50 protein-coding genes (1 of these 50 running past the window's edge) are annotated in these 56,225 nt (G+C 66.6%); 21 read left to right on the plus strand and 29 right to left on the minus strand.

All coding sequences use genetic code 11. The features are described 5' to 3' along the window. Positions 1-159: 159 nt before the first annotated feature. Positions 160-759: a hypothetical protein gene (locus tag DBZ45_RS01310; RefSeq protein WP_111902265.1), complete on the plus strand. Its 600-nt coding sequence runs from the start codon at positions 160-162 to the stop codon at positions 757-759. Between the two features lie 28 nt (positions 760-787). On the opposite strand, the gene DBZ45_RS01315 is transcribed toward DBZ45_RS01310, so the two are convergent. Further along, the gene (locus DBZ45_RS01315) at positions 788-1,633 is read right to left on the minus strand and encodes an HAD family hydrolase (protein WP_111902183.1); all 846 of its coding nucleotides are present in this window, start codon (positions 1,631-1,633) and stop codon (positions 788-790) included. Between the two features lie 125 nt (positions 1,634-1,758). Further along, entirely contained in the window at positions 1,759-3,039 is a 1,281-nt protein-coding gene (gene serS / locus DBZ45_RS01320) for a serine--tRNA ligase (protein ID WP_111902184.1), read from the minus strand. 55 nt (positions 3,040-3,094) lie between these two features. Between serS and DBZ45_RS01325 the strand changes: the two genes are divergently transcribed. Beyond that, positions 3,095-4,171: a diacylglycerol/lipid kinase family protein gene (locus DBZ45_RS01325; RefSeq protein WP_111902185.1), complete on the plus strand. Its 1,077-nt coding sequence runs from the start codon at positions 3,095-3,097 to the stop codon at positions 4,169-4,171. 13 nt (positions 4,172-4,184) lie between these two features. Here DBZ45_RS01325 and DBZ45_RS01330 read toward each other — a convergent pair whose 3' ends face one another. The 3 genes from DBZ45_RS01330 to DBZ45_RS01340 form a co-directional block, all read right to left on the minus strand. Further along, complete coding sequence (locus DBZ45_RS01330; protein WP_111902186.1) at positions 4,185-4,400, minus strand: hypothetical protein; 216 nt, start codon at positions 4,398-4,400, stop codon at positions 4,185-4,187. Between the two features lie 92 nt (positions 4,401-4,492). After that, positions 4,493-5,473, minus strand: coding sequence for a prephenate dehydratase (pheA, locus tag DBZ45_RS01335; protein ID WP_111902187.1), 981 nt, complete (start codon positions 5,471-5,473; stop codon positions 4,493-4,495). A 53-nt stretch (positions 5,474-5,526) separates the two neighbouring features. Then, positions 5,527-5,853, minus strand: coding sequence for a rhodanese-like domain-containing protein (locus tag DBZ45_RS01340; RefSeq protein ID WP_111902188.1), 327 nt, complete (start codon positions 5,851-5,853; stop codon positions 5,527-5,529). Positions 5,854-5,975: 122 nt separating this feature from the next. Here DBZ45_RS01340 and DBZ45_RS01345 point away from each other — a divergent pair, with 122 nt between their 5' ends. Continuing rightward, positions 5,976-7,424, plus strand: coding sequence for an amidase (locus tag DBZ45_RS01345; protein ID WP_111902189.1), 1,449 nt, complete (start codon positions 5,976-5,978; stop codon positions 7,422-7,424). A gap of 17 nt (positions 7,425-7,441) precedes the next feature. Here the strand turns inward: DBZ45_RS01345 and DBZ45_RS01350 are convergent, their stop codons facing one another. Continuing rightward, on the minus strand, positions 7,442-7,990 hold the full coding sequence (locus DBZ45_RS01350; protein WP_111902190.1) for a DUF4190 domain-containing protein: 549 nt from the start codon (positions 7,988-7,990) through the stop codon (positions 7,442-7,444). Between the two features lie 89 nt (positions 7,991-8,079). Then, positions 8,080-9,057 (minus strand): NERD domain-containing protein, encoded by a 978-nt coding sequence (locus DBZ45_RS01355; RefSeq protein WP_111902191.1) that lies wholly within the window; start codon positions 9,055-9,057, stop codon positions 8,080-8,082. A 399-nt stretch (positions 9,058-9,456) separates the two neighbouring features. On the opposite strand from DBZ45_RS01355, the gene pgm reads away from it, so the two are divergent. Further along, positions 9,457-11,118 carry a phosphoglucomutase (alpha-D-glucose-1,6-bisphosphate-dependent) gene (gene pgm / locus DBZ45_RS01360; protein ID WP_111902266.1) on the plus strand — a complete coding sequence of 554 codons (1,662 nt, stop codon included), beginning with the start codon at positions 9,457-9,459 and terminating at the stop codon, positions 11,116-11,118. Between the two features lie 219 nt (positions 11,119-11,337). On the opposite strand, the gene DBZ45_RS01365 is transcribed toward pgm, so the two are convergent. Next, positions 11,338-11,943 (minus strand): malonic semialdehyde reductase, encoded by a 606-nt coding sequence (locus DBZ45_RS01365; RefSeq protein WP_111902192.1) that lies wholly within the window; start codon positions 11,941-11,943, stop codon positions 11,338-11,340. 274 nt (positions 11,944-12,217) lie between these two features. Here DBZ45_RS01365 and DBZ45_RS01370 point away from each other — a divergent pair, with 274 nt between their 5' ends. Continuing rightward, positions 12,218-13,570 carry a uracil-xanthine permease family protein gene (locus tag DBZ45_RS01370; protein WP_111902267.1) on the plus strand — a complete coding sequence of 451 codons (1,353 nt, stop codon included), beginning with the start codon at positions 12,218-12,220 and terminating at the stop codon, positions 13,568-13,570. Positions 13,571-13,610: 40 nt separating this feature from the next. Here DBZ45_RS01370 and DBZ45_RS01375 read toward each other — a convergent pair whose 3' ends face one another. Both DBZ45_RS01375 and DBZ45_RS01380 read right to left on the minus strand, forming a co-directional pair. After that, positions 13,611-14,159 (minus strand): hypothetical protein, encoded by a 549-nt coding sequence (locus tag DBZ45_RS01375; RefSeq protein ID WP_111902193.1) that lies wholly within the window; start codon positions 14,157-14,159, stop codon positions 13,611-13,613. A gap of 49 nt (positions 14,160-14,208) precedes the next feature. Then, positions 14,209-15,108 (minus strand): SDR family oxidoreductase, encoded by a 900-nt coding sequence (locus tag DBZ45_RS01380; RefSeq protein WP_111902194.1) that lies wholly within the window; start codon positions 15,106-15,108, stop codon positions 14,209-14,211. 178 nt (positions 15,109-15,286) lie between these two features. Between DBZ45_RS01380 and DBZ45_RS01385 the strand changes: the two genes are divergently transcribed. Continuing rightward, entirely contained in the window at positions 15,287-15,784 is a 498-nt protein-coding gene (locus DBZ45_RS01385) for a DUF6328 family protein (protein ID WP_111902195.1), read from the plus strand. Here DBZ45_RS01385 and DBZ45_RS01390 read toward each other — a convergent pair. From DBZ45_RS01390 to DBZ45_RS01400, 3 genes are read right to left on the minus strand one after another with little or no spacing between them, the layout of a single operon-like run. Beyond that, positions 15,781-16,905 (minus strand): glycerate kinase, encoded by a 1,125-nt coding sequence (locus DBZ45_RS01390; protein WP_111902196.1) that lies wholly within the window; start codon positions 16,903-16,905, stop codon positions 15,781-15,783. The genes DBZ45_RS01385 and DBZ45_RS01390 overlap by 4 nt on opposite strands. Before the next feature lie 54 nt (positions 16,906-16,959). Then, positions 16,960-18,834 (minus strand): thiamine pyrophosphate-requiring protein, encoded by a 1,875-nt coding sequence (locus DBZ45_RS01395; RefSeq protein WP_111902197.1) that lies wholly within the window; start codon positions 18,832-18,834, stop codon positions 16,960-16,962. A 27-nt stretch (positions 18,835-18,861) separates the two neighbouring features. Further along, a complete protein-coding gene (locus DBZ45_RS01400) occupies positions 18,862-19,104 on the minus strand; it encodes a DUF6480 family protein (protein WP_111902198.1) in 243 nt (80 codons plus the stop codon). A 173-nt stretch (positions 19,105-19,277) separates the two neighbouring features. Here DBZ45_RS01400 and DBZ45_RS23070 point away from each other — a divergent pair, with 173 nt between their 5' ends. Next, complete coding sequence (locus DBZ45_RS23070; RefSeq protein WP_223256865.1) at positions 19,278-19,691, plus strand: hypothetical protein; 414 nt, start codon at positions 19,278-19,280, stop codon at positions 19,689-19,691. Here DBZ45_RS23070 and DBZ45_RS01410 read toward each other — a convergent pair. The 5 genes from DBZ45_RS01410 to DBZ45_RS01430 all read right to left on the minus strand — a co-directional run bounded on the left by DBZ45_RS01410 (position 19,688) and on the right by DBZ45_RS01430 (position 24,591). Further along, entirely contained in the window at positions 19,688-20,506 is an 819-nt protein-coding gene (locus tag DBZ45_RS01410) for a glycerophosphodiester phosphodiesterase (RefSeq protein WP_111902199.1), read from the minus strand. The two genes, DBZ45_RS23070 and DBZ45_RS01410, sit on opposite strands and share 4 nt — an antisense overlap. A gap of 20 nt (positions 20,507-20,526) precedes the next feature. Further along, the gene (locus DBZ45_RS01415) at positions 20,527-20,769 is read right to left on the minus strand and encodes a hypothetical protein (protein WP_111902200.1); all 243 of its coding nucleotides are present in this window, start codon (positions 20,767-20,769) and stop codon (positions 20,527-20,529) included. A gap of 106 nt (positions 20,770-20,875) precedes the next feature. Further along, the gene (locus tag DBZ45_RS01420) at positions 20,876-21,694 is read right to left on the minus strand and encodes an HAD family hydrolase (protein ID WP_111902201.1); all 819 of its coding nucleotides are present in this window, start codon (positions 21,692-21,694) and stop codon (positions 20,876-20,878) included. Between the two features lie 30 nt (positions 21,695-21,724). Next, entirely contained in the window at positions 21,725-23,410 is a 1,686-nt protein-coding gene (locus tag DBZ45_RS01425; protein ID WP_111902202.1) for a sensor histidine kinase, read from the minus strand. A gap of 95 nt (positions 23,411-23,505) precedes the next feature. Then, a complete protein-coding gene (locus DBZ45_RS01430) occupies positions 23,506-24,591 on the minus strand; it encodes a LacI family DNA-binding transcriptional regulator (RefSeq protein WP_440130486.1) in 1,086 nt (361 codons plus the stop codon). A 262-nt stretch (positions 24,592-24,853) separates the two neighbouring features. Here DBZ45_RS01430 and DBZ45_RS01435 point away from each other — a divergent pair, with 262 nt between their 5' ends. Genes DBZ45_RS01435 through DBZ45_RS01465 form a run of 7 tightly spaced genes read left to right on the plus strand, consistent with a single transcriptional unit; the run spans position 24,854 to position 32,150 of the window. Beyond that, positions 24,854-26,173: an extracellular solute-binding protein gene (locus DBZ45_RS01435; RefSeq protein WP_111902204.1), complete on the plus strand. Its 1,320-nt coding sequence runs from the start codon at positions 24,854-24,856 to the stop codon at positions 26,171-26,173. Positions 26,174-26,175: 2 nt separating this feature from the next. Next, the gene (locus DBZ45_RS01440) at positions 26,176-27,093 is read left to right on the plus strand and encodes a carbohydrate ABC transporter permease (RefSeq protein ID WP_111902205.1); all 918 of its coding nucleotides are present in this window, start codon (positions 26,176-26,178) and stop codon (positions 27,091-27,093) included. Between the two features lies 1 nt (position 27,094). Next, complete coding sequence (locus DBZ45_RS01445; protein ID WP_111902206.1) at positions 27,095-27,994, plus strand: carbohydrate ABC transporter permease; 900 nt, start codon at positions 27,095-27,097, stop codon at positions 27,992-27,994. A 41-nt stretch (positions 27,995-28,035) separates the two neighbouring features. Then, positions 28,036-29,280 (plus strand): Gfo/Idh/MocA family protein, encoded by a 1,245-nt coding sequence (locus tag DBZ45_RS01450; RefSeq protein ID WP_111902207.1) that lies wholly within the window; start codon positions 28,036-28,038, stop codon positions 29,278-29,280. Beyond that, positions 29,277-30,281: a sugar phosphate isomerase/epimerase family protein gene (locus tag DBZ45_RS01455; RefSeq protein ID WP_111902208.1), complete on the plus strand. Its 1,005-nt coding sequence runs from the start codon at positions 29,277-29,279 to the stop codon at positions 30,279-30,281. The genes DBZ45_RS01450 and DBZ45_RS01455 overlap by 4 nt, the downstream gene beginning before the upstream one ends. 49 nt (positions 30,282-30,330) lie before the next feature. Beyond that, complete coding sequence (locus tag DBZ45_RS01460; protein WP_111902209.1) at positions 30,331-31,032, plus strand: ThuA domain-containing protein; 702 nt, start codon at positions 30,331-30,333, stop codon at positions 31,030-31,032. After that, positions 31,017-32,150, plus strand: a complete 1,134-nt coding sequence (locus tag DBZ45_RS01465) for a Gfo/Idh/MocA family protein (protein ID WP_111902210.1) — start codon at positions 31,017-31,019, stop codon at positions 32,148-32,150. The genes DBZ45_RS01460 and DBZ45_RS01465 overlap by 16 nt, the downstream gene beginning before the upstream one ends. 52 nt (positions 32,151-32,202) lie before the next feature. On the opposite strand, the gene DBZ45_RS23440 is transcribed toward DBZ45_RS01465, so the two are convergent. Then, positions 32,203-32,838, minus strand: a complete 636-nt coding sequence (locus DBZ45_RS23440) for an HNH endonuclease (protein WP_317616940.1) — start codon at positions 32,836-32,838, stop codon at positions 32,203-32,205. A 194-nt stretch (positions 32,839-33,032) separates the two neighbouring features. On the opposite strand from DBZ45_RS23440, the gene DBZ45_RS23730 reads away from it, so the two are divergent. Continuing rightward, positions 33,033-33,386, plus strand: coding sequence for a hypothetical protein (locus DBZ45_RS23730; RefSeq protein WP_440130487.1), 354 nt, complete (start codon positions 33,033-33,035; stop codon positions 33,384-33,386). Between the two features lie 614 nt (positions 33,387-34,000). Here the strand turns inward: DBZ45_RS23730 and DBZ45_RS01475 are convergent. Both DBZ45_RS01475 and xylA read right to left on the minus strand, forming a co-directional pair. Next, positions 34,001-35,503 carry a xylulokinase gene (locus DBZ45_RS01475; protein WP_111902211.1) on the minus strand — a complete coding sequence of 501 codons (1,503 nt, stop codon included), beginning with the start codon at positions 35,501-35,503 and terminating at the stop codon, positions 34,001-34,003. Positions 35,504-35,540: 37 nt separating this feature from the next. Continuing rightward, on the minus strand, positions 35,541-36,731 hold the full coding sequence (xylA, locus tag DBZ45_RS01480) for a xylose isomerase (protein WP_111902212.1): 1,191 nt from the start codon (positions 36,729-36,731) through the stop codon (positions 35,541-35,543). A 208-nt stretch (positions 36,732-36,939) separates the two neighbouring features. Here xylA and DBZ45_RS01485 point away from each other — a divergent pair, with 208 nt between their 5' ends. Beyond that, a complete protein-coding gene (locus tag DBZ45_RS01485; RefSeq protein WP_111902213.1) occupies positions 36,940-38,238 on the plus strand; it encodes an FAD-binding protein in 1,299 nt (432 codons plus the stop codon). Positions 38,239-38,248: 10 nt separating this feature from the next. Continuing rightward, positions 38,249-39,463 (plus strand): ROK family transcriptional regulator, encoded by a 1,215-nt coding sequence (locus DBZ45_RS01490; RefSeq protein WP_111902214.1) that lies wholly within the window; start codon positions 38,249-38,251, stop codon positions 39,461-39,463. A gap of 121 nt (positions 39,464-39,584) precedes the next feature. Here DBZ45_RS01490 and DBZ45_RS01495 read toward each other — a convergent pair whose 3' ends face one another. From DBZ45_RS01495 to DBZ45_RS01515, 5 genes are all read right to left on the minus strand, one after another. Continuing rightward, positions 39,585-42,779 carry an Ig-like domain-containing protein gene (locus DBZ45_RS01495; RefSeq protein WP_190242958.1) on the minus strand — a complete coding sequence of 1,065 codons (3,195 nt, stop codon included), beginning with the start codon at positions 42,777-42,779 and terminating at the stop codon, positions 39,585-39,587. A 48-nt stretch (positions 42,780-42,827) separates the two neighbouring features. Next, on the minus strand, positions 42,828-44,867 hold the full coding sequence (locus DBZ45_RS01500) for a beta-galactosidase (RefSeq protein WP_111902215.1): 2,040 nt from the start codon (positions 44,865-44,867) through the stop codon (positions 42,828-42,830). Between the two features lie 150 nt (positions 44,868-45,017). After that, a complete protein-coding gene (locus tag DBZ45_RS01505; RefSeq protein WP_111902216.1) occupies positions 45,018-46,361 on the minus strand; it encodes an ABC transporter substrate-binding protein in 1,344 nt (447 codons plus the stop codon). Between the two features lie 43 nt (positions 46,362-46,404). Then, positions 46,405-47,340, minus strand: a complete 936-nt coding sequence (locus DBZ45_RS01510; protein ID WP_111902217.1) for a carbohydrate ABC transporter permease — start codon at positions 47,338-47,340, stop codon at positions 46,405-46,407. A gap of 2 nt (positions 47,341-47,342) precedes the next feature. Beyond that, a complete protein-coding gene (locus tag DBZ45_RS01515) occupies positions 47,343-48,293 on the minus strand; it encodes a carbohydrate ABC transporter permease (protein WP_223256866.1) in 951 nt (316 codons plus the stop codon). A 117-nt stretch (positions 48,294-48,410) separates the two neighbouring features. On the opposite strand from DBZ45_RS01515, the gene DBZ45_RS01520 reads away from it, so the two are divergent. The 3 genes from DBZ45_RS01520 (at position 48,411) to DBZ45_RS01530 (ending at position 51,367) form a co-directional block, all read left to right on the plus strand. After that, positions 48,411-49,493: a LacI family DNA-binding transcriptional regulator gene (locus DBZ45_RS01520; RefSeq protein ID WP_317616939.1), complete on the plus strand. Its 1,083-nt coding sequence runs from the start codon at positions 48,411-48,413 to the stop codon at positions 49,491-49,493. 114 nt (positions 49,494-49,607) lie between these two features. Continuing rightward, positions 49,608-50,069, plus strand: a complete 462-nt coding sequence (locus tag DBZ45_RS01525; protein ID WP_111902219.1) for a MarR family winged helix-turn-helix transcriptional regulator — start codon at positions 49,608-49,610, stop codon at positions 50,067-50,069. Beyond that, positions 50,066-51,367, plus strand: coding sequence for an MFS transporter (locus tag DBZ45_RS01530; protein ID WP_111902220.1), 1,302 nt, complete (start codon positions 50,066-50,068; stop codon positions 51,365-51,367). Before DBZ45_RS01525 ends, DBZ45_RS01530 begins: the two co-directional genes overlap by 4 nt. Here DBZ45_RS01530 and DBZ45_RS01535 read toward each other — a convergent pair. Further along, positions 51,333-51,866, minus strand: a complete 534-nt coding sequence (locus DBZ45_RS01535; protein ID WP_111902221.1) for a GNAT family N-acetyltransferase — start codon at positions 51,864-51,866, stop codon at positions 51,333-51,335. The genes DBZ45_RS01530 and DBZ45_RS01535 overlap by 35 nt on opposite strands. A gap of 135 nt (positions 51,867-52,001) precedes the next feature. Here DBZ45_RS01535 and DBZ45_RS01540 point away from each other — a divergent pair, with 135 nt between their 5' ends. After that, the gene (locus DBZ45_RS01540; protein ID WP_111902222.1) at positions 52,002-52,217 is read left to right on the plus strand and encodes an AsnC family protein; all 216 of its coding nucleotides are present in this window, start codon (positions 52,002-52,004) and stop codon (positions 52,215-52,217) included. Positions 52,218-52,274: 57 nt separating this feature from the next. Here the strand turns inward: DBZ45_RS01540 and DBZ45_RS01545 are convergent, their stop codons facing one another. Together DBZ45_RS01545 and DBZ45_RS01550 are read right to left on the minus strand one after the other, a co-directional pair. Continuing rightward, a complete protein-coding gene (locus DBZ45_RS01545) occupies positions 52,275-54,512 on the minus strand; it encodes an immunoglobulin-like domain-containing protein (protein WP_111902223.1) in 2,238 nt (745 codons plus the stop codon). Positions 54,513-54,689: 177 nt separating this feature from the next. After that, positions 54,690-56,225: the 3' portion of an alpha-L-arabinofuranosidase C-terminal domain-containing protein gene (locus DBZ45_RS01550; protein WP_111902224.1), read on the minus strand. 1,002 nt of this gene lie beyond the right edge of the window; only the last 1,536 of its 2,538 coding nucleotides appear in the window; its start codon lies beyond the right edge, outside the window — the gene reads right to left on this strand; it ends in the stop codon at positions 54,690-54,692.

The raw sequence follows: 56,225 nt of genomic DNA on the forward strand, positions 1-56,225 counted from the left end.
GCGCCGCCGTCGTCCCTTAACAGCGCGAACTGGCAGCTGATGCCCTCAAATTGGGGTTTTGAGAGCATTAACTGCCAGTTCGCCCGACCGTGAGATCCGTAACGTCCCGTCAGCTCCCAGCTTGCCTCGACGTGGCCACCGGGTAGTCTGATGTCCACCATGTTCACGCTGACTATCAATCAAACAGACAGCCGGCGCGACGGCGACCGGGTCCCGCATCTCCTCAAGGACCTACGGCATATCCCGGCGCGGCTGGACTTTGACCGCTCCGTGGAAGACGAGGTGCAGGGCATCGTCGATTGTGCGCACCAGGCGGTGGATGCTGCCCTGATCGCGCTCCGCTGCGGGAGCTGGTACGTGGGGATCGGCGTGGGCCCGGTAAATGAGCCACTGCCGAACCAGATCAAGGACGCCAGCGGGCACGGCCTCATCTACGCCCGCCGTGCCGTGGACCGCCTCCACAGGAGCAAAGAGCGCATCCCTGTGGCCGTGGAGGGTCCCCTGACGGAGGTTGCGGCCGAATCCGAGTCGGTCCTCCGCCTGCTGGGCCACATAGTCCGGGACAGGAGCGAGGCCGAGTGGCGCGTGCTTGACCTCCTGACCCCGGGGGTACGCGGCCAGCAGAAGACGGTGGCCGCCGAACTCGGCATTACGTCCCAGGCCGTCAGCAAGGCTGTGGCGAGGTCGCAGTGGAACGAGGAGCACGCAGCCCGGCCGGCAGCGGCCAGGCTCCTCTCGATGATCCTCGACGTGCGCTAGAGCCGCCTGTTACTGCTGGAGCCGCCCTTTACAAAAGGCCGAGCAGCACGTGGGCGGCGCCGTCGTCGTATACGGACTTGGTGACCTCGTCCGCGGCGGCCACCACTTCTTCCGGAGCCTGTCCCATGGCCACGCCGCGGCCCGCCCAGGTGAGCATCTCGATGTCGTTGCGGCCGTCTCCGATGGCAACCGTGGCGGCGGGATCGACGCCGAGGCGGCTGCGGAGATTCTCGAGTGCGCTGGCTTTGGTGACGCCGGCCGCGGCGATGTCCAGCCACGCGGTCCAGCCCACCGAGTAGGTCACACCGGCAAGGCCGATGTGCTCGATGGCTTCGTTGAACTCCTCCGGCGTGTTCTCCGCGCTGAAGACGACGACGCGGACGGCCGTGGCCTCGAGCATGGTCTGGAAATCAACACCGATGGCCTCCACACCGAAGCTGGCGTCCTGGAAGCGCTCGGTGGAGAGGAAGTTCCCGTCCTCGTCCTCCAGCGCATATTTCGCCGCCGGCAGGCGCTTGCGGAGGGCGCGGAGAGCCGGGCCGGGGTCAAAGGTGGCCTTGTGGATGATGTCGTAGCCATTGGGCAGCCCTGGGTCGAGGCGCAGTGTCACGCCGCCGTTGCAGCAGACAGCGTAACCGCGGTCCAGGCCGATCTGTTCAATGATGGGGAGGGTCGCATTAAGCGAACGCCCGGTGGCGATCATAACCTCGTGTCCGGCCGCCACCACAGCCTGTGCGGCGTCGCGGACCGGAGCGGACATGTGGCCATCGTGGTCCACGAGGGTGCCATCGACGTCCAGGGCGATCATGAGTTTCTGTTGTGCTTCTCGCCGGTCTTCGGTGCCGGCGGCTGAGAATTCAGTCAATGTAGTCATGCTTCCTAGTAGAGCAGGTGCCCCTGACACCAGCTAGGACGCAGAGCACAGCAGCGCGTGAACAGCGGGTAAATACTCACAGCTTGTCCCCGGTGTGAGTATTTACCCGCGCAACAGCTTCAGAACTAAAGAACGGGGAGCACCTCGAGGCCGCCGAGGTACTTCTGCAGGGCAGCGGGCACGTTGACCGAGCCGTCAGCGTTCTGGTGGTGCTCCAGCAGGGCCACGATCCACCGAGTGGTTGCCAGCGTGCCGTTGAGTGTGGCCACAGCCCGGGTGCCCTTGGGGCTGCCGTCCTCGGTGAACACGCGCTCACGGATGTTCAGGCGGCGCGCCTGGAACGTGGTGCAGTTGGACGTGGACGTCAGCTCGCGGTACGCGCCCTGCGTCGGGACCCAGGCTTCGCAGTCGAACTTGCGGGCTGCGGACATGCCGAGGTCACCGGCAGCAGTGTCGATCACACGGTACGGCAGCTCGCACTTGGCCAGCATCTGCTCTTCCCAAGCCAGCAGGCGCTCATGTTCGGCCGCGGCGTCTTCCGCCGTGGTGTAGATGAACATCTCCACCTTGTTGAACTGGTGGACGCGGATGATCCCGCGGGTGTCCTTGCCGTGCGAACCGGCCTCGCGGCGGTAGCAGGAGCTTTGGCCGGCGAAGCGGATGGGGCCGGCGGAGAGGTCCAGGATCTCGTCCGCGTGGTACCCGGCAAGGGGCACCTCCGAGGTGCCCACCAGGTAAAGGTCGTCCTCGGCGAGACGGTAGATCTCGGCGTCGTGCTTAACGTCGAATCCGGTGCCCTGCATGGTCTCGGGACGGACGAGCGTGGGGGTGATCATGGGAATGAAACCGGCCTCGATGGCCTGTTCCATCGCCATCTGCAGCAAGGCCATTTCCAGCCGGGCACCCACGCCGCGGAGGAAGTAGAAGCGAGCCCCGGAGACCTTCGCGCCGCGCTCCATGTCGATCGCGCCGATCAGCTCGCCGATTTCGAGGTGGTCGCGGGGTTCGAAGTCGGGGAATTCGCGCGGCGTGCCCACGGTCTTGACCACAACGTAGTCGTCCTCGCCCCCGGCCGGCACGCCGTCTTCAATGAGGTTGGGGATGGTGCGCAGCAGTTCTTCCTGCTTGGCCTGCGCTGCGTCGGCCTCGGCCGAGGCGGCCTTCACCGCACCCGCAAGCTCACGGACCTCGGCGAGCAGCGCCTGCTTTTCCTCGCCCTTGGCCTGCGCCACCTTCTTGCCGAACACGTTCTGTTCGGCACGGAGGTTCTCGAAGCTGATCAGCGCTGTGCGGCGCGCGGCGTCTGCGTCGATGATCGCGTCCACCAGAGTTTCGTCCGCACCGCGGGCGCGCTGGCTGGCGCGGAACTTGTCCGGATTTTCGCTGAGGTCTTTTACGTCGATCACCAGACAAGGGTATCGAATCCGCGGGACACTCCGGGCGGGATAGTGTTGGAGCACCATGAGCGACCTGCTTCTCTACGTCCTGATCGCTGCAGCGCTGGCCTTCGCCGTCTCCAGCTGGTGGGGCGTGCGCAGGCTGAAGGCCCTGCACATCCGCAGCGCGGTGCGGGAGGCGGCCCACGAGCACGGCCTGGAACGCCAGCGCGTCGCCGTCATCCTCAACCCCATCAAAGCCAAGGCCGATGAAGCCCGCGCCACCATCCAGCGCGCCTGCCTGGCTGCCGGCTGGGAGGAGCCGCGGTTCTTCGAAACGACTGTAGAGGACCCGGGCCACTCGCAGGTCCGGGCGGCGCTGGAGTACGGGGCCGACGTCGTTCTGGTGGGCGGCGGCGACGGTACAGTGCGCGTGGCGGCTGAGGCCCTTGCGCATACCGGGGTGGCCATGGGCCTGATCCCCCTGGGCACCGGCAACCTGCTGGCCCGCAACGTGGACCTGAACGTCTACGACCTGTACGGCAACATCCAGACAGCGCTCTTCGGCCACCAGCGGTTCATCGACACGGCGCGGATGGAAATCGAGAATTCGCTCACCGGCCACTCCTCAAGCCATTCGTTCCTCGTCATGGCCGGCATCGGCATGGACGCCGAGGTTGTGGGTGACACGAACGATGGCCTCAAGCGCGCCGTCGGCTGGCTTGCCTACACGGAAGCAGGAGTCCGCCATCTTCCCGGGCGCAGGAAGAAGGTAGCCATCTCGCTGGATGACCAGCCTGACCAGTCGAGGAAGATCCGCAGCGTCCTGTTTGCCAATTGCGGCCTGGTGCCGGGCGGCATCGATTTCATCCCGCAGGCCATGATCGACGACGGGATGCTGGACGTGGTGGTCATGAGCCCCCGCAGCGCTGTGGGCTGGCTGGCGATGTACGCCAAGATCCTGTTCAAGCACAAGCGGCATCTGCCGGTCATGAGCATGTACCGTTCCGGCAAGGTGGTCATCAGGTGCCCGGAACCCATGCCCACCCAGCTCGACGGCGACACGTCGGGGGACGCCACGAAGGTGACGGTCCAGGTGGAACCGGGATCGCTGCTGGTACGGGTCAGGGAAGAAACCGCGCCCCTGGGAACGCGCGCCTAGGCTGAACGCGCCCCTACGCTGACTGCGCGGTGCCTGCGTGTTTGGCGGACTCGGCAGCGGCCTTAGCGGCTGCCCGGGCCTCGGACTGTTCGCGAATCATGGCCTGCTCTTCTTCGAAACGCAGGCGGTCCGCACGGTCGGCCTCATCCCCGTCCCAGTCCTGGTTCTCAGCTGTGGGCCTTGGGTTGACGATCATTCCCTGGCCGTCATTGTCATTCTTGTCCGACATGACCCGCTCCTTTCGCTGGGGCCATCCCTTTGTTGATCATGCAAGCATACGCACAGCAACATTTGCAGGGAAGTGCCCCGAGGAGCATTTATCTACGCTGACGGCGAAGCTTCCACCGGCAACTCCGGGCCCAGGGATCCGCCATCGAGTATCCCATTGACCCATTCATGCGCGGCCCGGAATGCCTCGTCGGACGTGTGCTCGGGTACTACGGGCGCCTGCGCGTCGGCACGGCCGTAGGAACCGAGGAACCGCGTGGCAGGGCTGATGCGGTGCAGGCCGGCGAGGGCGTCGGCCACCCGCGCATCACCTACGTGGCCGTCGGCGTCGATACTGAAGAAGTAGTGCCCCAGGTACTGCCCCGTAGGCCGGGACTCGATGCGGCTCAGGTTAACTCCGCGGGTGGCGAACTGGTCCAGGATTTCCATCAGCGCGCCCGGCCGGTCCTCGGGTAGGGGCACCACGACCGTTGTCTTGTCCGCGCCGGTCCGGGCCGGCAGGACACCAGGACGGCTGACCAGGATGAACCGGGTCACGGCGCCGGGATTGTCTCCAATGTTTTCGGCCAGCACGTGGAGGCCGGGCTGCTCCGCGGCGACTATCGGCGCGCAAATGGCGGCGTCGTAGTGCGCATCATCCTCCAGCAGCCCCATCGCGGCAGCGGCCGTGGAGGAACCCGGCACGTATTCTGCACCGGGAATATTTTCATCAACCCACAGGCGGCACTGTGCCCACGCGTGCCCGTGCGTGGAGATCCGGCGGATCCGGGAAAGTTCGACGCCGGGCCTCGCCACCAGTACGAAGCTGATAGGCACAAGGGCCTCACGGATGATCCGCAGTTCCTGTCCGGCGGCAATGGCGTCCAGGGTGGCCGTGACGCCGCCCTCCACCGAGTTCTCGATGGGCACCATCGCAGCGTCGGCCGACCCGTCCCGCACCCTGTCCAGCGCCGCGTTGACGTTGGAGGACGGGATGCGCACGGCTTCGGCCGCATCCGGAACCTGCAGGAGCGCCGCCTCCGTGAACGTGCCCTCGGGGCCGAGGAAAGTGTAGGTGCGGGGCGCGGCAGGCATGGGTATTCCTTTGCGGGTACGGGAAGGGCAGAGCGACGGCGGGCCGGACCGGCCTACAGAACCACGGGCTTGAGGCCGTTGTCGGACACCAGCGGCTTGCCGGATTCCAGCCACTGGTCCATCCCGCCCGCCACGTTGACCGCCGTATACCCTTGGCCCACCAGCCACTGGGCTGCGCGGAAGGAGCGCCCGCCGGTCCGGCAGATGACGTACAGGTCCTCGTCCGGGTCGAGGTCGTCCAGCTTGCCGGGCAGCTGGTCCAAGGGGATGTGCAGGGCGCCCTCAGCGTGCCCGGCTGCCCATTCGTAGTCCTCCCGCACGTCCAGGATGGTGGCGTCCGCGGGGACGTCCTTCACGGTGACGGTATCGAAGTCGCTCATGGGAGTCCTCTCCTTGGCCTCAAGCTCACAGCTCCAGCGTATCGCCAGCGCAGCACCCCGTACCCTTCGGCCGGCACAGGTTACGCTGGTCCGAAGCCCGCGAGCCGCCGCAAAGGAGCACAGTGTCCGCCCCACACCGCCTCGCTGACATCCACCGCCTGCCGGCAGTGCAGCTGAGCGCCGCGCTGCGTTCCGGGGAGCTTTCCGCCCGCGAAGTCACGGCGCATTTCCTGGCGCGTATCGAGGAATCGAACCCGAGGCTGGGGGCCTTCATCACCGTCACCGGACCGAGGGCAATGGCAGAGGCCGCCGCCGCAGACGCCCTGTTCGCCCGGCGTCACCCGGACCAGCCGCTCCCGCCACTGCACGGGATGCCGGTCGCCTTCAAGGACCTCACCGATGTTGCCGGCGTGGTCACCACCCACGGCAGCGCAGCGCTGGACCGGCGCCCGGCACCGGCCGACGGCGCCCTCGCCGCAGCCCTCAGGGGCGCCGGCGCCATCTCCCTCGGCAAGACGCAGGTCCCTGAATTCGGGCTGACTGCCTACAGCGAAAACCGCATTGCACCGCCGTCGCGCAATCCCCTTGCCCTGAGCAGGAGCTCGGGCGGTTCCTCCGGCGGCAGCGCCGCCGCCGTGGCAGCGGGACTGGTGCCGTTCGCCCCCGGTACCGACGGCGGCGGATCGATCCGGATTCCGGCGGCGGCATGCGGCCTGCTGGGCCTGAAACCCGGCCGGGGCGTGGTCCCGGCGGGCGAAAGCAGCGGGGACCCCGCCGGCCTCGTGGTGGCCGGACCGCTGGCGCGCTCTGCGGCCGACGCCGCACTGCTGCTGGATGTGCTGGCCTCCAACGGCCCGGGTAAACAGGACGGAAGGAGCTACCTGGACACCGTAGGCCGCGCGCCTGCTTCGCTCCGGATCGGAGTCAGCCTGGACAGCCCCTGGGCCGGGATTTTCCCCTTTACCCCGGATCCGGAGGCGCTGGATGCGCTGGACGCCGGCGTCCGGCTGCTCACCGGCGCCGGGCACGACGTCGCCGAGGCTGAGATCCGGTACGACAACCGCTACCCCGACGCGTTCACCACCGCCTGGACGGCAGGAGTGGGTGCGGCCCGGATCGCGCCGCACCGCGAGGCCCTGCTGACGCCGCTGACGCGCACCTTCCGGCGGCGGGCGCAGCAGCGGAGCGCCGTCAAACTCAACGAATGCCTGGCGTTCCTGCGGCAATTCGAGCGCGACACCCTGGCCCAGTACTCTGCCTGGGACCTGATCCTGACGCCTGCACTGGCCCAGACACCGCGCCCGGTGGGCTGGTTCACCGGGACGGCCCACGGGGACGGCCGGTGGCCGTCCCCGGAATGGGCGGGCGACGCCGACGGCGACTACCGCAGGCAGTGCGAGTTCGCACCGTGGTCATCCATGGTCAACGTGTGCGGCCTTCCGGCCGTCAGCATCCCGGTGCACTGGACCGGGGGCAGCCCAGGAGCGGGACTGCCGATGGGCATCCAGCTGATCGGCCGGCCCGGCTCGGAGGTGCTGCTCCTGCAGGTGGCGGCCCAGCTGGGGTTCTAGGTTCGGCTACTAGCCGTTCAGATAGTGCTGGACGTGCTCGCGACGCTCGCCAGGATGGCCAGCCCCACAATCGCGAGGACCGTCAGGGCGAGGCCGAGATACCCCATCACCAGGCCGGCAATGGCGAAGCCGCGGCCTGACGGTTCACGCCGCAGCGCCATGTGGCCCAGGATCACGGCGGCCAGCTGCGGCAGGATGAAGACCCCGAAGCCCAAATAGACGGCGATGCCGCAGCACAGGCTGGCAATGCTGAGGCCCTTCGGCTGGGGCGCCGCACCGTAGTACGACGGCTGGCCGTACGGGCCGGAATACTGCTGATTGTATTGCTGGCCATACTGTTGCCCGTACTGCTGGCCATACTGCTGGCCGTAGGGGCTCACCGGCTGGCCGTAGGCATTGCCGCCGCCCGCGTCACCGTGCTGCCCGCCAAACTGCTGGCCGGGCGGGGTGTACAGCGGCGGATCGTACAACGGCGGGGCTGGAATGTCCGAACCCTGCTGTTGACCGTGCGGTTGGTGGGTGTCCGGTTTCGGCTCGTCGCCGGTTCCGGGACGCTGCTCTGTCATGGAAATCCCCTCATTCTGTCCTCAACAGAACATTACCGCCGTCCCCGGCCATTTATGCCGGGGATAGCTGATCCGGGCACTGGCTGGCCTTACTTTGGGAGCAGGTCCCACAACAGCCACAGGGGCGGCGCCAGCAGTGCCGCTGAAACGAGACCCGCGACGAGCGACCGTCCCACCACCCGCAGCACGGTACCCGGCCGGCGATCACCGCCATACCGGTAGTGCGGCGGGGCCGGACGCTTGTGGGCCGGAAGCTTGTGCGCCGGACGCCGGAGCACTGCCCTGGACGTGTTTGCGTCGTCCGTTCCCTGGGTGCCCGGGCGGCCTGCGCCGCTGGCCGTGGCTGGGCGGTAGGCAGGGTTCCGGACGGTGCCGGCTTCCGGCACCTGCGGACGGGTCAAAAGTTGCCCGAGCTGTGCGTAGAGCTTCAGGACCGACGGCGCATCAAGCACGTCCGGCATGCCGGTCACGGCGCCCGCGATGCGGTCGATCCCCCGCACCTCGATGCCCGTACCGGTGGTGCCCCACAGTTCAGGCTGGGCTGTCAGGCAGATCTGCGAGCGGACCAGTCTCCGCCACGGCGGCGGAAGGACCGCAGCCACCGCGGCTGCCTGCGCCAGCGACGTCTCCACCGCCGGGAACCGGTCATGTCCGTTCTGGAGGAGCGCGCCATCCACGACGTCGACGTGCCCGGACCAGTTCTTGACGCTGACCACCACCACACCGCCAGGTCCCACCAGGACATGTTCCAGCCGCGCCAGCGGGCGGCCGGGCCAATGGACATCGTGCAGCAGGAACCAGCCGCAGGGCCCCAGCTCGGCAAGCCGCTCGGCCACCAGGTGGCTGCTTTGCTCCGCACCGACAGAGCCGGCACCAACAAGGCCGGACCCAAGAGGGCCGGACCCAACTGGGCCCGCCCCGGCCTTGCCCGCTCCAAACTCGCGGGCGGGACCGAAACCCGCGCCCTCAAGCGGGCCCCCGTCGCCGGGGGCGAGGTGGCGCTTCAGCCGCGCGATCCGTTCGGAGGCGAGCCTCGTCCGTTCGAATGCTGCATCTCCAGCCCCCATTGTTCACCTCTGCATTGCTCGCTCGTCTTCCGAATGACCGGCCCAAGTCAACCGAACCAAATCACCCGGCCGTAAATTTTCCCGGGCCCAAAAGCCGGACGAATTGCCGGCTCCTACGGGCGGAATTACCCTCCCGCGGATGGCACGGCTGAAAATTCAGCCACAGTCTCCCGGCACGTTTCCGCTGGTCCGGCCACCCGGTACATGACACCGGGTGTTCCTGCCGTTTGAACGTAACAGCCACCTCAGGGGCGGGTATATAAGTACTTTTCCGCACTACTCAGTTTTTTGTTCCGGATAAATGCAAGTAGCGCGGAAATTTCGTGACATTCTGCGTCACAGGGGCCGGATTCCGGACACTCCGTGTTGACCTTCGCCGTCGTCTGGCATGCTGGTGCCATGGCTAGCCGAGCGGGCACAGTTGCCCAACCCCAAGACCTTGTCGACCTGACCGCACTGCTCGACGCGTACTACGACGTCAAGCCTGACCTGGGGGATCCCGGCCAGCGCGTGGCATTCGGAACCTCCGGGCACCGCGGCTCAAGCCTGAAAGCGTCCTTCAACGAGGGGCACATCGTGGCGATCACGCAGGCGATCGTGGAGTACCGCGCCGGACAGGGCATCACCGGCCCGCTGTTCCTGGCCAAGGACACCCACGGACTTAGCGAACCGGCGCAGAACTCCGCCCTTGAGGTGCTGGCTGCAAACGGCGTGAACGTCCTCATCGACGCGCGGCACGGCTACACCCCCACCCCGGCCCTGAGCCACGCCATCCTCACGTACAACAACAACGCCCCCGCCGGAGCAGCGCAGGCTGACGGCATTGTCGTCACCCCCAGCCACAACCCGCCGGCCGACGGCGGCTTCAAGTACAACCCTCCGCACGGCGGCCCCGCCGACACTGACGCGACGGGCTGGATCGCCAACCGCGCCAACGAACTCCTGGAGAACGGGCTCCGCGGCGTGAAGCGGATTCCGCTGGCCCAGGCCCTCGAGGCCGAAACCACCGGAAAGTTCGATTTCCTCAGCAGCTATGTGGACGATCTGCCCTCCGTCCTGGACCTGGACGCCATCCGCGACGCCGGCGTCAGGATCGGGGCCGACCCCATGGGCGGCGCGTCCGTGGATTACTGGGGTGAGATCGGCGAACGCCACCAGCTGAACCTCACGGTGGTCAACCCCACGGTGGATCCGCAGTGGGCCTTCATGACCCTGGACTGGGACGAGAAGATCCGGATGGACTGCTCTTCGCCGTCGGCGATGGCCTCCCTGATCAACCGGATGACTGTCGGTGCGGACGGGTCCACCGCGTTTGACGTCGCCACGGGGAATGACGCCGACGCCGACCGGCACGGCATCGTTACCCCCGACGGCGGACTGATGAACCCGAACCACTACCTCGCGGTGGCCATCGACTACCTGTACCGCAACCGCAGCGGCTGGAACCCGAACTCCGTTGTGGGCAAGACCCTGGTGTCCTCCTCGATCATCGACCGCGTGGCGGGCGGCCTCGGCCGCAAGCTGGTGGAGGTGCCCGTGGGCTTCAAGTGGTTCGTCCCCGGCCTGCTCTCCGGTGAAGGTGCATTCGGCGGCGAGGAATCTGCCGGCGCTTCCTTCAACAAGCGGGACGGCAGCGTCTGGACGACAGACAAGGACGGCATCCTGCTGGCGCTGCTCGCCTCAGAGATCACGGCCGTCACCGGCAAGTCGCCGTCGCAGCTCTACAAGGGCCTCACCGACCAGTTCGGCGCACCGGTCTATGCCCGGATCGACGCCGCAGCGACGCGGGATCAGAAGGCGGCGCTGGGCAAGCTGTCGTCGTCGGACGTCACTGCCACGGAACTGGCAGGCGAGGCCATCACGGCGAAACTGACAGAGGCGCCGGGCAACGGCGCGTCCATCGGCGGCCTGAAGGTGGTCACCGAGAACGCATGGTTCGCGGCCCGCCCCTCCGGCACCGAGGACGTCTACAAGATCTACGCGGAATCCTTCAAGGGCGCCGACCACCTCAAGCAGGTCCAGGCCGAGGCCAAGGCGCTGGTGGACGGGGTCATTTCCTAGGAAATTACTGGTTTCCCGGGAACAAGAAAGCGCCGGATGGCTGGTGGCCATCCGGCGCTTTCTTATGCTCAAGAAGCCCAAAACAGGACTAACATTGGAAGTGGCCCGGATGCATGCCTTGCAGTCTTGAACTGCAGAAATACTGTCCAGAATGCCTCCGGAATGTCCCCCATATTGCCGGAGGCATTCCGTGTCCGGAGGCCGTCCGCAACCTGGCCCTTAGACCGTGCGGACCACGTCCTCGTAAGCGAACTTGGGCTTTGCTTCACCCCAGGCCTCGGGGCCGGGCTGGCCGATGTTGACCACCAGGAAGCTCTTCTGGTCGCCTGCCGGGAAGAACTCCGCGTCGATGGCGGCGAAGTCAGCGCCGGTCATCGGGCCGGCGGCGAAGCCGAGCGAGCGGACGGCCAGGATGAAGTAACCGGCCTGCAGGTGGGCGTTGTTGTTGCCCGTGGAGGTGGCCAGGTCCGGTGCGGCGTCGTACATGGCCTTCGGGGCGTTGTAGCCGGGGAGGAATTTGTCCCACTGCTCCTGCCAGGCCGTGTCATAGCTGAGGATCGCCACCAGCGGCGCGGAGGCCGTCTTGGCCCGGTTCCCCGCGGACAGCGAGGCCACGAGCTTGGCGCGGGCCTCCTCCGAGCGCACATAAGTGACGCGCAGCGGCTGGGAGTTGAAGGCCGTGGGGCCGAACTTGGTCAGTTCGTAGATGGCGCGGGCCTGCTGCTCGCTGACCTCGCCGGTGAACGCGTTGGCGGTGCGGGCTTCGGCAAAGATGGCATCCACGGCGGCGGAGTCGATCACTGCTTCTTCATGGGCGATTGTCATTCGCGCCCCTTTCGCTAGGCCGACATACGCTTGCGGCGGCGTCGGGCAGTCCTGGTTGCTTTCGTTGGTTTCAACCGGATCCAGCGGCGCAGTCTTCCCGGACCGGCCAAATAAGCTGCGTGACGTTTCACACACGGCGGCGCCCAATCCTTGTTGCACGCTGCTGCCGCGGCTGCTGGCCGGAAGCCCTCTCGCGTCCACGTCCGGCGGGGTATTCTTGCTCCTGAAGATCCAGCCCGGCGAGCGGGCAAACTCCCTCGGAAAGGCCCCGCCAATGAGCATGCTCGGAATCAAATGGAAGCTGCACGGCAACGGCAAGGCCGTACGTCCGGGCGAAGTGGTGGCTCCCGGCGAACGGCTCGCGTGGCCCATCACCATCGGGGTGGGCATGCAGCACGTTGTGGCCATGTTCGGCGCCACCTTCCTTGTGCCGATCATCACCGGAATGCCGCCGGCCACCACGCTCTTCTTCTCCGGCATCGGCACACTCCTGTTCCTCGTGATCACCCAGGGCCGCGTTCCCAGCTACCTTGGCTCGAGCTTTGCGTTCATCGCGCCCATCACGGCGTCCCAGCAGCAGTTCGGCATTCCCGGGGCGTTGGGCGGCGTGGTGCTTGCAGGCGCCGGCCTCGCCGTGATCGGCGCGATCGTGCAGAAGTTCGGCGCAGGCTGGATCAACCGGCTGATGCCGCCGATCGTCACGGGCGCCATCGTGGCCCTGATCGGGCTCAACCTGGCTCCTGCCGCCAAGAACAACTTCGACGCCGCCCCCGTGACGGCGCTGATCACGCTGGCCACCATCATCGTGGTGAGCGTCCTGTTCCGCGGGATCATCGGCCGCCTCAGCATCCTGGTGGGCGTGCTGGTGGGCTACCTCGTGGCCATGCTCCGCGGCGAGGTGAGCTACGACAAAATGGACGCCGCAGCCTGGGTAGGACTCCCCCACTTCCAGACGCCCGAGTTCCACATCGGCGTGCTGGGCCTGTTCGTGCCGGTGGTCCTGGTGCTGGTGGCCGAGAACATCGGCCACGTGAAGTCCGTGTCCGCCATGACCGGCCAGAACCTGGACGGCGTCTCCGGCCGCGCCCTGATGGCCGACGGCGCCGCCACGGTGCTCGCCGGCTTCGGCGGCGGCTCCGGCACAACGACGTATGCAGAAAACATCGGCGTCATGGCGGCCACCAAGGTCTACTCCACAGCCGCCTACTGGGTGGCCGGCATCTTCGCCATCCTGCTGAGCTTCTCGCCGAAGTTCGGCGAACTGATCGCCACTGTCCCGCCGGGCGTGCTGGGCGGCGCCGCAACCATGCTGTACGGCATGATCGGCATCCTCGGCGTGAAGATCTGGGTCCAGAACAAGGTCAACTTTTCGAACCCGGTCAACCTGACCACGGCCGCAGTCTCCCTCATCATCGGCATCGCGGACTACACCTGGGCCGTGGGTGACCTGAAGTTCACGGGCATCGCGCTCGGGTCGGCCGCGGCCCTCGTGATCTACCACGGCATGAAGGCCATCGCGAAGGCCCGTGGCACCGCCGCCGAGCCCGAGACCGAGCAGCAGGGCCTGCCGCCAGCCGCCAAGGCAGCCATCAACGCCGCAGCAAAGAGGCAGCCCAAGAAGCGGTAAACGCTTCCCGGACTGCCTCCGAAAACAGTCTGCGGCGGGCTTACCCGGCGTCGAACGTTTCGTCGTCGTCGTTGGGTGACTTTTCCTTCGGCAGGTCGTTGCCGCTGCCGTCCGGAATGCCCGCTGCCTCCTGCCCGGGCTCGGAGGAGAACTGCCCGGCGCCGGATTCCTCGGCGTTGCCTTCGTCGATTTCGGCGTCCGCCGAGGGCACGGCCGTGTCTCCGTCCTCGGCGCCTGCCCCGGGTGAGGCGTCCGGGTCGCGCGGCAGCGGTGACTCACCGGGGACCGGGTCAAAGCCTGCCACGCTGCTTTCGCCCTCGGCGTGGAGCTGGTCGTCGGTTCCGCCGAAGCGACCGGCCCCGGGTTCGCCCGAGCTGTCCTGGTCCTCCTCGGCGAAGTGGCTGAGGTTCGGCGTGCCGGTCTGGAAGGTCTCACCCTCGGGGCTGTTCTGGTTCAGGCCCGCAGCGTCGAAGTCCTCCTCCTCGCGGGGCTGGGCAAACTGCTGGCCGCCGGCTTCCTGCTCCGCGGTGGGCGTGCCATAGCCTCCCGATTCCTCTTCCGGGGCTGCGTGCTGGTTGTCCTGGCTCATCTGTTCCTCCTGCTTGGTGGGGAGTTGCTTGGCTGGGATTACTGGAAACTCAAAGGCCTTTGCCGCCGGTGACGGGAACCACCGCCCCGGACATGTACGAACCGGCGTCGGACGCCAGCAGGACATAGGCAGGGGCGAGCTCGGCGGGCTGCCCGGCGCGCTGCAGCGGGGTGTCCTGGCCGAACTTGGGCAGCTTGTCAGGCCATTCGGTGGCCGGGATGAGCGGGGTCCAGATGGGCCCGGGCGCCACGGCGTTGACGCGGATCCCCTTGGGTCCCAGTTCCTGGGCGAGGGCCTTGGTGAAGGCCACCTGGGCCGCCTTGGTCATGGCGTAGTCAATGAGCCCGGGAGACGGGTTGAATGCCTGGATGGAGGCCGTGGTGATGATCGAGGCGCCGGCCTTCAGGTGCGGCACCGCGGCCCTGGCTGTCCACAGCAGCGAGTACAGGTTGGTCTTGAAGACGCGGTCGAACTCCTCGGTGGGAAGGGACTCAAGGCTGTCGCGGTTCTTCTGGTAGGCCGCATTCAGCACCAGCACGTCGAGCCGGCCAAACTCGGCTACGGCGTCCTCGACTATCGATGTGCTGAAGTCCTCGTTCCTGCCGTCACCGGCGAGGAGCAGTGCCCGCCTGCCTGTCTTGCGGATCCATTCGGCGGTGTCCTGCGCGTCGTCCTCCTCTTCGGGAAGATAGGAGATGGCGACGTCGGCCCCCTCGCGTGCGAAGGCGATGGCCACCGCCTTGCCGATTCCGGAGTCGCCACCCGTGATGAGCGCCGCTTTGCCCTCCAGCGCCCCGCTTCCTTCGTAGCTCAGCTCGCCATGGTCAGGCTGCGGATCCATGGGTGCGGTCAGGCCCGGCTGCTTCTGCTCCTGCTCGGGAAAGGGCCCTGAGTGGTACGTTCCCCGGGGATCGCCGGGCTGGTCGGACTGCTTGGCTGGGTCGGTCATTATCCACCTGCTCACATTGTCGGGCTGCGGGTTGTTCGAACCTAACGCAGGTTTGAGGAGCAAGTCCACCACCTGACGTCAGATTAGTCAGTAAACTTAGCATTTGTTGAAATAGGGGCACACTTGAGCCTAGGTTTGGAGCAAGCACGCGCGCTGCGGGCCAGACAGAGGAGGGCTCATGACCGATCCGGACGCCCCGGCTGGCAGCGGCAGAAATGAGACGCGCGAGGAGCAGCTGGACCGGAACTGGATGGAACTGATCCAGGAGCTGCGGGTCCTGCAGACGGGCGTCCAGATCCTTGCCGGTTTCCTGCTGACGCTGCCGTTCCAGCAGCGCTTTGAGACCCTCGATGATTTCCAGATCACGCTCTACCTCGTGAACGTGGCCCTTGCCGCTCTGACCACCGCGTTCATCCTCCTGCCGGTCAGCGTCCACCGCCGGCTGTTCCGGAAACGGCTCAAGGCAACCCTGGTGGCCAGCGCAGACAACATCACCAAGATCGCCCTCGGCGGAGTGGCTACCCTCAGTGTGGGAACCGCCGCGCTGGTGTTCGACGTTACGGCTGGCCGCACCGTCGGCCTCATCGCCGGCGGCGTGCTTCTCGCCGTGCTGGCCATCCTCCTGGCCTACGTTCCAGTACACCTGCACCGGAGGGCCAAGAAAGAGGGCGGCTAAGCCCCTTCCAGCACCTGGCGGGTGGCCCACGCGAGATATTTGCCGGCGTCGGACATGGCGTCCTGCGGGCTGGGCGCGACGTCCAGCAGCTGCGCCGCAGCCACCACACCGTGCTCGGCCAGTTCCTCCGGCGTGACCGTGATCCGTCCCGCCACGGCAACCACCGGGATGCCCCGATCCCGGGCGGCCTCCGCGAGCGCGATGGGCGCCTTCCCGGTGAGCGACTGCGAGTCCATGGAACCCTCGCCAGTGATCACCAGATCGGCGTCGGCAAGCTTCTCGGCCAAGCCCGTCAACGCGGCCACCAAAGCGAAGCCGCCTTCCAGCGTGGCCTGAGTAAAGGCAAGGAACGACGCCGGGAAGCCGCCGGCCGCACCGGCGCCCGGGACGTTGACGTCCCGGCCCGTCGCCTCCCGGAGGAGGGAGGCCCAGTTGCGCAGGCCGGCGTCGAGCTTCTCAATGGCGTCGTCGTCGGCGCCCTTCTGGCGGCCGAAAACGTGCGCAGCACCTGTGGTGCCGTAGAGCGGGCTCTGGACATCGACGGCGATCCGGAACGTGACGGCGGACAGCCGTGGATCCAGCCCGGTGAGATCCAGGGCAACGGCGTCGGCCAGGGACCCGCCGCCCAGCGGCACCACGTTCCCGGCGGCGTCGAGCGGTTTGAGGCCCAGCGCGCGCAGGGCGCCGCTGCCGCCGTCGGTCATGGCCGAGCCGCCGACGCCCAGCACGATTTCGGTGGCGCCCGCGTCGAGGGCAGCGGCGATGAGCTGCCCGCAGCCGTAGCTGTGCGCCCGCAGGGAGTTCTCCGGCGTCGGCTCCATGTGGGCCAGGCCGGAGGCCTGCGCGGTTTCGATGACTGCCGTGGTGGCGCCGGATCCGTCCTTTCGGAGGGCCCAAGCGGCGCCGATCGGCGCCAGGATAGGACCAACGACGGCGTTGATCCGCTCCTCATAGCCGGCTGCGACGGCGGCTTCCAGGGTTCCCTCGCCGCCGTCGGCCACCGGGAACTGGGTGGTCACGGCGTCCGGGTAGACGCGGAGTGCGCCCTCGGCGATGGCGCCGGCGGCTTCGACGGCGGTGAGTGATCCCTTGAACTTGTCCGGGGCAATGAGGATACGCATGCCCCTATCCTGCCACCCCCATTAGGGAACGCGATTACCCATTCCGTCATGCGGTCAGCTGCGCGACTCCTCCTGGCCCGCGTAGGTGTCCAGCAGCGCCACCGCACCCCTGCCGGCTTCGCCTTCCTCGGCCAGCGCGGAGCGCATGCCGTCCAGCTTTTCGGCGCCCGCCGGGAACGGCGGCAGGAGGGGCACATCCGGGTCGGTCAGGACCTCGATCACCACCGGGCGTTCCGCGGCGAGCGCCCGGTCCCAGGCATCGGCGAGCTGCTCCGGGGAGTCGACGCGGATGCCGGTCAGCCCCAGCAGCTCCGCATAACCGGCGTAAGGGAAGTCGGGGATTTCCTGGCTGTCCGGGAACCGCGGCTCGGATTCGGTCTCGCGCTGCTCCCACGTGACCTCGGCCAGATCCCTGTTGTTGAACACGCACACCACGAAGCGCGGGTCGGACCACTGCCGCCAGCGGTGCGCCACGGTTACCAGCTCGGCGATGCCTGCCATCTGCATGGCGCCGTCGCCGGCCAGTGCCACCACGGGCCTGTCCGGCCGGGCCAGCTTGGCCGCGATCCCGTACGGGACCGAGCAGCCCATGCTAGCCAGCGTCCCCGAAAGGTGCGCCGGAACTCCGGCCGGCAGGGTGAGCTGGCGCGCGTACCAGTAGACGCAGCTCCCGACGTCGACACTCACCTGGGCGTTGTGCGGCAGCCTGCCGCTGAGCTCGCGGACAACGAGCTCCGGGTTGACCGGGCTGGCCGGAACGCGGGAACGCTCCTCGGCGAGGGCGCGCCAGCTGCGGACCTGCTCCTCCACTTCCGCCCGCCACTGCTTGCGGGCTTGTGCCTGTGGACTGCTGGCCTGCGGTTGCCCGCCGGCACCCGTCAGCAGCTCTGCCAGCCTGGCAAGGGTTTCGGCCGCATCGCCAACGAGACCAACTTCCACGGGGTACCGGTTGCCGACCTTACGCCCGTCGATGTCCACCTGGACGGCCCGGGCAGCCCCGGGTTTCGGATAGAACTCGGTCCATGGGTCGTTCGAGCCGATGATCAGGAGGGTGTCGCAGTTCCCCATCAGGTGGGCGCTGGCTGTGGAACCGAGATGGCCCATGGTGCCCGCCGCAAACGGCAGCGCCTCATCCATGTGCGGCTTACCCAGGAGGCTGGTGGTGATGCCGGCGTCCAGCTGCTGCGCCAGGGCAATCACCTCGGCCTGGGCGTTCTTGGCGCCCTGGCCCACCAGGAACGCCACCTTGCTGCCGGCTTCCAGCACCTCGGCGGCCCTGGCCAGGTCGTCATCGTGGGGCAGCACCCGGGCGGGCTGCCATTCGGGCGCGGTGACGATGATGCCGTGTTCCTGGTCGAGCTCGGGGGCCGGGGCCTTCTGGATGTCGTGCGGGACAATCACGACGCACGGTGTGCGGGTTTCGAGGGCTGTGCGGACGGCGCGGTCCAGCACCATGGGAAGCTGCTCCGGGGTGCTGACCATCTGCGCGAACTGCGCTGCCACGTCCTTAAAAAGTGTGAGCAGGTCGATCTCCTGCATGTAGGCCGACCCCAGCACGCTGCGGCTCTGCTGCCCGATGATGGCCACAACGGGGACGCCATCCAGCTTGGCGTCATATAGCCCGTTGAGGAGGTGCACGGCGCCCGGCCCCTGGGTGGACGTCACCACGCCCACCTGGCCGGTGTACTTCGCGTGCCCGACGGCCATGAATGCCGCCGTTTCCTCGTGCCGGGCCTGCACGAACTCGACGCCGGCTCCAGCACCGCCGCCGTCGGCGCTGTCTCCGCTGTCGGTTCCGCCGCCCTGCGTACTACGGCGCAGCGCGCCCATGAAACCGTTAATGCCGTCCCCGCTGTAGCCGAAGACCCTGTTGACGCCCCAGGCTTTGAGGCGCTCCACCATTACGTCGGCAACCAGCCGGTCAGCCATCGCACACTCCTTTTGATAGTCGTTCCGCTATTCGTCGTGCCCCTGGTCCCCGCTCATCTGGTCTTCGGCGGGAGGCGTCTCGCCTGGCGGCACTCCCCCGCCAGGCTCGAGGCCCGTGACGTTGCCGTTCAAGGGGTCGGGGTTGGGCGTGGAGGCCGAGTCCCCGCGGGATGAGTCGTCGGTTCCGGCGTCGTCGGTTCCGGCTTCGCCTGTTTTGGCGGCGGCGCGGTCCGGATTGGCCGGGTCATTTTCGGGATGGTAGCTGCTCATGGTTCTGCGGTCCTCCTTGGAACAGGTGCGCCTGCGTGGCGACGGACTTCGGTAACGGACTAAGGCTGCCGGCGCCCGGCAACACTGGACTAATTGTAAGCATGCTGATAATTCTGGAACAGTCAGATGCCGCACAGTCCGGCCCGGCCGGAACGTTTCGAAGGAGCAAACTGATGGGAATCGGCGACAGCATTGGCAAAGCAGCGGAAAACGCGATGGAGGACCTGGGGCAGACGTCCGACCCGACCGACGACGCCCACGCGCCGGAGCCCGGAGCGTCCGACGAGGACATCCAAGTCCACTCCTCCATCAGCGAAGGCTCCAACGCCAGGGATGGCGACGACGGTCCGCGGGCAGGTGTGCGCACGACCTACACGCCGCAGGGCCCCGGCACCGAGGCCAGCGGGGGCCAAGGCACGGCAGGCGCCTCCAGTGCATCCGGCACGGACGAGTCAACTGACCAGTCAGCCGAAAGCGCTACGTCCGGCGGCATCGGCGCGGCCGGCACCACGGACGCCGGAGAGACAGGGCGCAGCGTACCCGGCCCGGCCGGGCTGCCCGAACCCGACCCGGCGGAACAGAGCTAGCGCCACTGCCCGCGTACCTGCAGGACGTCCTTCAGCAGGTCGGCGCGGTCGGAGACGATGCCGTCCACGCCGAGGTCCAGCAGCCGGTGCATCTCGGCGGGGTCATTGATGGTCCAGACGTGCACGTACAGCCCGAGCTCATGCGCCCGGCGCACGAATCCCGGCGTTACAACAGGAATGGCCCGGTAACGGACCGGCACCTGCAGGGCGTCGACGTCGCACAGCGCCCGGCGCAGCACCGCCCGCACCGTGGACGCCAGCGCGCCAACGGACAGCAGTGGCCCCAGCACCAGGAAGAGGGCATTCGCAAAGGTCCCAGCCGACGATGCGGTCCTGCGGCTGAGCTGCTTCAGGACCGCGCGGCGCCGGCGGTCGGAGAAACTGGCGATCAGCACCCGGTCGTGGATCTGGTGGCGCTCGATCGCGGCCACGACGCTGGGAACGGAGTGCCAGTCCTTGACGTCCAGGTTGAAGCGCGCGTCCGGAAACGCCGCCGCAAGTTCGTCGAACGTGGGCACGGGTTCCGTCCCGCCGATCCGGACCCGCCGCATTTCGTCGGCCGTGAGGTCATGGATCCTGCCGTGGCCGTCCGTGACCCGGTCCAGGGTGCGGTCGTGGAAGAGGAGCAGCTCGCCGTCGGACGTGGTGTGGACGTCCGTCTCCAGATGGGAATAGCCGAGCTCGACGGCGGCGCGGAACGCCGCCAGCGAATTCTCCAGGCCGGCCAGCGAGAATCCCCTGTGGGCCATGGCCACCGGCCGGCCCGCCCCTGGTTCAGGGCCGGGACCGGAGAAGTAGGGCAGGGTTCCCGTCATCCCCGAAGCTTAGACCAGCCTCAGGCGGGCATGATCTCCACGCCGTCGCTGCAGTGCAGCAGCGTGCGGCCGCGCCCGCCGTCGAGATCCACCCACACCACGGTGCGGTCCGGCGTGACGGCCGAGACGCGGCCGCCGGTTTCGAATCCCGGCGCAAGCAACACGCTGACCCGGTCCCCCTCACGCAGGGCGGACCAGTGCGGGGCCGGTTCGGCGGGACGGAGCGGAACTTCGGCAATATTTTTGGTCTTTTTCCTGGCCACGATGTCCCCTATCGGTCACTCACCAACAGGCCACACCCTATGGTGCGGACATGAACGCAAGTTGACCGCCAGCCGGGAGTTCGGTGGCAGGCGGGCGACGGCAGCCTTACGGCAGTTGGAGGCCCAGCGCGGCGAGCTTTTCCTCGAGAATCTGGGCCACGCCGTCGTCGTCAAAATGCGGCGCCTGCTGGCCCGCGGCCCGGATCGCTTCCGGGTGCCCGCTGGCCATGGCGTATCCGTGGCCCGCCCAGCGGAGCATCTCAATGTCGTTCGGCATGTCGCCGAACGCCACGACGTCCGCGGCATCAATGTCCAGCGAGGCGGCGTAGTCGGCGAGGGTGACGGCCTTGTTGATCCCCGGCACTGCGAGCTCCAGCATGGCGACGGTGGGCGCCGAGTGCGTCACCGAGGCCAGGTTCCCGACGGCGGGGCCCACCTCTGCGAGGAAGTCGTCGGCGGTGCCTTCGCGGACGATGGCCAGGAACTTGACGACGGCGTCTTCCGCGGTGAGCGTCGAGGCCAGCGGGGCGGGGGTGAATTCGGAGAGCAGTTCGCTTGAGCCGTTTTCGATGAAGCCGGGTTCGAGGTGGAAGCCGGTGAGGGTTTCGGCGGCGAAGAGGGCGGTGGGGCGCACCTTCTTGATGATTCGCCGGATTTCGAAGATGTCGTCGATGGCCATGGTCTGCGCCGAGACAACCTTGTCAGCCTCGAGGTCCCACACCACGGCGCCGTTGGAACAGATCACGGTGCCGGTGTGGCCCAACTGCTCCTCGAGCGGGTGCAGCCAGCGCGGCGGGCGGCCGGTGACAAAGACGAGTTCGACGCCGGCCTTCCGGCAGGCGTGGAAGGCCCGGATAGTGCGGTCACTGATTTTTCCGTCGTGCCCAAGGATCGTTCCGTCTATGTCACTCGCTACCAACCGCATGCTGCCAGTTTACGTGGGCGTGCCGGATGCTCAGGAGACGGGGAGGCGCACAGTCACCGTGGTTCCTTTGCCCGGCGCACTGCGCAGGCTGATCGAGCCGCCGTGGCCCTCGACGATGGTCTTGCTGATCGGCAGTCCCAGGCCTGCGCCCGGGATGGCCGTTTCCCGGGAGCGCGCGGACCGGAAGAACTTGGTGAAGGCCTGCTCCTGTTCCTGCCTGTCCATGCCGATGCCGGTGTCTGCGATCGAACAGACAACGTGGCTGTTGGCCCGGTGGGCGCGGGCAGTGACCCTTCCCCCGTCCGGCGAGAACTTGATCGCATTGGATACCAGGTTGCCGAAAACCTGGCTGATCCGGCCGGGATCGACGCGGGCGGTCAGGGTCTCCTCGACGTCGAGGACCAGTTCCACACCGCTGACGGTGGCTTTGGCACGCGAGGAGGCCACTACGCCGGCCAGCAGGCTGGCCACGTCGGCTTCCTGCAGGGTCAGTTCCACCCGCTCCGAGGCGACGGCTATCAGATCATTCACGAGGCCCAGCAGATGGTCGGCGTTGCGCTGGACGATCCGCAACTCCTCCTCGATGTCCTGGTGGCCGGGCTCGTCGAGGACCAGTTCGAGGTAGCCGAGGATGGACGTCAGCGGGGTGCGGAGCTCATGGGAGACGGTGGCCACGAAGTTGTCCTTGGCCGACAGGGCACGGATCAGTGCCGTGACTTCGGCGAAGGTGATCACCGCGCCTTCATGCTTTCCGTTCGTGGAAACCATGGTGCGGGCCGTGACGGAGTACGCGCGCATGTCCTCGCCCCCACCGGCCCAGTACAGCTCGTCGGTGAACGCCTCGCCGCCGGCCGCACGCGCCGTCGGGAAGCGTTCCGGCGGCACGGGGGTGGCGCGGTCAGCCTGGAACAGCCGCGGCCGGTTGCCGGATGGGGCCGGTCCGGACAGCGCCGCACCCGCCTGCAGCGCTCTATTGGTGAGCACGTCCCGTCCGTCCTGGTCCACCACCCATACGCCAACATTGACGGTGGAAAGGACCGCGTCCAGGAGCTCCTGCCGGCGGATGCTCTCGGCCACGGAGTCTGCCAGTGCTTCGTCCTTCCGGACCAGCGTCTGGCGCTGGCGGTAGAGGGTGCCCGCCACCACGTGGGCGGTGATGGCGATGGCGGCCATGACGAGGGGCAGGAAAACGGTCCGGATCATGGAGCCCTGGGTGGGCGCCGCTCCGAATGCTGCCGCGGGCAGCACAGTGCTGAGCGTGGCACTTGCCACGGCGACAACCACGCCGGCCCGGTTGCGGTCCACGGACAGCCAGATAACGGGAAAGACCAGCAGGAGGCTCAAGACGTTGAAGTTGGGACCGCCGGCCTCCCGCGTGAAACCGATGGCGACGCAGTCCAGCGCCGGAATGACGGCGTAGGCTCCCCTCGGGAGCCTGCCCCAGGGCACGGCAACGCTGAGGACAAAAAGGGCGGTGTGGGCCAGCAAGGCGAGCTGGAAGCGCGGATCGGCCAGCGTTTCAGGACGGAAGACCTTGGCGGCGGCAACCACCAGCACCACAGTCACCGAAAGAGGCAACTGCCGGACAATGACCCGGCCCCGCTCTCCAAGGCGGCCAAAGAAGGCATCCATCTTGTCAGCCAGTTCAGCGCCGGTGCCGTCGCCGTCGCCTGGCCGAAGCTCCGGCCGCACGTCCGGCTGCCGCAAATGACTCATCTGACTGTTTCCCCCGGAGCAGGTCGTTAGTAGTCCTCCGGCTGCATGAAGGGCACGGGTCACAGCCTAACCCGCAGGAGGCGGCCGGACGCAGGCTAGCTCGAGATAATCCCATCTTTACGAGGCAGATTTTTCCGCAGCTCATCTCCACGGGGCGGCGCCGTGGATTCCCTGACCACCAACTGGGTGGCAAGCTCCACGCGGTGGGAGTCAAGCTCTTCTCCCCGCGCCTGGCTCAGGACGGCCCGCAGGGCCGCTCTTCCCATTTCATGCAGCGGCTGGGAAACCGAGGTCAGTGACGGAACGGCGTCCTCTGCCAGCGTTGTCCCGTCGAAACCCACCAGGCTGAGGTCTTCGGGGATGCGGATGCCGTGATGTCGGGCTTCCCGCAGCACGCCAACGGCAACGCTGTCGCTGCCGGCAAAGATCGCCGTCGGCCGTTTTGGCAGGGCAATCAGTCGCCTGAGTCCCTCTATGCCGTGATGGGTCCGGAATTTTCCGTGAATGATGTACTCCGGATTCACTTGCACACCGCCGGAGGCCAGGGCGGACATGTAGCCATGCAGACGGGCCTGGTTGCACTCGGCCGTCTCATGCCCGCCGAGATAGGCAATGTCCCTGTGCCCGAGTTTGAGCAGGTGTTCCGCGGCAGCCTTGCCGCCTGCCCAGTTGGTGGCGCCGACACTGACAACGTCCGGCGGCGGAGGATTGAGAGGGTCCACCACGGCCACGGGAATGTTCCGCCGCCTGAGGGCTGTCAGCTGGGCCTCGCTGAAATCAGAAGTCACGAGGATCAGCCCGATCCTGCCGTGGGCAACCATCCGCTCAGCCCGCTTTTCCGGGCTCAGACCGGGAACTGCCCCGCTGCTGGACGTGCTCATGAGGACCTCCACGCCCACGGAGGCCGCGTATTCCAGGATCCCGTTGAGGACGGCGGTGGAGTAGGCCGGTGTGAAGGCATCAAAGGTGACCTCGACGATTGAGGGCTCGGGGGAGGCGATCCGGCGCTGCATAGGCGACTGGTAGCCGGCGTCCACCAGTGCAGCCAAGACTTTTGCCCGAGTCTCTTCTGCTACGTCTTCGCGGCCGTTCACCACCTTCGAGACGGTAGGCGTGGAGACTCCCGTCAGCCTGGCAATGGCTGCCAGGGTCATCTTCTTCGGGGGTGTCGAGAGGGACACAGCCAACCGCCTTTCGAAATGTTTCGGCGTAAGAAGTCTTACCTATGGCAGCCGTCGCGTCAACTGCCCCGGGCATTTCCGGGTAATGAGCGGCTTCGCAGAACCCTTGACCGTGATGGCGATCACTAGTACCTTTGCATCGTATCGAACGGTTATCGAAAAGTTTCGAGAGCCGCACAGCAATTCGTTCCCGTCTCGCAGCGGAGATGGGGTTTTCAAGCCTGGGAGCCAATGATGCCCCCGAAGGATGAACGGAAGACTAATGAAATTTCTGAGACTGCGCACTGCAGGTACAGCTCTCACTGCCGGTGCGCTTGCCCTTTCCCTCGCCGCCTGCGGCTCGAGCGGCCCGGCCGGCGGCTCCGTGAGCGCCGACTCTGCGTCGATGTGGGGGCTCACCGGCGGGAACCAGGCATCTCTGCAGAATTCTGTCGATGCCTGGAACAGCGCGCACAGTGACCAGAGCATCAAGGTCGAGTTCTTTGCCAACGATGCTTACAAGACCAAGGTCCGCACTGCGATTGGTGCCGGACAGGGTCCCACCTTCATATACGGCTGGGGCGGCGGCGTGCTCAAGTCCTATGTCGATTCGGGGCAGGTTGAGGACCTGAGTGGGTTCCTGGAGAAGAATCCGCAGGTGAGGGACCGTTACCTTCCGGCCGTGCTGAAGAACGGTGAGATCGACGGCAAGGCGTACGCCATCCCCAACAACAACGCCCAGCCCGTGGTGCTGTACTACAACAAAGAAGTCTTCGAGAAGGTGGGCGCACAGCCGCCCAAGACCTGGGACGAGCTGATGGCACTGGTGCCCAAGTTCAAGGCCGCGGGTTTTGCCCCGTTTTCGCTGGCCGGGCAGTCGAAGTGGCCGAACCTGATGTGGCTCGAATACCTGGTTGAGCGCATCGGCGGCCCTGAAGTCTTCGCAAACATCGCCGCAAACAAGCCCAACGCCTGGTCTGACCCGGCCGTCACGGAGGCACTGACCAAGATCCAGGAACTGGTCGATGCCGGTGGGTTCATCAACGGCTTCTCCTCCATCGCCGCCGACAGCAGTGCCGACCAGGCCCTCCTGTACACGGGCAAGGCTGCCATGATCCTGCAGGGCGGCTGGATCTACCAGGGCATGAAGAAGGACGCCGGGAACTTTGTGAGCAGCGGCAAACTCGGCTTCACCTCGTTCCCCACCGTCTCCGGCGGCAAGGGCGACCCGGGCAACGTCGTCGGCAACCCCTCCAACTTCTGGTCTCTGTCCGCCAAGGCCACCGACGCCCAGAAGGAAGCGGCACTGAACTACATCAAGGACGGCATGTTTACTGAAAAGAACACGCAAGACCTGATCGACTCCGGTGCCGTGCCGGTGGTCAAGGGCATCGAGTCCAAGCTGGAGGCGTCCCCGGACAAGGACTTCCTGACCTTCGCCTATGGTCTGGCCAAGGACGCGCCCACCTTCACCATGTCCTGGGACCAGGCACTTAGCCCCGCCCAGGGAGACGCCATGCTCTCAAACCTGGACCAGATCTTCCTGAAAAAGGTTACCCCCCAGCAGTTTGTGGACACCATGAACGCGACGGTGGAGAAGTAACCGTGGCTTCGATTACAACCACCTCCCGGCGGACCCTGAGCAGGCAAAGCCTGAGCAAGGGTCCGTCGGGGTGGCTCGTCGCGCCGGCCCTCGTTTTCTTCCTGGTCTTCGCCGTAATCCCGCTGGCCGGGGTTCTGTTCCTCAGCTTCACCAGCTGGGACGGCCTGGGTGAAATCAGATTGGATGGCGTGGGCAGCTGGGCCTCCGTCCTCACCGATCCGGTGACCGGCAACGCGTTGCTTGTCACCGCCAAGATCATCGTTTATTCGTTTGTTGTCCAGGCGCCCATCAGTCTGCTGCTGGGAGTCTTCACCTCGGGCGCGCAAAAGTACCGGGCGGCCCTTGCGGTGCTGTACTTCGTGCCACTGCTGCTCTCGTCCGCAGCTGTCGCGATCGCGTTCAAGGCCCTCCTGGACCCCAACTTCGGGATGGGGCCGGGGCTGGGCATACCTGCCCTTGCACAGGACTGGCTCGGCAATTCGGACCTGGTGCTGTTCGTGGTGGTCTTCGTGATCGCGTGGCAGTTCGTTCCCTTCCACACCCTTATCTATCAAGGTGGTGTCCGCCAGATCCCCGCCTCGCTGTATGAGGCGGCACAGATCGACGGGGCAGGCCGGATTAAGCAGTTCTTCCACGTCACCCTGCCGCAGCTGAAGTACACCATGATCACCTCCTCCACACTGATGGTCGTGGGATCCCTTGCCTACTTCGACCTGGTCTTCGTCCTGACGGCCGGCGGTCCCGGCTATTCGACCCGCCTGCTTCCACTGCACATGTACCTCACCGGCTTCAAGGCCAACGACATGGGCGCGGCGAGCGCGCTGGGCGTCATCTTGGTCGTCATCGGCCTGGTCCTGGCCCTCTTCCTGCAGCGGCTCGGCGGACGCAACCGCAGCGCAAGCCAACTTGAAGGAGCCTGACATGGCCTCAACCACTCAGCTCGCAGTTCCTCCCGTGGCCCCGGCCACGCGGCGGCAGCCCGCGCCGCGCCGCGGCAAGGGCCCCGGCCGGCGTCCCAATCTCATCGGGTCACTCGGCGCGTGGATCTGGCTCGCAGTGATCATCCTGCCCGTCTACTACGTCATCATCACCAGCCTGAAGGACCAGGCCGGGTTCTTCACAACCAACCCGATGATGCCGCCCACCGAGCCCACGCTGGACAACTACAAGCTTGTCCTGGAAAAGGACTTCGCCAAGTACTTTGCCAACAGCCTCATCGTCACTGTCGGCAGTGTGATTCCCGCCCTGCTGGTCTCCTTCATGGCCGCGTATGCAATCGTGCGCGGCAGCGGCTGGTTCATCACCTCCACCAGCAAGCTGTTCCTGCTGGGCCTGGCCATCCCGCTGCACGCCACGATCATCCCGATCTACTGGATGATCACCCGCGCACACATGTACGACACCCTCCTGGCGCTGATCCTGCCCTCGATCGCCTTCGCCATTCCCATCTCAGTACTGATCCTGTCCAACTTCATGCGGGATGTCCCCAATGAACTGTTCGAATCCATGCGGCTGGACGGATGCAGCGACTGGACCATGATGTGGCGTCTTGCGCTGCCGCTGATGCGCCCCGCGGTGGTAACGGTGGGCATCTACAACGCCCTGCACGTCTGGAACGGCTTCCTCTTCCCGCTCATCCTGACCCAGAGCCCTTCCACCCGCGTGCTGCCGCTCTCCCTGTGGACGTTCCAGGACGAGTTCACCGCCAACATCCCCGCAGTGCTGGCCTCCGTGGTCCTCGCCACGCTGCCGCTGCTGGTGCTCTACGTGATGGCCCGCCGCCAGCTGCTCAGCGGCCTGACCGCCGGATTCAGCAAGTGAGCATCTCCGCAACTGAGCCGAAGAATGAAAGGAAAAAACCAATGAGTGACCGTAAGCCCCTGCGCGTCGGGATGGTGGGCTACGCCTTCATGGGCGCCGCGCACTCCCACGCCTGGCGGACGGCCCCGCGCTTCTTCGACCTGCCGCTTCAGCCGGAGCTGTCCGCGGTGGCCGGCCGGAACGCCGAGGGCGTCCGGGCCGCTGCCGGCAAATACGGCTGGGACAGCGTCGAAACCGACTGGCGCAGGCTGATCGAGCGGGACGACATCGACCTGATCGACATCTGCACCCCCGGCAACACCCACGCCGAGATCGCCATCGCGGCGCTGGAAGCGGGCAAGCACGTGCTGTGCGAGAAGCCGCTCGCCAACTCCGTGGAGGAGGCCGAGTTGATGACCGCGGCCGCGGACTCGGCAGCAGCCCGCGGGGTGTATTCCATGTGCGGCTTCAGCTACCGCCGCACCCCTGCGCTGGCCCTCGCCAAACGGATGGTCGACGCCGGGCGGCTGGGACAGATCCGACATGTCCGCGCCCAGTACCTGCAGGACTGGCTCAGCGACGCCAATGCCCCGCTCACCTGGCGGCTGGACAAGGAAAAGTCCGGATCCGGCTCGCTCGGGGACATCGGCGCCCACAGCATCGATGCCGCGCAGTGGATTACCGGCCGCCGGATCACCGGGGTCTCCGCCCTGCTCGAAACCTTCGTCAAGGAACGCCCCGTGGGCGGGGACTTCGTGGGCCTCGGCGGGCACGGCGCTACCGGCGAGGACGTGGAACTGGGTCCCGTCACTGTCGATGACGCGGCAATCTTCAGCGCCCGCTTCGAGGCCGGCGCTGCGGACGGCGGCGCTTCCGACGGCAGCGCTCCCGACGGCAGCGCTTCCGACGGCGGGCCGATTGGGGTGTTCGAAGCCACCCGCTTCGCCCTGGGCAGGAAGAACGCCATGCGTCTTGAACTCAACGGCACCAAGGGGTCGCTGGCGTTCGACTTCGAGGAGATGAACTCGCTGTCCTTCTACGACGCCGCCCAAGAGCCCGACGCCGGCTTCCGCCGGATCCAGGTCACCGAACCGGAACACCCCTACACCGGTAACTGGTGGCCCGTCGGCCACGGCCTCGGCTACGAGCACGTCTTCACCCATCAGGTGGTGGATTTCGTCAATGCGATCAGCGAGGGCCGCCAGCCATCGCCGTCGTTCGCGGAGGCGCTGCAGGTGCAAAAGGTACTGGCCGCCGTGGAAGCCAGCGCCACCGACGACAGCCGCTGGCAGAAGGTGCAGCCATGACCCGTCCCATCACCCTGTTTACCGGCCAATGGGCCGACCTGCCCTTCGAAGAGGTGGCCCGGCTCGCGGGCGAGTGGGGCTTCGACGGCCTGGAAATCGCCTGCTGGGGCGACCACCTGGACCCGGGGCGGGCAGTCGAGGACGACGCCTACCTGCAGAGCAAACTCGACATCCTCGACAAACACAACCTCAAAGTCCATGCCATCGCCAACCACCTCACCGGCCAGGCGGTCTGCGATGACCCCATCGACGAACGGCACCGGGACATCCTCTCCCCCGAGGTCTGGGGCGACGGCGATCCCAACGGCGTCCGCACCCGGGCCGCCGACGCGATGAAGACAACAGCACGGGCAGCCGCCAGGCTGGGCGTCAAGACCGTCACCGGCTTCACCGGTTCGTCGATCTGGAAATGCGTGGCCATGTTCCCACCCGCCTCGGATGCCATGATCGAACGCGGCTACAGGGACTTCGCCGAGCGCTGGAATCCGATCATGGACGTCTTCGACGAGGTCGGGGTCCGGTTCGCTCTCGAGGTTCATCCCTCCGAAATCGCCTACGACTACTGGACCGCCAAGCGCACCTTGGAGGCCATCGGGCACCGCGAAAACTTTGGCCTGAACTTCGACCCTTCCCACTTCATCTGGCAGGACCTTGACCCGGTGATGTTCCTGCAGGACTTCGCCGACAAGATCTTCCACGTGCATGTGAAGGAGTCGGTCCGCCAGCTCAACGGCCGCAACGGCCGGCTCGGCTCGCACCTGCCCTGGGCGGACCCGCGCCGCGGCTGGGACTTCGTCACCGCAGGGCACGGCGACGTCAAATGGGAACCGATCTTCCGCACGCTGAACGCCATCGGCTATGACGGCCCCACCAGCATCGAATGGGAGGACGCCGGCATGGACCGGCTTGTGGGCGCACCCCAGGCTCTGGCCATGGTGAAAGACCTTGCTGCCATCAGCCCGCCCGCCGCTGCTTTCGACGCGGCCTTCAGCACCCGCTGAGCTGTACCAGAGAACCCAACGCTTCACCCGACGAGACTGCAAGGAAACCATGACAAGCGAGAACAAGACCGCCTTGGTGGTGCGCGGGGGCTGGGACGGACACCAGCCCATTGAGGCCACCGAGCTGTTCATCCCATACCTGAAAGAGCAAGGCTACGAGGTGCGGGTGGAGGAATCACCCAAAATCTACGCCGATGCCCAATACATGGCCGGCGTGGACCTGATCGTCCAGTGCATGACCATGTCCACCATTGAAAAAGACGAGTTCGAGGGCCTGCGGACCGCCGTCGAGAACGGTACCGGCCTGGCCGGCTGGCACGGCGGGATCGCGGACTCCTACCGCAACACCTCTGACTACCTGCACCTGGTCGGCGGACAGTTCGCCTGCCACCCAGGCAAGCACCCCGACGAACGCAAAGGCGAGCAGGCGGACAACTATGTCCCCTACACCGTGAACATGCTCCCCGCAGCGAAAGAACACCCCATCACCGAAGGCATCGGCGACTTCGACCTCGTCACCGAACAGTACTGGGTCCTGGCCGACGACTACATCGACGTCCTGGCCACCACCACCCAAAAGGTACGCGAATGGGACCCGTGGCACCGCGAAGTGACGTCACCGGCCATCTGGACCCGCCAGTGGGGCAAGGGCCGGATTTTCGTCGCAACGCCGGGCCACCGCGTGGAAATTCTCCAGGACACCACCGTCCGCACAATCATCGAAAGGGGACTGCTGTGGGCAAGCCGCTAAACGCAGGAGAGCACACACGAGTAGGAATCATCGGCTGCGGCAAGATTGTTGAGCAGTACCTGGCCAGCTTCCGCCGCCTTCAGGACCTCATCAGCCTCGTGGCCGTCGCAGACCTCGACCCTGCGCGCGCCCAGGCGGTCGCCGACGACTACGAGGGCGTGCGAGCCCTCACAGTCGAGGAGCTCCTGGCGGCAGACGACGTGGAACTCGTGCTGAACCTGACCATCCCCGCTGCCCATGCCGACGTCGCCCTCAAAGCAATCGCCGCCGGAAAGAGCGTCTATGGCGAAAAGCCGCTGGCAGCGACAACCGCGGAGGCACGGCAAGTGCTGGAGGCCGCCGAGGCGGCCGGCGTCCTGGTCGGATGTGCTCCCGACACAGTGCTTGGGACCGGCATCCAAACCGCCCGCAAAGCGATCGACAGCGGGCTGATCGGTGCACCTATCAGCGCAACGGCCACCATGGTGACGCCCGGCCACGAACGCTGGCACCCTAATCCGGATTTCTACTACCAGCCCGGCGGCGGTCCCCTGCTGGACATGGGCCCGTACTACGTCAGCGCGCTGGTCACCCTGCTGGGGCCGGTGGTCTCCGTGGTGGGTGCTGCCAGCCACACCCGCAACGAGCGGACCATCGGTTCCGGGCCGCGGGCTGGGGAGAAGGTGCCGGTGGCCATCGACTCACATGTCACTGGGCTCCTGGTGCATGCTTCCGGCGCGTTGTCCACGCTGCTCATGAGCTTCGACGCCGTGAAATCCAAGTCGCCCAACATCGAAATCCACGGTGAACGCGGATCCCTGGCCGTGCCTGACCCGAACCATTTCGACGGCGATGTCCAGGTTTTCCCGCTGGGCGGCGACGACTGGCAGACCCTGCCGGTCTCTGCGGGCTACGTCGACTCCGGACGTGGCTTCGGGATCGCCGACCTCGCCGCCACGGTCCCAGGCTCCGAGCCGCGCGCCGGCGGTCAGTTGGCCTACCACGTCCTCGAGGTGATGGAGTCCATTCTGGCTTCGGCCCGGACGGGTTCCGCAGTGCAGATCAATAGCACGGCGGCCCGTCCGGAGCCGGTGGAACTGACGACAATGGCAGCACAGGTGGCCGAGGCCAGCTCGTAGAGGACTCAGCTAGGGCGACCTATTAGGCGGCGGCGGCATTTCCGCCGCCGCCTCACTCGTCGTGGGGTGGACCTTGGCCACTCCACTGACCGTTTTCGGGCAGGCTGTTGGCGGTTCGGTTTGTTCCCGGCAGTGGCGGTGCTGTGGAGCCATAGCTGTGGCCGGTGGGCGTGGTGATTTCGAAGGTATGTCGCGGCCCTGGCCTGGGCTGTGCCGTCCAGCCGGGGAGTTCTTTGGTGTGGTTGCAGGCTTCACAGAGACCCGCACCATTGGCGAGGGATGTCGGGCCGTCGTCGTGCCAGGGGATGATGTGGTCGTGATGGCGGATGGGGGCGTCGCAGTAGGGGGTGCGGCAGGTGTCGTCGCGGATTTGGATGAAGCGGCGCAGCGGTGCGGGAAAGAGCCGTCGCCTCGAGTCCATGGCGACCAAGTCGCCGGTTCCTGGTGCGGTGTATAGCCGGCGGATCCAGGTCTTGAGTTCCTCCCTGCTGGCGGCTGAATCGCCCGCGGCTGGTTGGACCGGCTGTTCTCCTTCCCCTGTGTGATGAGGTTTCGAGCGAAGGCGGCGGGGACGATGCCGTACCCGGCGAGGCGGGCGGGTTCGCTGTCGCCTTGGAATAGGGTGCGGTCCGTTATGACGAGGTTGAGGTCTATCCCCCTGATTCCGGCGGGGGTGCCGGTGGTCCATTCGACGAGGGTGTCGGCCTTGATCTGGTTCAGCGTGCGCGGGTCTCCGGCGGCTTTGAGGGTTTCGGCGTTCCGGGTCAGGGCCGTGTACACGGCGACTCCCTGGTGGGCAGGAAGAAGCGCGGTGAAATAGGTCATGCAGTCCGGGGCCGGGCGCAGGCTCACGGAACGTTCCGACGCGGCGTGGCGTGCACGTTGGGTGACGGAGCGGGGGTCCCGCCGAATCGCAGCCGCCCTGACGGCTGCCACCACGGCCCGGGTTCCCGCGCCGGTGAAGGTTCCGGTGTCGGCCGCGAGTTCCTCATCGACCGCGGTCCGGTCTTCCACGGTCAGGCAGGCCGTCTCTTTCACGAAATACATGGCGCGCTCTTCGTTGAGTTGGCCGGTGTCCAGCGCGCCAAGGGTGTGCGGCATTTCGACGACCAGGGCTTTAGACATCCCGAGCAGGCGGCCGCCGCGGTGCGGGGATTCGCCGCGGGCCAGCGCGATCTGCTCAGCCGCACCCAGGTCCCGGTCTTTGCCGCGGTCCTTGCCCAGGTCCTCCGCTGACAGCGTCCGGTCCGAGTAGTTCCCACGCTCCGTTTCTTCCTGGCGGAGCCGGGCCTCGAAGGTCACCGAGACCCGCGCCTGTTGCCCGGCAGCCCAGCACTTGACGTTCTCATATGCACGGACTTGATCGATCAGCCCGGCACTGTCAGCCGTGAGGTCAGCTGCCGGGAGAAAGCACCCCGCAGCAGCGCTCGAGGGAACGCCGTCGTCAAAGAGGTCGTCGCAAGAACGGTCCGCAAACAGGACCTCGGGGAAGGGATCCTCCGGGAGGGGTGCCGGATACACGGCGTCGAGATCGTCGTCATACGGCAACCCGTCGGCGGCAAACCCATTGTCGGCGAACGCATCGAAGTGGAAATCGGCGTCCGGAAAAGCAGCAGCCTGCAGGACGCTGCCGCGCGGCACCGCTGCCAAAGCCAGCTCCGATTTCCCAATTCCATCCATAGATACAGTCTGAGGAGGGGGTACGACATTAAAGGCCAATCCGGGACCAGATTCAGGCGGAATTCAGAAAACTTTTTTAATCACGGGCGAGCGGAAACTGGGTAGCACCTCAGGGCGTTCTCGGGCCTGAGAACGCCCTGAGCTGCTACCCAGTTGGGCGGGGGATAAGCTCAGCCTGCGGCCATCTCCACCTTGTGCTGCTCCACCTTGTGCTGCTCCACTTTGTACTGCTCCGCAATCGCAGGCCGGTAGTCCGGCTCCGGACGTCCATCCAGCGCCAGACTCCATGTCGGCCGCTCCCCCGTCAGCGCCCAGGCGGCCTGCACGGCCGCTCCCCGGGCCACGTACTCGCCGGGGCTGGGAACCAGCACGGGCAGGTCGAAAACTTGGGCGGCGATCCGCTGGACGGCGGGGTTCTGAACTGCGCCGCCGATCAGCAGGAGGCGCTCGGCAGGATGACCCAAAGCGCGAAGGGCGTCCAGACCACCGGCCAGCCCGCACAGCATCCCTTCGACGGCCGCCCGCGCAAGGTTGCTGCGCGTGGTCGACGCGATGGTCAGCCCGGAGAAGCTGGCCGTGGAGTGCGGCAGGTTGGGTGTCCGTTCCCCCTCGAAGTACGGGACCAGCACCACTCCACCGGCCCCCGGTTCAGCCTCCAGGGCCAGCCGGGACAGGTCGTCGAAGTCCACACCCAGCAACCCGGCGATAGATGTCAGCACCCGCGCTGCGTTGAGGGTCACGGCAATCGGCAGGAACAGGCCGCTCGCGTCGGCAAAGCCCGCCACCGTCCCGCTGGGGTCACTGATGGGCTCATCGGAGACGGCGAACACCGTCCCGCTGGTGCCCACGGATACGACGACGTCACCCGCCCGGGCGCCCAGGCCCAGGGCCGCTGCGGCATTGTCCCCCGCACCGGCACCCAGCAAAATCGGCCGCCCCGCAATGTCAGCGTGGACGGCGCCGGGCGAAGCGCCCGGCGCCAGGACTCGGGGCAGGATCACGGCATCCCCGGCTGCCTCCGACGCACCAAATGCATCCTGCCCGGCTTCAACAGCATCCCGCCCCAAGGCCAGCCTGAACAGCTCCAGGTCATACGCACCCGTAGCCGGGTTCCAGTAGCCGGTGCCGCTGGCGTCGGATCGATCGGTGGTGAGCTGCCCCAGGTCGGGGCCCAGCGGGCTGGCGCCAGCCGGGCCGTAGCCGCGCAAACGCCAAGTCAGCCAGTCGTGCGGCAGGGCGACGGCGGCCACCCGGCTGGCGATGGCCGGCTCATGGTCTCGGACCCAGCGGACCTTGGTGACCGTGAACGAAGCCACCGGTACCAGGCCTGTCCGCTTGGCGTAGTCCTCGGCGCCCACTTCTTCCGCGAGGGCTGCGGCCGACCCTGCCGACCGGGTGTCGTTCCAGAGCAGCGCCGGCCGCAGCACGTTGCCGTCCCCGTCCAGCAGCACCATGCCGTGCTGCTGGCCACCCACGGAAAGCGCGCTGACCCCGGAAAGCCCGCCGGCGTCGTCGAGCGCTTCGGACAGCGCCCGCCACCAGTGGTCCGGGTGGACCTCGGTGCCGTCCGGATGGCCGGCCCGGCCCTCCCGGACCAGGGCGCCGGTGTCCGCGTCCAGCACCACCACCTTGCAGCTTTGGGTCGAGGAATCGACGCCGGCAACCAATGACATGGGAACAGCCGTTGACGTAGGAGCAGCCACCACAGTACTACCGGGCGCCGAGCAGGTGCTCGATGAAGAGCTGCTGGAGCTTCACGAAACCGAAGCCCTTGCCGCCGAAGTAGGCGTCGGCGTCGAAATCCTCGTAGGACGAGCGGTCCGCGAGCAGCTGCTCGTAGCCTTCGCCCGGGTTCAGGGTGGGGACGTTGATCTCGGAAACCCGCGACGCCTCCAGGGCTGCCTGCACCTCGGGGTCGGAGCGGAAGGCCTTGGCGCGCTCCTTAAGCAGCAGGTAGGTCTGCATGTTCGCGGCAGCGGAATCCCAGACGCCGTTGATGTCCTCAGTCCGGCTGGGCTTGTAGTCGAAGTGGCGCGGGCCGTTGTAGGCCGGCCCGCCCTGCGGGCCGCCGTTTTCCAGCAGGTCAACCAGGGAGAAGGCGTTCTGCAGGTCGCCGTGGCCGAACACCAGGTCCTGGTCGAACTTGATGCTGCGCTGCCCGTTGAGGTCGATGTGGAAGAGCTTGCCCTGGTACAGCGCCTGCGCGATGCCGTGGGTGAAGTTCAGCCCGGCCATCTGCTCGTGGCCGGTTTCTGGGTTGATACCCACAAGCTCCGGCCGCTCGAGGGTCTCGATGAACGCCAGGGCGTGGCCAAGGGTAGGCAGCAGGATGTCGCCGCGCGGTTCGTTGGGCTTGGGCTCGATCGCGAAGCGGATGTTGTAACCCTTGTCCGTCACGTAGTCGCCCAGCAGGTTCACGGCCTCGCGGTAGCGCTCGAGGGCGCCGCGGATGTCCTTCGCGGCGTCGTACTCGCTGCCTTCGCGCCCGCCCCACATCACGAAGGTCTCGGCGCCCAGTTCGGCGGCGAGGTCGATGTTCTCCAAGACCTTGCGGAGGGCGAAGCGGCGCACACCGCGGTCGTTGCTGGTGAAGCCGCCGTCCTTGAAGACCGGGTGGCTGAACAGGTTGGTGGTCACCATGGGCACCACCATGCCGGTGGACTTCAGCGCACCGGTCAGGCGGTCGATCTCCCGCTGCCGGTCCGCCGCGGAGCAGCCGAACGGGAACAGGTCGTTGTCGTGGAAGGTGATGCCGTAGGCACCAAGATCGCTGAGCCGGTTGATGGCCTCCACCGTGTCCAGCGGCGGGCGGGTCGCGGAGCCGAACTGGTCCTGCGCCTCCCAGCCAACGGTCCACAGGCCGAAGGAAAACTTGTCATCACGCGTGGGCTGAATCGCCATTGAGTGCTCCCGTTTCGTTTGGAGGGACCTGCCCCTAAAGAAGGAAAGCGTAGATCCCTAATATGTTCCACAAACAAACATATTGCTTTTTTTCGACCTGTCAACCGTTTTTCGTGAACTAAATACGCAGTCCTGATACGCGGAAACACCTACCACCAGGCCGATGCCGGGTGTTATGTTCTTTGAAACACCAAACGAAGGGCAGGCAATGGTCAGCGAAGCAGGAACTGAGCTGCACACCGCGGGGCACAACTGGGCCGGCAACCTCAGATACGCCGCCGCACAGGTGCGGGAACCGGCGACGGTGGCGGAACTCCAGGACCTGGTGGCCGGAGCCCGGAAACTTCGTGCGCTCGGTTCGCGGCATTCCTTCAACCGCATCGCCGACACCACCGGCGTCCTGGTCTCGCTGGAGCACCTGGCGCCTGTCTTCGAGGTGGACCCCGCCGAGATGACAGTGACCGTGAGCGGCGGCACCCGCTACGGAACCCTGGCGGCCGAGCTCCAGCGGCAGGGCTATGCCCTGCACAACCTGGCTTCGCTCCCCCACATTTCAGTAGCCGGGGCCGTGGCCACCGCAACCCATGGCTCCGGCGACCGCAACGGCAACCTGGCCACCGCCGTCGCCGGCCTTGAACTGGTGACCGCCGACGGCGTGATCCTCACGGCGCGCCGCGGGGAGCCCGACTTTGACGGCATGGTGGTGAACCTCGGCGCCCTGGGCATCGTAAGCAGCCTGACTCTCGACATCGAACCGACATTTGGGGTCTCGCAGACGGTGTTCAATGCCCTTGACTGGGACCAGGTCCTGGCGAATTTCGACGACGTCACCTCCTCCGCGTACAGCGTCAGCCTGTTCACCGACTGGAGCGGGGACCGTATCAGCCAGGCCTGGCTGAAATCCCGGATGGAGGGAGGACCAGCACCGGCCGAAGCCATAGCGGAACGCGCCGGCTTCTTCGGCGGCAACCCTGCCAAAGAACCGAGGCATCCCATCGCCGGAGTGCCGGGAACCACCTGCACGCAGCAACTGGGCGTGCCCGGTCCGTGGTCGGACAGGCTGGCCCACTTCCGGATGGAATTCACTCCCAGCAAGGGCGACGAGCTGCAGACCGAGTACCTGGTCCCCCGCGAGCACGCCGTGGACGCCATCCAGACCATGCGCCGGCTGTCCCACCTGGTGACTCCGCTGCTGCTGGTCTCGGAAATCCGCACCATGGCAGCCGACAGTCTCTGGCTGAGCCCGAACTACGGCACCGACAGCATTGGCCTGCACCTCACCTGGCGGCAGGACCAGCCCGCCGTCGAGGCCGTGCTCCCGGTGATCGAGGCCCAGCTGGCGCCGTTCGGCGCCCGCCCGCACTGGGGCAAGCTGTTCGACGGCGATGCCTCCCGACTCGCGCCGCGCTACCCCCGCTTCGCGGACTTCAAGGCCCTCGCGGACCGCCTCGATCCAGAGGGGAAGTTCCGCAACGACTTCCTCAACACCAAGGTTTTCGGCAGCTGATATTGTTCCGATGATGTCTTCCCCTCGCCAACGGGCTGCCCCGACCGCGCCGCCCAGCGAGCTGGACCCGTCCCGGCGGAATAACCTGGCCCTGATCACGTCCCTGGTCCACCATCACCGTGTCCTCAGCCGCGCGCAGCTGACGAAAAGGACCGGGCTGAATAGGTCAACAGTCGGAACCCTGATCGGACAGCTGGTTGCGCTCGGACTGGTCTACGAAACCGCGCCCACGGGCGAAGCCCAGGTGGGCCGGCCGAGCCCCGAGGTGCGTCCGAGCCCCTCCATTGCGGCGCTCGCCGTGTACCCGGAGATCGACGCGGTCACCATTGGCCTGGTCAACCTCGGCGGCATCGTCCAGAAGAAGATCCGGTTCGCCACCGAACGGATTCCCAGCGCACGGGAGGCGGTCAACATCGCCGCTGCCGTGATTGAGGGGATGCGCACGGAGCTGGAGCACTCCTACCGGATCACCGGCATCGGCGTGGCGGTGCCCGGCCTGGTTAATCCCGACGACGGGACTGTGCGCCACGCGCCGCATCTGGGCTGGCGGGACGAGCCTGTGGCCCGGATGCTGAGCGAGGCCACCGGCTACGCCTGCCAGGCCGCCAATGACGCTTCGCTCGCGGCGGAGGCGGAACTGATCTTCGGGGCCGGCGCCGGGCGGGATAACCTCATATACCTCAACGGCGGGGCGAGCGGCGTCGGCGGCGGGATCATTTCCAACGGCATGCTGCTCCGCGGGGCGTCCGGCTACGCCGGGGAATTGGGCCATACCTTCGTCCGCACCTCCGGCGAGCAGTGTCACTGCGGCGCCACGGGCTGCCTGGAAACCGAGGTGTCCCAGGGACGACTCTTCGAACTTCTGGGCCTCAGCGGCGGCGACACGCCCCAGCTGGAGCAGGCCCTCCGCGCTTCAAGCAGCCCTGCTGTCGCCGGGGAGATCTCCCGGCAGTTGAGCTTCCTGGCCATCGCACTGCGGAACGCCGTCAACACCTTCAACCCGGAGGTGATCATCCTCGACGGCTTCCTGGGGGTCCTGTACGCTCTCGCGCCGTCCGCCCTTGATGACCTGCTGCTGTCCCAGGCCATGGACGGGCCGGCCGCCCAGGCCAAGGTGCACCCCGCGGCACTCGGTTCCAACCTGATGATGATCGGCGCGGCGGAACTTGGATTCGCCCGGTTCCTGGCGGACCCCAGCGGCTTCGGGGCTGCCCTGACGGCATAAGCCGGGTCGACGGCACAGGCCAGCTTTACGGCTGCGCCGGGTAACAGCAGAAGGCACCGGGTGCGCCGATTGGGACGCACCCGGTGCCTGCATATACCTGACTTATAGGAACGCCAGGCTACTACCGGCCGAACACCACATCGTAGGTCCGGTTCTGGCTTCCGTCTTCGCTCTTGACGGTGACCACGGCTTTTCCCGTCTGCTTGTCAGCCGGTTGCACGGTGACCGTCGCGTAGGGGTCAGCTGCGGTGGCCGTGACCTCCTGCCGCCCTCCCTGAGCGTCAGCCCGGTAGGCGGTGACGTCCGGGTCGAAGCCTGCCAGCGGCTGGCCGTTGACGGAAATCCCGGCTGCAACGGCGTCGGAGGACTGGCCCGGAGCCGTGGCCAGAACCTGGACCTCGCTGACCGTCATGTGGGTGTTCGTGCGGGCAGCGAGCACCACGCGCACGTCCTTGGTGTCGACGTTGGCCACCGGAACCGTGACCACCGGGGCGGGGCTGCCGCCGGGAACCTGCACCGAAGCACCGGCGTTCTTCCACGTGCCGTCGGCCGCCTTGGTCTGAACCTGCAGGCTTTGGGCATAGCTGTCAGTTGATCCGTCGCGGTAGAAGTGAACCTTCACGCCGCTCACTGTCTTCTGCTGGGGCAGGGAGACGGATAGGGTATCCGTGGTGTTCTTGGTGCCCGATTTCCAGTTGGACCAGGCCTTGTCCGTCAGGTTGCCGTTGCCCAGTCCGGCCGTGCCGTAGCCCGGCTCGGTGAAGGAGGCGCTGAACGTGGCACCACCGTCGTCGGCCACGTTGTCCGCCGTTCCCGCCGTGACCTGCACCCGAACGGTAGCCGGCAACGTCCGGCCGTCGGCGGCGTCGGCCGTGCCTGCCACACTGGCCACGCCGGTCTCAGTGAACGCGGGAGCCGCGTCCCAGACCACTGGCCGCTCCACCTTGCTGCCGCCGGCAGTCACCGCTGTCACGGTGGCGGGCAGCGCGGGCGTTCCGCCAACGTAGGTCTTGGCCCTCGCCGGGAGCGTCGAGACGAGCGTGTCGACGGTTACCCTGGCTGTCACCGGACGGGCGGCCCCCAGGACGTCCGTCGCCGTTCCGTGCACCTCAACGGTTCCGGGCTTGCTCCACCGGCTCTCCGGCGGCATCGTCCAGGTCACCGGCAGTGTGCCCCGGGCGCCGTCGCGGTAGACGGGGACCACCGTGGCGGGCAGCTGCGGCGTGGTCCCGGGCACCGTGAAGGCTGTGACGCTCTGGAATCCCTGGACAGTTTCATCGATGACGTGCCAGCGCTGGTTCTCACCCGAGTTGGCGGTCCACAGCGTCACCGGCGACCCGTCCGCGGTGGCATGACCGCCCACCTCGAGGAGCCGGTCGTTTGCCGCGTTGACGAACGTGTAGGTGCCGTCACCGGTGGTGGACATGGTCCACTGCGAGGGTTCGGCCGGCGTTGCCTCCGCCGGCACCAGCTGGGGCGTTCCGTCGACGACGGCGAGCTGCCGCCCGCCGTCGGCCGTTTCAATGGCGTAACGGGCGCGGCTGCTGTTTTCGCCGCTGAGGCGGCGGATGTTCCACTGCTGGTCCGCGCCGGCGCCGGAACGGATGACGGCGGTGCTGCCGGTTCCCTGGGTAAGGGACTTGCCGCTTTCCACACCCTTGAGGCTGTAGACGTGATCCGCCTGCACGAGGGCGGCGTCCTTGGCCACGCCGTGCACACCGTTGACCAGGAACGTCGTGACGGACTCGGCCGGTACCGTGAGGACAGCCGTGCGGTCCTTTCCGACGGCGACAGGCTCACCCTCCACGAGCGCGCCGGACGCGTCGCTGGTCACCGGCGTCACGGTGGCGTTGCCCTGGATTGCACCAAATCGGGAAAGGTCCAGGGCCACGGGGCGCTGCTGCTTGCTGTCGTTCACGTGCACCACGGTGGCTCCGGAGTCCGAGACCGCGGCCGCGCTGTTCAGGTCATCCACCTTGACCAGGCGGTCCCCGGGCTTGATGAAGTGGGTGAAGTTCCGCGCGGTGTTGTACTTGGTGTTCGTGTAGATCGGGCAGCTTTCGAGGGTGTCCCCGGCGGCACAGTCGAACGGCAGCTGGATCTCGCCCCAGTTGGAGCCGATGGCGCTTTCGCCGCCCGGCTTCATGTTGTTGTAGTCCTCAACGGGCTGCCAGAACACCCAGGCCTCGGGCTCCAGCTCGCGGAGGTCGTTGACCATGTGCTGGGCCAGGCCAAGGCCCGGCTGCATGCTCGTGAAATTCTGACCGTCCATCCACGAGCCGCCGGTCTCGCTCATCCAGAGCGGCTTGTCCTCCCCCTTGGCGATGTCCCGGACGGACGTCCGCTGCCCGGTCCCGTAGGTGTGGACGTTGAGCTGCGCGACGTTCTCCTTGGCTTCGGCGGAATAGCTGTTCCAGTTGTTGGCAAAGGTCGAGGGGTTGGTCTCGTCCATGGCGCTGATGACAGCGCCGGTCTCCGCGCTGGCCAGGGCCTTGGCCAGCGACTGGACCACCTTCTGCTGCAGTTCGGGGCCCATGTGGGCGCCTTCCTGCCGGCCGCCGACGGGCTGGCCGGACGCGTTGAGGCTGGTCCCCCAGTACGGCGTGTTCGGTTCGTTCATGGGATCGATCGTGTCGATCTTGATGCCGTGGGCCTTTTCAAGCCGCTTGACGACGCCGACCAGATACGAGGAGAAATCATCAACGCTTTCGGTCCGCAGCTGGTCCTGCGAGGAGTTGAAGCCACCCGAAACGTAGCCGCTGACCGTCTGGAACCACGGCGGGGAGTTGCTGAAGGCTTCCCAGTGCGTGATGTCGTTCTTGATCCGGTCCACCCACCAGCGCTGCGTCTGGTCGGCGTCGAGGTTCCAGTGCTCCGGGTTCGCCGGATCCCACCAGTCCTTGTCCTCCCGCGTGGTGCCGGCGGGCGCCTTCCACCAGCCCTCGACGGCGCCGCCGGCACGGAGGTAGTCCTTCACGTCGGGGGCGTTGCCGCCGCCGACGTTGTACCGCGCGATGTTGAGGTTCAGCCCGTCGTCGCCGAAGACCATGTCCGCGAGCTTGTTGCGGACTTCGTCCGGATAGTCACCGGTGGCGTTGGCGAACCAGACCAGACTGGTGCCCCACCCTTCGAAGGCCTCGCCCTGGTAGGACGGGTCCGGCCTTACCGTCACGGCGCCCGCCGGCACTGTTTCATCGGCTGCCTTGACCGGTGCCGGCGCGGCGAGCGCGGGTCCGGCCACGAGCCCTGCGGAGAAGACCGCCGCGGTGACGCCGGCGGCGGTCACGGCCCAGGGCCGTCTGGATCTCTTCGTCATTGAATTCCCTTCGGTGCGATGAAGTGCTGATCTCTGGGGATTGCTGTTTTATTTGGTGGTTTGCAGGACTGCCACGCCGCGGGCGGCAAGCTTGGCGGTGCCTTCGGTGGTGCGTTCGCCTGTGAGGGCGGTTCCGGGCACTGCCGAGATGTCGACGGCCTGGTCCGTGCGGTTGATCAGGAAAAGGAAGCGCTCGTCCTCCCCCGTGCGGACGGCGAGTTCGACGGCGCCACGGAGTTCCGCGGGCAGTTCAGACTCGATGCCGGCCAGGTGCGCGAATTCCCGCAGGACCGGGACCAGGCCGTCGGGTCCGAGGCGCGTCGCTACGTAGCCGGCGGACCCGTTGCCCACGCTGCGCCGGGTCACGGCCGGTTCGCCGGTGTGGCCACCGGAGGTGAACCGCCGCAGGACCTTCGTGTCCCCCGAGGTGGTGGCCACCGAGTCCGCCCACAGCGTGCCGGTCGACCCGTCGTCGAGCGTGGCCACTTCTCCGGGAGCCAGCGGCCCGAACTCTTCCACCCGGATCCCCAGCAATTCGCTGAGGGCGCCGGGGTATCCGCCCAGCCACACGTGGTCGTTCTGGTCCACGATGCCCGAGAAGTAGGTGGTCACCAGGTGGCCGCCTGCTTCGACGAAAGCGGTCAGCCGCGAACGCAGCTCCGCCGGCACCACGTGCAGGACCGGCGCGATGACCAGCTGGTATCCCTCAAAGGAGGCTGCCGCCGGGAGGACATCGGCGCGGATGCCGCTGGCCAGGAACGCGGAGTACCAGTCGAGGGCCTCCTGCCGGTAGCGGAGCCGGTCGGTCGGGTGGGAGTCCAGCTCGCTGGCCCACCAGGAGTCCCAGTCGAACAGGATCGCAGCCCGTGCCGGTTCGCGCCCGCTGCCCGTGATCGCCGAGAGTTCGCCAAGGGTCCGTCCCAGTGTGGTGACGTCGCGGAAGAGCCTGCTGTCACTGCCTGCGTGCGACACCATCGCGGAGTGGTACTTTTCCGCCCCGGCGCGCGACTGCCGCCACTGGAAGAAGCAGACCGCATCTGCCCCGTGGGCCACGTGGGTGAGCGAGTCCCGGGCCAGGGCCCCGGGCTTCTTGGGCGTGTTCACGGACTGCCAGTTGACGGCGCTGGTGGAGTGCTCCATGAGGAACCACGGGCTGCCGCCGGCGATGTTGCCGGTCAGGTTCGCGGAGAAGGACAGCTCGTCGTGGTCCTGCGGGCCCGGGATCACGTAGTGGTCATTCGAGACGAAGTCGACGTCGGCGGCCCAGGCCGCGTAGTCCATGCCCTTCGTCTCGCCCATCACCATGAAATTGGTGGTGACGGGGATGCCCGGGGTGATGCTGTTGAGGATGTCGCGTTCGGCGCGGAAGTATTCCTGCAGCGAGTCTGAGGAGAAGCGCTTGAAGTCCAGCTGCTGCGTGGGGTTCGGGTAGGACGCGGCCTGCCGCGGGGGGAAGATGTGGTTCCAGTCCGCGTAGCGCTGGGACCAGAAGTCGGTCCCCCAGGCGGTGTTCAGCTCCTCGAGGGTGCCATAGCGGTTCTGCAGCCAGACGCGGAAGGCGGCCGCGGCGTCGTCGGAATAGTCATAGATGTTGTGGCAGCCGAGTTCATTGGAAACATGCCAGGCACAGACGGCGGGGTGGTCCTTGTACCGCTCCGCCATGGTGCGCACAAGAGTTAACGCGTGCTCGCGGAAGACCGGGGATGTCGGCCGCCAGTGCTGCCGGCCGCCCGGCCAGAGGGTTTCGCCGTTGTGGGTGACAGGCAGGATTTCCGGGTGTTCGGCGGCGAGCCATGGCGGCGGGGAGGCGGTGGCCGTCGCGAGGTCCACGGCGATGCCGTTGGCATGGAGCAGGTCGATGATGTCGTCGAGCCAGGAAAAGTCCCAGGTATCCCGCGTGGGCTGGAGCCGGGCCCAAGAGAAGATGGCGAGGGACACGATGTTGACTCCGGCCTCCTGCATGAGGCGGACGTCCTCGGCCCAGACCTCGCGGGGCCACTGCTCGGGGTTGTAGTCGGCTCCGAAGGCCAGCCGCTTAATGTCCGGGGACGGCCAGCGCAGCCAGCGGGGGTTGGTGGCGAGGGACATGGATCTCCTATTTTGGGCACGGCTTTGCGGCCGCGAAGCTGGATGGCTGTGTGCCGGAATGGCCGTGGGCTTGGTGGCTGTGTGCTGGGATGGCGGCGGACGCGCCGGGCTGGCGCGTCCGCCGAGGCGGGGCGGTTTACGTGAGGGCTGTTATTCCTTGACGGTGAAGCCCTGATCGGTGCCGTACTTGACCGAGGCTTTCTGCCAGTCGGTCAGGCCGTCCTTGAGCTTGGTGCCGGACACGTAGGCCTGGCCGGCGGTGTCGTTGAAGATGCTGTTGGCGTAGACCTGGAAGGGCAGGTAGGACCAGCCGGCAGGAACATTCTTCGCTGATTCGGCGAAGATCTGGTTGGCCTTCTGGCCGCCGAAGTACTTGAACTGGGTGTTCTGGAACTTCTCGGACGCGAGGTCCTTCGAAGTGGCGGGGAACGCCCCGCCGTCGATCCGGGTTTGGACGCCTTCCTCCACGTTGGAGTACTTCAGGAAGCCGTAGGCCAGCGCGGCCTGGCTGCTGGCGGCGGGGATGGCCAGGGAGCTGCCGCCGTTTTCAGAGCTGCTGGTGGCACCCTTTTCCCACTGCGGCAGAGGCGCGACCCGCCATTTGCCGGCCCCGTCGGCGACGCCGGAGACGAGGTTCCCCGGCATCCAGGCGCCGGTGGACAGGGTGGCGATGGTTCCGTTGCCCAGGCCCTTGTACCACTCGTCGCTCCAGGAGCTGATGGGGGCCAGCAGGTCCTCGTCGATGAGCTTCTGCCAGGTCTCGGCGAACTTGGTGGAACCTTCGTCGGAGAAGTTCACGCCGACGTTGGTGCCGTCCACCTGGTAGGGCTTGCCGCCGGCCTGCCAGATCATGCTGGTGGTGAACCCGGCGTCCCCGGTGTCGTTGGCGATGTAGGCCTTGGGGTCAGCCTTCTTCAGCGCGCGTCCGGCCTCGAGGAATTCATCCCACGTGGTGGGGACTGCGATGCCGTGCTTGTCGAACAGCTCCTTGTTGTAGAACAGGGCCATGGGGCCCGAGTCCATGGGAAGACCGTAGACGCCGCCCTGTGCCCGGACGGAGGACCACGGACCGGCCGTGAAGGTGCCGTCAAGGTCTGCGGCGCCGAACTGGCCAAGGTCGGCCAGTGATTTGCTGAGGGCAAACTGCGGAAGTGCGTAGTACTCGATCTGCGCGACATCGGGCACGCCGGAGCCTGCGGAGATGGCGTTCTGCAGGGCGGTGTACTGGTCATTGCCGGTGCCGGCGTTGACGAGGTTGACGTCCACGTTGGGGTACTTGGCCTCGAAGCCTTCGGCGACCTTCTTCAGCGACTGGTCCCAGGCCCACACCGTCAGCTTGCCGCCCTTCTGGAGGGCTTGCTCGACGGCGTCGCTGCTGACCGTTTGCTGCGGCGCGGCGTTGCCGCCGCCTCCGCAGGCGGTGAACCCCAGGGCGAGCGCGGCGGCGACGGCGGAGCTCTGCAGCAGGCCGCGGCGGGTCAGGGTCTTGATCATGGTCTTCCTTCTAACTGCGTTGTTGATGAGGGTGGACGGAGCGTTATTCTTTGACGCTTCCGGCGGAAAGGCCGGACTGCCAGTAGCGCTGGAGCAGCAGGAACGCTGCGATCAGCGGCAGGATGGTGAGGAGGGAGCCGGTGATGACGAGGTTGAAGATGGCTTCCCCGCCGGCGGTGGCGGCCTGCGCGTTCCAGGCATTCAGGCCCAGGGTGAGGGGATACCAGTCGGGGTTCTTCAGCATGATCAGCGGCAGGAAGTAGTTGTTCCAGGTGGCCACCATGGTGAACAGCAACACGGTGACGATGCCCGGGGTCAGCAGCGGCAGGCAGACCTGGAAGAACGTGCGTGCCTCGCTGGCGCCGTCGATCCGGGCGGATTCCATGATCTCGGTGGGGATGGCCTCGGAGGCGAAGGTCCACATGAGGTACAGGCCGAAGGGCGAGATGAGCGAGGGGATGATCACGGCCCACGGGGTGTTGGTGAGTCCCATCTGGCTGAACATAAGGAACGTGGGGACGGCGAGGGCCGTGCCGGGAATGGCCACCGCACCGATGACGACGGCGAACACCGCCTTCCGGCCGGGAAAGTCGAACTTCGCCAGCGCGTAGCCGCCGAGGACGGCCAGGAACGTGGCACCGCCGGCGCCGAGGACGACGTACAGGACCGTGTTGGCGAACCAGCGAAGGAAGATCCCGCCGTCGTACGTTGCAGTCCGGGCGATGTTGTCCCCGAGGGCAAAATCGGCGTCGAACCACAGGCCGAAGGAGTTGAGGAGTCCGTCCTGGGTTTTGGTGGCGTTGACCAGCAGCCAGAACAGCGGGGCCAGGCTATAGAGCAGGACAAGGCCCATCAGGAGAGTCAGAGCCACGCTGCGTCGCGAACGCCGTCTTGTCCGTGGGGGCCGCAGCGTGGTGCGGAATCTTGCCGGGGATGATGCGCCGGCGCTGCCGTGACGGGCGGCTGTCTGAACGCTCATGGTCAGCGCTCCTTTCGCATGCCGCGGACCTGGACGGCATAGGCAATGGCCATGGTGATCAGCCCCATGATGATCGCCACCGTGGCGGAGTAGTTGTACTGCTGCCCGGAGAACGACAGGGAGAACGCGTACAGGTTGGGTGTGAAGTAGGTCGAGATGGTGTTGGGTGAGAGGCTTTTGAGGATGCTGGGCTCGTTGAAGAGCTGGAAGCTGCCGATCACGGAGAAGATGCTGGCCACCACGATGGCGCCGCGGATGGCCGGCAGCTTGATGGCGGTGATGACCCTCAGCTGGCCGGCGCCGTCGATCTCGGCCGCCTCATAGAGCGACTTGGGGATGACGGTCAGTGCGGAGTAAAAGATCAGCATGTTGTAGCCGATGAATTCCCAGGTGACGATGTTTCCGATGGAGGCCAGCACGAGTTCCGAGGAGAGCGGGCTGGGCAGGTTCAGGCCGAAGGCCTGGTTGATGTTTCCCACCAGGCCGAAGCGGGTGCCGTACATGAAGCCCCACATCAACGTGGCGACGACGGCCGGCACGGCATAGGGGAGGAAGACCGAGATCCGGAAGAACGACCTTCCGTAGAGCCGGCCGCTGTCCAGTGCGAGGGCTACAACGAGGGCGATGAACAGCATGACCGGAACCTGGACTGCCAGGAACAGGGAAACCCGTCCCAGCGCGGACCAGAACTGCGCGTCGCCCAGGGCCCGGGCGTAGTTGTCCAGGCCCACGAACGCGGTGCCGCCGATGAGCTGGTTGCGGAAGACGCTCAGGTAGATCGAGTAGACGATCGGGGCGAGGAAAACCAGGGCGAACACGGCCATGAACGGGCCGATGAACCACCAGCCAGCCCAGGAACGGCGGCTGGCGCGGCGGCTCGTGCGGCGGGTTGTCCGGCCAGCCGGAGTAGCCTCTCCGGTCGGCGCCGCGACTTGCGGGGACGTCATTGTCATGAAGGGTCCTCTGTAGGGCTGCGTCACCTGGAGGGCGACGGAAGGTGTTCTGTTTGCGTAAACATCCATGTGGGGTTTTGTTAGTGTTTGCGCAAACATGATTGGTACGATGGTGACATGGAGCACGAACCCGGTCAACCCCCGGTCCACGATTTGCCCGCCACACAGGGTGGCGCAGCCGCCGCGCTGCGGCGCAAACCCCAGGTGTCCATGGCCGACGTCGCGAAGCTGGCCGGCGTCTCCTCCCAAACGGTTTCCCGGGTGTCCAACGGGAGCCCGGACGTCATCGAAAGCACGCGGCGCCAGGTCATTGCGGCGATGAACGAGCTGGGATACCGGCCGAACAGCGCGGCCCGTGCGCTTAAACGGGGCAGTTTCCGGACCATCGGCGTGATCACGTTCTCGCTATCTTCGCTCGGGAACATGCGCACCCTGGAGGCCATCGCACTGAACGCTGCCCGGCAGGACTTCGCCATCACGCTGATCCCGGTGACCGCCCCAACCCAGGCCGGGATCCAGGGCGCGTTCTCCCGCATGGGCGAACTTGCCGTCGACGCGGTGATCGCCATCATGGAGGTCCACCTGCTGGATGCAGCGACGGTTACACTGCCCCCGGGAGTGAAGGTCGTCGTCGTCGATTCCGACGCCGGCGAGCAGTACAGCGTGGTGGACACCGACCAGGCCGACGGCGCCCGGAAGGCCGTCAGCCACCTCCTGAAGCTTGGCCACGAGACGGTCTGGCACGTCGCCGGCCCCGAGGAATCCTTCGCCGCCGAACGCCGCGCCGCCGCCTGGCGCAGCACCCTCACGGCCGCCGGCAAACCAGTGCCGCCGGTGCTCCGCGGCGACTGGTCAGCGGACTCCGGCTACGCAGCGGGGCTCCGGCTCGCCGACGAAACAGGCTGCACGGCGGTGTTCGCGGCCAACGACCACATGGCCCTAGGCCTGCTGCGGGCCTTCCGGGAAAAGGGAAAATCGGTTCCCGAGGACATCAGCCTGGTCGGGTTCGACGACGTCCCCGAAGCCTCCTCCTATGCTCCCCCGCTGACCACGGTCCACCAGAACTTTGCCGACGTCGGCAACCGGTGCGTGGACAACGTCCTGCAGCAGATCCGCACCAACAGGACGGAACCCGGCGTCACCCTGGTGCCCACCGAACTCGTGATCCGTGCAAGCACGGCGGCACCGAAGGCGAAATAGCTCACATTCGGCCAGGTACCGGTTGCCTCGCGGGAACGCTTGGAGGATGATGGTTAGAGAAGCTAATTAGCGTTGCTAACTATTTCCCTGACCAACAGGAGGCGCACTTCCTCGATGCCTGCGACCGGAGCGGCACACCAAGACACGACACAATCCATCAGGCCGGACATCCTGGCGATCGACCTGCGGACCGCCGTGATGCGGACCTCGCGCCGGCTCCGGGTCGAAGCGACCGGAGACATCATCACGCCTGGCCAGTACACGGTGCTGGCCCAGCTCCACAGCGACGGCCCGCGCACACCCCGGGAGCTGGCGGCACGGGAGCACGTGCAGGCGCCTTCGATGACCCGCATCGTGAACGCCCTCGCGGAGCAGGGGTTCGTATCCCGGTCATCGCACCCGGAGGACGGCCGCCAGATTCAGGTAGGCATCACCCCTGCCGGTGTGGACGTCCTGGAAGAGGCGCGGGAACAGCGGACGGCCTGGCTGGCCCAGCGGGTCGCCGGCCTGAGCCCCGAGGACCGGCTGACCCTCAGCCGCGCCGCGCAGATCATGCAGGAGATGAGCGGCCGATGAGCACCACCTTCCGGGCGCTGCAGAACCGCAACTACCGGCTGTGGGCCGGTGGGGCCCTCATCTCCAACATCGGCACCTGGATGCAGAGGGTCGCACAGGACTGGCTGGTCCTGACCGTCCTCACGGACCATTCCGGCACCGCCGTCGGCATCACCACGGCCCTGCAGTTCCTTCCCATGCTGCTGCTTGGCCCCTACGCAGGAGTGCTCGCGGACCGGCACCGCAAACGCGTGATCCTGCTGTGGACGCAGTCGGCAATGGGGCTGTGCGGGCTGGTCGTCGGGCTCCTGGTGGTGACCGGTGTGGCGCAGTTGTGGCAGGTGTACGCGGCCGCCCTCTTTCTTGGGCTGGCCAGCGCCATTGACGGACCGGCACGCCAGTCCTTCGTCTCCGAACTCGTGGGACAGGACCACATCGCCAATGCTGTGTCCCTCAACTCCGCCTCCTTCAACACCGCCCGACTCACGGGACCGGCGATCGCAGGCGTGCTCATAGCCTGGGTCGGCACCGGCCCCGTCTTCCTGCTCAACGCCGCCAGCTTCGCCGCGGTCCTGATCTCGCTGGCCCGGATCCGCGTATCGGAACTGATCCCTGCCGCACCGACCGTCCGCAGCAAACACCAGGTTGCCGAGGGACTGGGCTATGTCCGCCGCCGTCCGGATCTGGTGCTGATCCTCGTCCTGGTGGGCATCCTCGGGGCGTTCGGCATGAATTTCCCCATCACCAACGCCCTGATGGCCACGGCTGAATTCGGCATGGGGCCCGGTGAGTTCGGGCTCCTGGGCTCCATCATGGCTGTCGGGACACTAGCCGGAGCACTGCTGGCCGCCCGCAGGTCCCGCCCGCGGCTGCGTTTCCTGCTTGGCGGAGCACTGGGGCTGGGCCTCTTTACCCTGATCGGCAGCGTCTCGCCGTCGTTCTGGCTGTACGCCGCCATTCTGGTCCCGGTGGGCCTCGCCTCGATTACCTTCCTGAACAGCTGCAATACAAGCATCCAGCTGTCAGTGGAGCCGCAGTTCCGGGGAAGAGTGCTTGCCCTATATCTGGCAACCCTGCAGGGAGGGACTGCTTTGGGGGCCCCGCTCATGGGCTGGCTTGGCAGCACCTTTGGCGCGCGCTGGTCGGTGGCCGCCGGCGGCGCCGTCGTCCTGCTGACCGGATTGCTCGCAGTGATCGTGGTGGTCCGGAGCAGCCGGCTGACTCTGCGGCAGCAGCTACGCGCCTCCTTCCCGAGGAGGCGCGCGCCTCACGGGAGCGCCGTCGTCAGCCCTTCCCCGGAAGGGGGCACTCCAGGATGAAGTCGCTCTCCACCGAGTCGCCCAAAGTGAATGACTTCGTCCCCACCTTGGTGAAGCCTGATTTCTCGTAGAAGCGGATGGCCCTGGCGTTCTGGCTGTTGACCCCCAGCCAGACGCTTGCCGCTTCCCGCTCCGCGGCCCAGTCCAAAGAGGCCTGCATGAGCGTGGAGGCTGCGCCCCGTCCGTGGTGGTCCGAATGCACGTAGCACTTGCTCAGCTCGACCGATCGCTGTCCACCCAGGGCGCGGAGCACGTCGGGGTCCGTTGACTGACGGTCGACAAGCAGGGTGTATCCGTCAAGCCGTGCGCCCTGCTCAAGCACCAGGATGGCGATCTTGCTGTCGGCGAGGTACTCGGCGAAGTTGTCCACGCTCAGCGTCCGCTTGAGGTGGAGACGGATGTCCTCCGGCGAGGATCCCGGAGGGCAAGCGAGCAGGAAGGTGGCCGCCGCCAAGTCAGCCAGGGCAGCGGCGTCGCCGGCAACGGCCTTGCGGATCATAGAAACTCCGATGTGTGAGCGGGCGAAATCACTACAAAGGATTGTAGGCCCGCCTCGGCGCGTACCCCCAGGCACCGCAGAGAGCGGCGCCAACTTTCATTGATGCGCAGAGTATCGTCAACTAAGGTTGACGGTATGGAGGTGAACCGGTTGAAAACATTGGTGGGATCCATGGACGGTGACAACCCGGTGAATGGCCTGCAGGCCGTTGCTGAGCTGCATCGCGAAATCGGACGGGCGGAAGCAACCTTGGTCCGGCGGGCGCGCCTGGCGGGTCTGTCCTGGGAGGCGATCGCGAATGCCCTCGGCGTCAGCAAGCAGGCTGTCCACAAGAAGTACGGCAAGAAATAGACCAAAGGGCTTCGCCGGTACCGGCGAAGCCCTTTGGCTCAGTAATCCAGAACTACATCACGGGTGCGCGTGCAGCCGTTCCAGCTCCGTCTTGGTGACGGGCAGGACCGTGCCGTGGCGCGGAGCCCGCGGCAGCTCGTAGTTGGTGGAGAGCTTCCAGTTCGGGTTCTCCAGGCTGGTGCTTTCCAGCGGGATGTAGCCGCGGCCGCCGAATTCATCAACGAACAGGTAGTACTTCTCCTCGGTGTTCGACTTGAAGATGGTGGGCCCTTCCACCCCGCCCGTTCCGGCCTTCTTGCCGATGCAGTTGGCCATCAGCGTCCAGTTGCGCGGGTTCGTGGTTGGCACGTCGACGGCAAGCAGGTCGCCCGACTTTTCCTGCATGATGTCCAGGCAGCCCGAGACCTGCCCCTCGTCCTTGGTGAACCGGTAGTAGGTGTCACCCTCCTTGATGACGGTGGAATCGATCACCGAGTTGCCGGGGTCGTTCCAAACCCTGGCCTCGGTGAAGGTCCTGAAGTCGCGGGTGGTGGAGTACATCATCTTGTTGTGCGTGCCGCCGGTGTGGTTGGGGTCGTTGTCGGCGTAGAGCTTGGAGGCCCAGTACACGACGTAGGCGCCGATCTTCTCGTCGTAGTGCGCTTCCGGCGCCCAGGTGTTTCCCGCCGTGTCCGGCGAAACCTTCACGTGCCGCTGTCCGGACCAGTTCACCAGGTCGGTCGACTCCCAGACCTCGATGTGCTGGCTGCCCTGGCGCTGTGAGGAGTCCCAGCTGGTGCCGCCGCCGATGGAGAGGTCCGTGGCGATCATGTAGAACTTGTCGCCCTCCGGAGAACGGATGATGAACGGATCGCGCAGGCCCTTGGTGCCGAGGCCGGACTTGAGGACCGGCTTGCCGCCGTTCAGTTCGTCCCACTTGAGTGCGTCGTTGCCGCGGCTGGCGGCCATGTAGATGTTCTCGCCGGCGAGGTCGTTGCCGGTGAAGTAGGCGAACGCGTAGCCCTCCTTGGCCTCGGCCTTGGGCAGCGGCAGCACCGTGACGCGGAACTTCTTCCTGTCCTTGGTCTTGCCGAGGGACACAGTGGCGTGGAGGTTGAGCTTCACCGGGGCACTGCCGTAGGCCGGCCGGGTGACCTCGCCCGTGGCCGCGATCGCCGCGGTATCGCTCGACTCCCATGCCACCTTGGTGCCGTACAGCCCCGCCGTCGGCAGGGTAATGTTCCCACGGATCGCATCTGCGTCCCACACGTTCAGGGCTGCGGCGGCCTCAGCGACCTTCTGGGCGTTGCTGATGTCTTCCGGCACCGTGACGGCAAAGGATTTCGACGCCGATGCCCCGCCTGAGGTGGCCGTGGCGGTCAGCGTCACCGTCGCATCTCCGGTTCCGTGAGCCGGCCGGGTCACGGCCCCCTGCGCGGACACGATGGCCGGATCCGAGGAGGACCATGTATAGGCCGAGCCGTTCGGCCCGGTCAGAGGCAGCTTCAGGCTGGCGGTCACGGCGGAGGTGTCCCCCAGCGACAGGTCCTGCAGATCGAGGGCAACGCGCTGCTCCGGGGAAACGTAACCAAGCTCCCGCACCTCGTCGGCGGAGAGTGCACGGTTGTAGATCCGGAAGTCGCGGACTTGCCCCTTGAGGTACTTGTCGCCGCTGTAGACGGACCGCCCGAGGTAGTTCGCCGTGGTCGTTCCTCCCCCGATGCTTCCCGGGGTAATGGTGACGCCGGTCTTCCGGGCGACCTCGGTACCGTCCTCGAAGAGGATGGCGGTGCCGCCGCTGAGGGTGTAGGTGATGGTCTTCCAGGCCCCGCGCGCCAGGTCCCGGTTGGCGCTGAGGGTCTGTTCCGTCGACCAGTTGCCGCTGGCGATGGACGTCCGGTACGCGTTGCCGGTGGTGAAGAGGTAGCCGTTACCGGTGCCGTTGGTGGTGTTGCCCATCCCCCAGATGAAGTAAGGGGCGCCCTGGTCGGCGGCGATCTTCACGTCCGTGGAGACGGTGATGGAGCCGAGCCCGCGCATGACGTCGTTCGGGAGGCGGACGTGGGCATTGGTGCCGCCGAGCTGCAGCCCTTCGCTGCCCAGCGTGGTGGCGTCACCACTGATCACGCCGTTGCGGCCGTTGCCGGAGCTGTCCGCTGCCACGGTGCCGGAGGTTTCTGTCAGGTTGTATTTGAGGACCAAGCCGTCGTCGACGGCGGCATGGGACGGTGCTGCTGCGGCCAGCCCGCCGAGCGCCAGCGCAGCAGCGGCAATCAGCGCCGGGCCCGTCCGGGCCCGTGAGGAGGTAGGGGACATTGAGACTCTTTCATTCGGGTGGCCCGAAGGCCGCTGCTTGGAATGGGAACGCTGTTGAAATGGCGGGAAAGAAGCAATCGGGAACAAACGACGTCGGACTGGCCGACCTAAAGGGGACGGCCCGGCTGTGCATTTAGCCGGGCCGTCCCGGTCAAAGCCGTGGCTTTGGCGTGCTGCCTACTTGCGGGCTGCGGCGAGCCGGATGAAGGTCACCGAGTTGGGCTCGAACTGGTAGGTGAAGGCCGCTCCGGCCCCGCTGAAGGTGCTCGACGCCGGGGCCAGGTTCTGCCCGTCGGCCGTCTGGGTCAGGGTGGTCACCGCGGCAGAGGAGCTGATGTTGGCTGCGCCCGCCACCTTGATGTCCACCGGCGTCTTTTCGGCCTTCGTGTTCACCACCTTCACGATGGTGTCGCCGGACTTGGCGTCCTTGGTGACCACGGAGTAGACGGGGTCGGCCTGGGTGTCGTCCACTGTGCCCCACAGGACGTTGTCCAGGTAGAGCTTGGCGGTGCGCCCGGAGACCTCGATCCGGATGTCGTATTCATGCCCGGTCTGGATGGTGGTGTTCTTTTCGATGACGTTCGTCTTGCCGCCGTTGACGGCCTTTTCGACGACGGACTTGGAGTTGTTCCAGCCGCCGAGGTTCCACCAGAAGTAGTTTCCGGTGTCCTTGACGCCGAAGGAGACCAGGAAGCCTTCCGAACCTGCCAGCTTGGTGGCCTTGGTGTTGAGCGTGTAGTTGCTCCAGTCGGCGTTTCCGGCGGTGACCATCGTGTTCTGGGCGGTGGTGCTGGACTGGACGTAGCCGCCGTCCTTGATGGACCAGGATCCGGTGCCGTTGCCGGTCCAGGCAGACGCAGTTCCGGAGAAGTCGTCACTGAACAGGGTGCCGCCGTCCGCCCCGGTGACCTTGACGTCGTCGTAACGGGCGGAGGTGGCCCACGTGGACAGGCCGATCTTGCCGGAAATCGGCACCACGGTGGAGGCCGGGTTGTCCTGCGTGCTCGGAACCACCTGGGTTCCCACGTTGTTCATGAACAGCTTCTGGACCTCGTAGTTGGGGGTGGTCCGCACGGACGTTCCGTTGAAGAACATCATGTCCGGGCTCCACTGCGTGTTGGCCTCGTTTGCAATCAGCGGCGCGTAGGACGCCATCTTGACCACGTCCGCATTCCGCTCCAGCCCGGTCATGTAGGAGGCTTCCGCCAGGGCGTTCTCCGGCTTGTTCCCCTGCGACGCGTACTCGCCGAGGAAAACCTTGTAGCTGTTGCGGTCGTAGGAGTCGTAGCGGTGGTTGTTGTTCAGGAACCACGACGGCGTGTTGTAGTAGTGCTCGTCCACGAGGTCCACGCCGGTGGTGGCATTGAAGCTGGCGAGGTCCTCGAATTCGGGCCCTTGGCTGAACGGGCCGGTATTTCCGATGATCTTGATCTCGGGGTGGGCCTTCCGGACGGCGTTGTAGAACTGGGTGAAGTACTGCTTGAACGCCGGCTTGTACTCCTCGTTGCCCAGGCTGATGCGGTCCAGGTTGTAGGGCGCCGGGTGGCCGTAGGCGATGCGCTTGGCGCCCCACTCGGTGCTGGCGTCGCCGTTGGCGAACTCGATCAGGTCCAGGGTGTCCTGGATGTAGCGGTCAAGCGTTGCCTGGTCCGGGGCCTGGTTGCTGTCCCCGCAGCCGGTCACACCCACCGGGACCACCGGCACGGGAACGGC

It is taken from the genome of Arthrobacter globiformis (assembly GCF_003261175.1).
Lineage (GTDB): Bacteria > Actinomycetota > Actinomycetes > Actinomycetales > Micrococcaceae > Arthrobacter > Arthrobacter globiformis_A.

Coding starts and splice junctions, on each gene's coding strand:
- DBZ45_RS01380 (WP_111902194.1), bottom strand. CDS start 15,108: ATGACCGACCCAGCCAAGCAGTCCGACCAGCCCGGCGATCCCCGGGGA.
- DBZ45_RS01455 (WP_111902208.1), top strand. CDS start 29,277: ATGACCCGTCCCATCACCCTGTTTACCGGCCAATGGGCCGACCTGCCC.
- DBZ45_RS23070 (WP_223256865.1), top strand. CDS start 19,278: ATGGGAATCGGCGACAGCATTGGCAAAGCAGCGGAAAACGCGATGGAG.
- DBZ45_RS01425 (WP_111902202.1), bottom strand. CDS start 23,410: ATGAGTCATTTGCGGCAGCCGGACGTGCGGCCGGAGCTTCGGCCAGGC.
- DBZ45_RS01375 (WP_111902193.1), bottom strand. CDS start 14,159: ATGAGCCAGGACAACCAGCACGCAGCCCCGGAAGAGGAATCGGGAGGC.
- DBZ45_RS01385 (WP_111902195.1), top strand. CDS start 15,287: ATGACCGATCCGGACGCCCCGGCTGGCAGCGGCAGAAATGAGACGCGC.
- DBZ45_RS01315 (WP_111902183.1), bottom strand. CDS start 1,633: ATGACTACATTGACTGAATTCTCAGCCGCCGGCACCGAAGACCGGCGA.
- DBZ45_RS01460 (WP_111902209.1), top strand. CDS start 30,331: ATGACAAGCGAGAACAAGACCGCCTTGGTGGTGCGCGGGGGCTGGGAC.
- DBZ45_RS23440 (WP_317616940.1), bottom strand. CDS start 32,838: ATGGACCACCGGCACCCCCGCCGGAATCAGGGGGATAGACCTCAACCT.
- DBZ45_RS01540 (WP_111902222.1), top strand. CDS start 52,002: ATGGAGGTGAACCGGTTGAAAACATTGGTGGGATCCATGGACGGTGAC.
- DBZ45_RS01435 (WP_111902204.1), top strand. CDS start 24,854: ATGAAATTTCTGAGACTGCGCACTGCAGGTACAGCTCTCACTGCCGGT.
- DBZ45_RS01395 (WP_111902197.1), bottom strand. CDS start 18,834: ATGGCTGACCGGCTGGTTGCCGACGTAATGGTGGAGCGCCTCAAAGCC.
- DBZ45_RS01355 (WP_111902191.1), bottom strand. CDS start 9,057: ATGGGGGCTGGAGATGCAGCATTCGAACGGACGAGGCTCGCCTCCGAA.
- DBZ45_RS01495 (WP_190242958.1), bottom strand. CDS start 42,779: ATGACGAAGAGATCCAGACGGCCCTGGGCCGTGACCGCCGCCGGCGTC.
- DBZ45_RS01350 (WP_111902190.1), bottom strand. CDS start 7,990: ATGACAGAGCAGCGTCCCGGAACCGGCGACGAGCCGAAACCGGACACC.
- DBZ45_RS01545 (WP_111902223.1), bottom strand. CDS start 54,512: ATGTCCCCTACCTCCTCACGGGCCCGGACGGGCCCGGCGCTGATTGCC.
- DBZ45_RS01490 (WP_111902214.1), top strand. CDS start 38,249: ATGATGTCTTCCCCTCGCCAACGGGCTGCCCCGACCGCGCCGCCCAGC.
- pgm (WP_111902266.1), top strand. CDS start 9,457: ATGGCTAGCCGAGCGGGCACAGTTGCCCAACCCCAAGACCTTGTCGAC.
- DBZ45_RS01325 (WP_111902185.1), top strand. CDS start 3,095: ATGAGCGACCTGCTTCTCTACGTCCTGATCGCTGCAGCGCTGGCCTTC.
- DBZ45_RS01500 (WP_111902215.1), bottom strand. CDS start 44,867: ATGTCCCTCGCCACCAACCCCCGCTGGCTGCGCTGGCCGTCCCCGGAC.
- DBZ45_RS01340 (WP_111902188.1), bottom strand. CDS start 5,853: ATGAGCGACTTCGATACCGTCACCGTGAAGGACGTCCCCGCGGACGCC.
- DBZ45_RS01530 (WP_111902220.1), top strand. CDS start 50,066: ATGAGCACCACCTTCCGGGCGCTGCAGAACCGCAACTACCGGCTGTGG.
- DBZ45_RS01400 (WP_111902198.1), bottom strand. CDS start 19,104: ATGAGCAGCTACCATCCCGAAAATGACCCGGCCAATCCGGACCGCGCC.
- DBZ45_RS01310 (WP_111902265.1), top strand. CDS start 160: ATGTTCACGCTGACTATCAATCAAACAGACAGCCGGCGCGACGGCGAC.
- DBZ45_RS01365 (WP_111902192.1), bottom strand. CDS start 11,943: ATGACAATCGCCCATGAAGAAGCAGTGATCGACTCCGCCGCCGTGGAT.
- DBZ45_RS01330 (WP_111902186.1), bottom strand. CDS start 4,400: ATGTCGGACAAGAATGACAATGACGGCCAGGGAATGATCGTCAACCCA.
- DBZ45_RS01390 (WP_111902196.1), bottom strand. CDS start 16,905: ATGCGTATCCTCATTGCCCCGGACAAGTTCAAGGGATCACTCACCGCC.
- DBZ45_RS01505 (WP_111902216.1), bottom strand. CDS start 46,361: ATGATCAAGACCCTGACCCGCCGCGGCCTGCTGCAGAGCTCCGCCGTC.
- DBZ45_RS01475 (WP_111902211.1), bottom strand. CDS start 35,503: ATGTCATTGGTTGCCGGCGTCGATTCCTCGACCCAAAGCTGCAAGGTG.
- DBZ45_RS01510 (WP_111902217.1), bottom strand. CDS start 47,340: ATGAGCGTTCAGACAGCCGCCCGTCACGGCAGCGCCGGCGCATCATCC.
- DBZ45_RS01445 (WP_111902206.1), top strand. CDS start 27,095: ATGGCCTCAACCACTCAGCTCGCAGTTCCTCCCGTGGCCCCGGCCACG.
- xylA (WP_111902212.1), bottom strand. CDS start 36,731: ATGGCGATTCAGCCCACGCGTGATGACAAGTTTTCCTTCGGCCTGTGG.
- DBZ45_RS01535 (WP_111902221.1), bottom strand. CDS start 51,866: ATGATCCGCAAGGCCGTTGCCGGCGACGCCGCTGCCCTGGCTGACTTG.
- DBZ45_RS01370 (WP_111902267.1), top strand. CDS start 12,218: ATGAGCATGCTCGGAATCAAATGGAAGCTGCACGGCAACGGCAAGGCC.
- DBZ45_RS01520 (WP_317616939.1), top strand. CDS start 48,411: ATGGAGCACGAACCCGGTCAACCCCCGGTCCACGATTTGCCCGCCACA.
- DBZ45_RS01515 (WP_223256866.1), bottom strand. CDS start 48,293: ATGACAATGACGTCCCCGCAAGTCGCGGCGCCGACCGGAGAGGCTACT.
- DBZ45_RS01525 (WP_111902219.1), top strand. CDS start 49,608: ATGCCTGCGACCGGAGCGGCACACCAAGACACGACACAATCCATCAGG.
- DBZ45_RS01485 (WP_111902213.1), top strand. CDS start 36,940: ATGGTCAGCGAAGCAGGAACTGAGCTGCACACCGCGGGGCACAACTGG.
- pheA (WP_111902187.1), bottom strand. CDS start 5,473: ATGCCTGCCGCGCCCCGCACCTACACTTTCCTCGGCCCCGAGGGCACG.
- DBZ45_RS01450 (WP_111902207.1), top strand. CDS start 28,036: ATGAGTGACCGTAAGCCCCTGCGCGTCGGGATGGTGGGCTACGCCTTC.
- DBZ45_RS01420 (WP_111902201.1), bottom strand. CDS start 21,694: ATGCGGTTGGTAGCGAGTGACATAGACGGAACGATCCTTGGGCACGAC.
- DBZ45_RS01410 (WP_111902199.1), bottom strand. CDS start 20,506: ATGACGGGAACCCTGCCCTACTTCTCCGGTCCCGGCCCTGAACCAGGG.